At 41.3% G+C, this 44,421-nt stretch carries 38 protein-coding genes and 1 riboswitch; of the genes, 16 read left to right on the top strand and 22 right to left on the bottom strand.

Going from position 1 to position 44,421, the window contains the following annotated elements:
- The first annotated feature begins 69 nt into the window (after nucleotides 1–69).
- The 3 genes from PGZ10_RS05130 to PGZ10_RS16930 are packed head-to-tail and all read left to right on the top strand — an operon-like array spanning nucleotide 70 to nucleotide 1,614.
- Nucleotides 70–750, top strand: coding sequence for a transposase (locus PGZ10_RS05130; RefSeq protein ID WP_270540856.1), 681 nt, complete (start codon nucleotides 70–72; stop codon nucleotides 748–750).
- Nucleotides 751–755: 5 nt separating this feature from the next.
- The gene (locus PGZ10_RS05125; RefSeq protein WP_270540855.1) at nucleotides 756–1,421 is read left to right on the top strand and encodes an IS3 family transposase; all 666 of its coding nucleotides are present in this window, start codon (nucleotides 756–758) and stop codon (nucleotides 1,419–1,421) included.
- Nucleotides 1,318–1,614, top strand: coding sequence for an IS3 family transposase (locus tag PGZ10_RS16930; protein WP_442872543.1), 297 nt, complete (start codon nucleotides 1,318–1,320; stop codon nucleotides 1,612–1,614). Before PGZ10_RS05125 ends, PGZ10_RS16930 begins: the two co-directional genes overlap by 104 nt.
- A gap of 108 nt (nucleotides 1,615–1,722) precedes the next feature.
- Here PGZ10_RS16930 and PGZ10_RS05120 read toward each other — a convergent pair whose 3' ends face one another.
- The 7 genes from PGZ10_RS05120 to PGZ10_RS05090 form a co-directional block, all read right to left on the bottom strand.
- The gene (locus PGZ10_RS05120) at nucleotides 1,723–3,000 is read right to left on the bottom strand and encodes an L-cysteine desulfidase family protein (RefSeq protein WP_270540853.1); all 1,278 of its coding nucleotides are present in this window, start codon (nucleotides 2,998–3,000) and stop codon (nucleotides 1,723–1,725) included.
- Nucleotides 3,001–3,015: 15 nt separating this feature from the next.
- Nucleotides 3,016–4,197, bottom strand: coding sequence for a MalY/PatB family protein (locus PGZ10_RS05115; protein ID WP_173825207.1), 1,182 nt, complete (start codon nucleotides 4,195–4,197; stop codon nucleotides 3,016–3,018).
- A 26-nt stretch (nucleotides 4,198–4,223) separates the two neighbouring features.
- Entirely contained in the window at nucleotides 4,224–5,201 is a 978-nt protein-coding gene (locus tag PGZ10_RS05110) for an ABC transporter ATP-binding protein (protein WP_008373311.1), read from the bottom strand.
- Nucleotides 5,191–6,222: an ABC transporter ATP-binding protein gene (locus tag PGZ10_RS05105; protein WP_270205426.1), complete on the bottom strand. Its 1,032-nt coding sequence runs from the start codon at nucleotides 6,220–6,222 to the stop codon at nucleotides 5,191–5,193. Before PGZ10_RS05105 ends, PGZ10_RS05110 begins: the two co-directional genes overlap by 11 nt.
- A 14-nt stretch (nucleotides 6,223–6,236) precedes the next feature.
- Nucleotides 6,237–7,574 (bottom strand): ABC transporter permease, encoded by a 1,338-nt coding sequence (locus PGZ10_RS05100; protein WP_117824450.1) that lies wholly within the window; start codon nucleotides 7,572–7,574, stop codon nucleotides 6,237–6,239.
- 15 nt (nucleotides 7,575–7,589) lie between these two features.
- Nucleotides 7,590–8,507 carry an ABC transporter permease gene (locus tag PGZ10_RS05095; protein ID WP_117824449.1) on the bottom strand — a complete coding sequence of 306 codons (918 nt, stop codon included), beginning with the start codon at nucleotides 8,505–8,507 and terminating at the stop codon, nucleotides 7,590–7,592.
- Nucleotides 8,508–8,575: 68 nt separating this feature from the next.
- Complete coding sequence (locus PGZ10_RS05090; protein WP_117824448.1) at nucleotides 8,576–10,312, bottom strand: peptide ABC transporter substrate-binding protein; 1,737 nt, start codon at nucleotides 10,310–10,312, stop codon at nucleotides 8,576–8,578.
- A 221-nt stretch (nucleotides 10,313–10,533) separates the two neighbouring features.
- Between PGZ10_RS05090 and PGZ10_RS05085 the strand changes: the two genes are divergently transcribed.
- From PGZ10_RS05085 to PGZ10_RS05065, 5 genes are read left to right on the top strand one after another with little or no spacing between them, the layout of a single operon-like run.
- Nucleotides 10,534–11,388, top strand: coding sequence for a M55 family metallopeptidase (locus tag PGZ10_RS05085; protein WP_270540851.1), 855 nt, complete (start codon nucleotides 10,534–10,536; stop codon nucleotides 11,386–11,388).
- Nucleotides 11,389–11,411: 23 nt separating this feature from the next.
- A complete protein-coding gene (locus tag PGZ10_RS05080; protein ID WP_270540849.1) occupies nucleotides 11,412–12,575 on the top strand; it encodes a MalY/PatB family protein in 1,164 nt (387 codons plus the stop codon).
- A 36-nt stretch (nucleotides 12,576–12,611) separates the two neighbouring features.
- Entirely contained in the window at nucleotides 12,612–13,205 is a 594-nt protein-coding gene (locus PGZ10_RS05075; protein ID WP_117824445.1) for a helix-turn-helix domain-containing protein, read from the top strand.
- 13 nt (nucleotides 13,206–13,218) lie between these two features.
- Nucleotides 13,219–14,217 carry a dipeptidase gene (locus tag PGZ10_RS05070; RefSeq protein ID WP_270540847.1) on the top strand — a complete coding sequence of 333 codons (999 nt, stop codon included), beginning with the start codon at nucleotides 13,219–13,221 and terminating at the stop codon, nucleotides 14,215–14,217.
- Nucleotides 14,218–14,241: 24 nt separating this feature from the next.
- Complete coding sequence (locus tag PGZ10_RS05065) at nucleotides 14,242–15,780, top strand: serine hydrolase domain-containing protein (protein ID WP_270540845.1); 1,539 nt, start codon at nucleotides 14,242–14,244, stop codon at nucleotides 15,778–15,780.
- Nucleotides 15,781–15,922: 142 nt separating this feature from the next.
- Here PGZ10_RS05065 and PGZ10_RS05060 read toward each other — a convergent pair whose 3' ends face one another.
- From PGZ10_RS05060 to PGZ10_RS05050, 3 genes are all read right to left on the bottom strand, one after another.
- On the bottom strand, nucleotides 15,923–16,858 hold the full coding sequence (locus tag PGZ10_RS05060; RefSeq protein WP_270540843.1) for a GTP-binding protein: 936 nt from the start codon (nucleotides 16,856–16,858) through the stop codon (nucleotides 15,923–15,925).
- A 154-nt stretch (nucleotides 16,859–17,012) separates the two neighbouring features.
- Nucleotides 17,013–17,279 (bottom strand): hypothetical protein, encoded by a 267-nt coding sequence (locus PGZ10_RS05055; protein WP_270540842.1) that lies wholly within the window; start codon nucleotides 17,277–17,279, stop codon nucleotides 17,013–17,015.
- 154 nt (nucleotides 17,280–17,433) lie between these two features.
- Entirely contained in the window at nucleotides 17,434–19,128 is a 1,695-nt protein-coding gene (locus PGZ10_RS05050) for a carbon starvation CstA family protein (RefSeq protein WP_270540841.1), read from the bottom strand.
- A 354-nt stretch (nucleotides 19,129–19,482) separates the two neighbouring features.
- A riboswitch (TPP riboswitch) is annotated at nucleotides 19,483–19,587 on the top strand.
- A gap of 468 nt (nucleotides 19,588–20,055) precedes the next feature.
- On the opposite strand from PGZ10_RS05050, the gene thiS reads away from it, so the two are divergent.
- From thiS to PGZ10_RS05025, 5 genes are read left to right on the top strand one after another with little or no spacing between them, the layout of a single operon-like run.
- Nucleotides 20,056–20,253, top strand: coding sequence for a sulfur carrier protein ThiS (gene thiS / locus PGZ10_RS05045; protein WP_008368609.1), 198 nt, complete (start codon nucleotides 20,056–20,058; stop codon nucleotides 20,251–20,253).
- Nucleotides 20,254–20,259: 6 nt separating this feature from the next.
- The gene (gene thiF, locus PGZ10_RS05040) at nucleotides 20,260–20,901 is read left to right on the top strand and encodes a sulfur carrier protein ThiS adenylyltransferase ThiF (RefSeq protein WP_008368611.1); all 642 of its coding nucleotides are present in this window, start codon (nucleotides 20,260–20,262) and stop codon (nucleotides 20,899–20,901) included.
- A gap of 26 nt (nucleotides 20,902–20,927) precedes the next feature.
- Nucleotides 20,928–21,704, top strand: a complete 777-nt coding sequence (locus tag PGZ10_RS05035; RefSeq protein ID WP_008368613.1) for a thiazole synthase — start codon at nucleotides 20,928–20,930, stop codon at nucleotides 21,702–21,704.
- Between the two features lie 12 nt (nucleotides 21,705–21,716).
- Entirely contained in the window at nucleotides 21,717–22,931 is a 1,215-nt protein-coding gene (gene thiH, locus PGZ10_RS05030) for a 2-iminoacetate synthase ThiH (RefSeq protein ID WP_270540840.1), read from the top strand.
- Nucleotides 22,924–23,487, top strand: a complete 564-nt coding sequence (locus tag PGZ10_RS05025) for a thiamine phosphate synthase (RefSeq protein WP_117836143.1) — start codon at nucleotides 22,924–22,926, stop codon at nucleotides 23,485–23,487. The genes thiH and PGZ10_RS05025 overlap by 8 nt, the downstream gene beginning before the upstream one ends.
- 80 nt (nucleotides 23,488–23,567) lie before the next feature.
- On the opposite strand, the gene PGZ10_RS05020 is transcribed toward PGZ10_RS05025, so the two are convergent.
- The 5 genes from PGZ10_RS05020 to PGZ10_RS05000 all read right to left on the bottom strand — a co-directional run bounded on the left by PGZ10_RS05020 (nucleotide 23,568) and on the right by PGZ10_RS05000 (nucleotide 30,773).
- On the bottom strand, nucleotides 23,568–24,497 hold the full coding sequence (locus PGZ10_RS05020; protein WP_195253502.1) for an ABC transporter ATP-binding protein: 930 nt from the start codon (nucleotides 24,495–24,497) through the stop codon (nucleotides 23,568–23,570).
- The gene (locus PGZ10_RS05015) at nucleotides 24,469–26,166 is read right to left on the bottom strand and encodes an ABC transporter permease (RefSeq protein ID WP_270540839.1); all 1,698 of its coding nucleotides are present in this window, start codon (nucleotides 26,164–26,166) and stop codon (nucleotides 24,469–24,471) included. The genes PGZ10_RS05020 and PGZ10_RS05015 overlap by 29 nt, the downstream gene beginning before the upstream one ends.
- Nucleotides 26,156–27,229 (bottom strand): ABC transporter substrate-binding protein, encoded by a 1,074-nt coding sequence (locus PGZ10_RS05010; RefSeq protein WP_055296616.1) that lies wholly within the window; start codon nucleotides 27,227–27,229, stop codon nucleotides 26,156–26,158. The genes PGZ10_RS05015 and PGZ10_RS05010 overlap by 11 nt, the downstream gene beginning before the upstream one ends.
- A 251-nt stretch (nucleotides 27,230–27,480) precedes the next feature.
- Nucleotides 27,481–28,890 (bottom strand): magnesium transporter, encoded by a 1,410-nt coding sequence (gene mgtE / locus PGZ10_RS05005; protein WP_022219946.1) that lies wholly within the window; start codon nucleotides 28,888–28,890, stop codon nucleotides 27,481–27,483.
- Between the two features lie 398 nt (nucleotides 28,891–29,288).
- Nucleotides 29,289–30,773, bottom strand: coding sequence for a C69 family dipeptidase (locus PGZ10_RS05000; RefSeq protein ID WP_117557277.1), 1,485 nt, complete (start codon nucleotides 30,771–30,773; stop codon nucleotides 29,289–29,291).
- A gap of 183 nt (nucleotides 30,774–30,956) precedes the next feature.
- Between PGZ10_RS05000 and PGZ10_RS04995 the strand changes: the two genes are divergently transcribed.
- Nucleotides 30,957–33,491 carry a GAF domain-containing hybrid sensor histidine kinase/response regulator gene (locus PGZ10_RS04995; protein ID WP_270540838.1) on the top strand — a complete coding sequence of 845 codons (2,535 nt, stop codon included), beginning with the start codon at nucleotides 30,957–30,959 and terminating at the stop codon, nucleotides 33,489–33,491.
- Nucleotides 33,492–33,606: 115 nt separating this feature from the next.
- Here PGZ10_RS04995 and PGZ10_RS04990 read toward each other — a convergent pair whose 3' ends face one another.
- From PGZ10_RS04990 to PGZ10_RS04965, 6 genes are all read right to left on the bottom strand, one after another.
- A complete protein-coding gene (locus tag PGZ10_RS04990; RefSeq protein WP_117824422.1) occupies nucleotides 33,607–34,110 on the bottom strand; it encodes an NUDIX hydrolase in 504 nt (167 codons plus the stop codon).
- 81 nt (nucleotides 34,111–34,191) lie between these two features.
- Nucleotides 34,192–34,689 (bottom strand): hypothetical protein, encoded by a 498-nt coding sequence (locus tag PGZ10_RS04985; protein WP_117557271.1) that lies wholly within the window; start codon nucleotides 34,687–34,689, stop codon nucleotides 34,192–34,194.
- A 21-nt stretch (nucleotides 34,690–34,710) separates the two neighbouring features.
- Complete coding sequence (locus PGZ10_RS04980) at nucleotides 34,711–35,538, bottom strand: class C sortase (RefSeq protein WP_270540837.1); 828 nt, start codon at nucleotides 35,536–35,538, stop codon at nucleotides 34,711–34,713.
- Nucleotides 35,535–37,043, bottom strand: coding sequence for a SpaA isopeptide-forming pilin-related protein (locus PGZ10_RS04975; protein ID WP_270202985.1), 1,509 nt, complete (start codon nucleotides 37,041–37,043; stop codon nucleotides 35,535–35,537). Before PGZ10_RS04975 ends, PGZ10_RS04980 begins: the two co-directional genes overlap by 4 nt.
- Nucleotides 37,044–37,319: 276 nt before the next feature.
- Nucleotides 37,320–37,772, bottom strand: coding sequence for an AfsR/SARP family transcriptional regulator (locus PGZ10_RS04970; protein WP_118198615.1), 453 nt, complete (start codon nucleotides 37,770–37,772; stop codon nucleotides 37,320–37,322).
- Between the two features lie 122 nt (nucleotides 37,773–37,894).
- Nucleotides 37,895–38,389: an NUDIX hydrolase gene (locus PGZ10_RS04965; protein ID WP_008368677.1), complete on the bottom strand. Its 495-nt coding sequence runs from the start codon at nucleotides 38,387–38,389 to the stop codon at nucleotides 37,895–37,897.
- A gap of 273 nt (nucleotides 38,390–38,662) precedes the next feature.
- Between PGZ10_RS04965 and PGZ10_RS04960 the strand changes: the two genes are divergently transcribed.
- Nucleotides 38,663–41,536: a bifunctional diguanylate cyclase/phosphohydrolase gene (locus PGZ10_RS04960; protein ID WP_270540836.1), complete on the top strand. Its 2,874-nt coding sequence runs from the start codon at nucleotides 38,663–38,665 to the stop codon at nucleotides 41,534–41,536.
- Nucleotides 41,537–42,009: 473 nt separating this feature from the next.
- Nucleotides 42,010–42,867 carry an Rpn family recombination-promoting nuclease/putative transposase gene (locus PGZ10_RS04955; protein WP_270540835.1) on the top strand — a complete coding sequence of 286 codons (858 nt, stop codon included), beginning with the start codon at nucleotides 42,010–42,012 and terminating at the stop codon, nucleotides 42,865–42,867.
- A gap of 133 nt (nucleotides 42,868–43,000) precedes the next feature.
- Here PGZ10_RS04955 and PGZ10_RS04950 read toward each other — a convergent pair whose 3' ends face one another.
- The gene (locus PGZ10_RS04950; protein WP_118198613.1) at nucleotides 43,001–44,170 is read right to left on the bottom strand and encodes an iron-containing alcohol dehydrogenase; all 1,170 of its coding nucleotides are present in this window, start codon (nucleotides 44,168–44,170) and stop codon (nucleotides 43,001–43,003) included.
- Nucleotides 44,171–44,421: the final 251 nt, after the last annotated feature.

The following is a 44,421-nucleotide window of genomic DNA, read 5'->3' as shown; positions in this document are numbered from 1 at the left end:
TGATATGCTCCCTTTTAGGTAGACAAGTAAAATAATATAAAACTTGTTACCTGAAAGGGGGTATTTTTATTGGGAAGAAAAGCAAGATACAGTGCTGAAGAAAAGATAAGTGCAGTTCAAGAATATTTAGATGGAAAAGGCAGTATGAAGACGATTGCACAACGTTTAGGTATAGCCTTTCAATCATTCAAACAATGGGTAAAAAACTACGAAGCGATGGGAATAGATGCGTTTAAAACCAATCATAACAAACATTATTCCAAAGCAGAAAAAGAGCAAGCAGTCGCAGCATATTTAGCTGGCGAAGGTTCTCATATGGAAATTTGTCAAAAGTTCAAAATTCTTTCGACCAGTCAACTCAGAAGCTGGATTAAGAAGTATAATGGTCATGAGGAGCTAAAAGCTTCCAGAATGGGAGATACAGGCATCATGACCAAAGGAAGAAAAACGGCATTTAATGAACGGGTAGAAATTGCGGCATATTGCATTAGCCATGATCATAATTACACTGAAACATCTGAAAAATTTAAAGTTTCTTATCAGCAGGCACGAAACTATACGGTTAAATATGAAAACGGTGGAATTAATGCACTACAAGACAATCGTGGCAAAAGGAAATCAGAGAATTCTCTTTCCGAAATTGAAAAACTTCAAGCAGAATTGAAGATGGAAAAATCCAAGCGGAAAAAAGCTGAAATGGAGGCATCATTCCTAAAAAAACTTGACGAAATAGAGAGGAGGCGGGGTTAAGCCTGTTGAGGCAAGGGCAGATTTATCAGGCAATTAAAGAGGAAAACGAAACATACGGTTACCCAATCAGTGCACTTTGCAAACTTGGAAATGTAAGCAGATCTGCTTATTATAAATGGCTTCATAGAGAGATTCCAGCTAATGAAATTAAAAACTTGCGTATTTCAGATGCAATCGAAAAGATACACACGGATTCTCCTGACAAAGGCTATCGAAGAATACGAGATGATCTGGAACGCTATTATGGAATAAAGGTAAATGACAAACGGGTTCTTCGTATTTGCAGAAAGAAAAATATTAAATCCACAATTAAATATGCTAACAATGGATGCACACGTCAATCCGCAAATCCACAATACATAGCGGAAAATGTATTAAACCGAGAGTTTTTTGCAGATGCACCTAATCAGAAATGGCTTACAGATGTGACGGAATTTAAATATTACATCGGTTTGGAAAAACATAAGGTGTATCTTAGTGCAATACTAGATTTGTATGATAGACGGATTGTGTCCTATGTAATTCGAGATAACAATAATAACGCATTGGTCTTTGATACTTTCGACAATGCCATTGCCAGTAATCCAGATGCACGCCCGCTGTGTCATAGTGACAGAGGATTTCAATATACAAATCGAAGCTTCCATGTCCAGGGTTGCAAAATGTATTGATAATGGTCCGATGGAAGGATTCTGGGGGATTATAAAAAGAGAACGTTATTATGGGAAAAGATTTACGAGTCGTACAGCACTTGTGGGCATGATTGAAAGCTACATGGAATATTACAACAATAGACGATTACAAAGGAATCTTGGAGTTTTAACCCCAATGGAAAAACATGAACAATATATATTGGCAGCATAAAAACTGCCACCAGTTTTTCATCTAGTGGCAGAAATAAATTTTATTTTTTTAATTGTCTACTTGACGGGAAGCAGTTCACAATTCAAAGACTTTTTCTTTTTCTATCTTCTATTCTCCTTTTTCCTGCAGAATATCCACGATTGTCTTCTCAGTTCCAATCATGCCTGGCGAAGCGATTTCTCCCATATGCCGCATCGTATCTTCTGGTGTAAAACCATTGATTCCATGAATATCATCAATAAAAATATCATGCATCGCAAAGTCTGCCGATTGGAATGCAGCGTTCACTGCCACAACACCTTTCATCGTACAGCCCTTATTTCCGCCATGACAGATCATACCGGTAATACTGCTGGACATGTTGTTGATCGTTCTCGTCATGGCATGCTCATCACCTCCATGAAGGAAAACCAACGCACAGGCCATTCCTGTACCGGCAGCAATGCCGCAGCCACAGAAAGCAGAAAGCTTACCGGAATATTCTTTGATATACATGCAGATGAGATAGCTTAATGCGGTGGCACGATATAAGGTTTCATCGCTTAATCCGCGGATCTTGCAAACACCGTAAAGAGGCATGGTTGCAATGATTCCATGTGCCCCGGAACCGGTAATGCTCATGGCTGGTCTGTCAAGTCCGATCACACGGGCCTCAATTGCTGCATTGCAAAGTAAAGATGCAGTCTTTAACTCATTATCCGAAATAATCTTTCCGCCATTTTTCTCAAGCAGATACCGTGCATAGGTTGTTCTCGGGTTCTGGATTCCTTCTTCAAAAAGAGCATAGTTCATCTCATAGGCAGCCTTGATAAATTCAATTTCCTCTGCCGGAACTTCTTTTGCGTATTCGTAAATCTGTTTTAATGTATAATTGTGGATCAATGGTTTTTCTTCGTGTCCACCTTCCACAGAAGCTTCTTCCTTCTCAAGAAGCACCTCTCCATTTGCCTCAATACGAACAATATTTGTATGTGCATCGCGGATCCGAACCATAGCCTCTCCGCCTGTTGTCTTTACGCGGGCTTCGATAAAAATACGACTCGTAATCTCGCTCATTTTCACAACGATTTTTCCGTCTTTTACCAATTGCTCTGCTGCCACATTGTCGGCTTCTGTTACATTAGCAAGGCTCTCCAGCTCTTTTTCCGGTTTTCCTGCTACCGCCCCTAAAGCTGCTGCGTATTCATTTCCGTAAAAATGACTGTTCGGAATACCACATGTATATGCATTTTTATACATTCCACTATTTAGTAAAAGCGTAACCTGTTCCAGTTCTCCCGGAACATAAGATTTTGCCTTTGAAACCGCATACGCGATCGCTCCCGGCTCTGTTACCCCAAGAGCCGGACGCATATCCTCTTTAATTAATTGTGTTAATTCATGCATTTCTTTTTCCTCCAATCAATTATTCAGACTATTAACCGCATCCTCTAATTGCTTCAATGCTTTCTCTAGAACAGATCTCGGACAGGCTGCATTCAACCGCATAAACCCGTTCATTGTCCTTGTAAAAGACGAACCGTCATTTAATCCAAGCCCTGCCTTATGAATCATAAAATCCTTTAATTCTTCATTATCCATATGCAGTGCTCTGCAGTCCAGCCACACAAGATAGGTTGCATCCGGCATATTTGCTTTGATCAGAGGAATCTTTTTTTCAAAATAATCACATATATAATCAAGATTTCCAGAAATATACGCAAGGAGTTGTTCCAACCACTCTTCGCCCTCATTCAATGCTGCTTCCATTGCAACAGAACTAAACGCATTGTTTCTATGTATATCCATTCCACCCCAATATCCGTCGAACTTTTTCTTCATTTCCAGATTTGGGAATACCGTGGTTGATGCCTGAAGTCCTGCCAGGTTAAATGTTTTTGTCACGGAAATACATGTGATCACCTTATCAGCTGCTTCTGGGACAACAATTGCTGCCGGAATATGTTTTTTTCCATGAAATATGAGATCCGAATGAATTTCATCCGAAACTACCTGAACATCATTTTCAAAGCAAAGTGTCAGCATTTTAGACAGCTCATCTTGGGACCATACGCGTCCAAGCGGATTATGTGGATTACATAAAATGAAGAGTTTCACTGCGGGATCTTTTACCTGCTTTTCAAAATCTTCAAAATCTACTTCCCACACTCCGTCATGCTCAAGAAAGTTATTTTGTACAAGTTCTCTCCCTGTATTTTCTGTGATTTCGAAAAATTCCGGATAAACCGGTGGCTGAATTAAAACCTTTTCTTCTTTCTTTGTAAATAGCTTAATGATCGCTGCAAGAGCCGGAACCACACCTAAACACCAGCTACATAAGTTTGTATCAAGTGCCCATCCGTTTCTTCTTAACTGCCAGTCGGCATACGCTTTAAAATAACTATCTGGGCGGGATGTATAACCCCAGATTCCTTCTTCCGCTTTCTTTTTACATGCATCAATGATAGGCTGTGCTGTTTTGAAATCCATATCTGCGATCCAAAGCGGAATCACATCATCTGTCCCAAAATTCTTTACCCTTTCATCATATTTTGCAGAACGGTTTTTGCTTCTGTCAACAGGCTCATCAAAATTGTATTTCATATTTTCATTTCCTCTTTAATTATGCATTATTCTACCAGATGACAGGCTACATAATGTTCATTTCCAACGTTTCTGAAGATTGGTCTTTCTTCATGACAGCGTTTGGTAGCATATGGGCATCTGGATGCAAATTTACATCCAACCGGTGTATCAATCGGACTTGGGACATCCCCTTGCAGCATAACCGGTTTCTTAGTTTTACTGATCGCAGGATCAAGTTCAGGAACCGCTGACATCAATGCTTTTGTATATGGGTGCAGTGTCTGTTCGTACAATTCTTCTGTCTCCGCAAATTCTACCAGAGATCCAAGATACATAACACCTACTTTTTGGGAAATATGTCTGACCATAGAAAGATCATGTGCAATAAACAAATAAGTAAGTCCAAGACTTGCCTGCAGATCTTCAAGCATATTTACTACCTGTGCCTGAATACTGACATCAAGTGCCGAAATAGGCTCATCGCAGACTACAAAATCCGGATTTACCGCAAGTGCTCTTGCAATCCCGACACGCTGCCTTTGTCCACCTGAAAATTCATGAGGATAACGGCTGGCATGGTCTTTTCCAAGACCAACTGTATTCAACAATTCATAGATGCGTTCCTGTCTTTCCTTACCTTCATAAAGATGATAAATATCCAGTGGCTCACCGATAATATCTGAAACCGTCATACGAGGATTCAGGGATGCATATGGATCCTGAAAGATCATCTGCATTCTTTTTCTGTATGGCCATACTTCAGCTGCACTTAACTGTGCAATATCTTTCCCGTCGAATATGATTTCTCCTGCTGTCGGTTTATAGAGACGCATGATGGAATATCCGGTTGTAGATTTTCCACATCCGGACTCTCCTACCAGTCCGATTGTTTCTCCCTTTTGTATTTTGAAGGAAACTCCGTCCACTGCTTTTACATACTCGATTTTTTTACCTAAAAATCCTTTTTTATTCTCGAAATACATTTTCAGGTCTTTTACTTCCAAAAGTGTATTATTTGGCATGTCGGATTCCTCCTTTCTGACTTTCATACTCTTCATTCCGAGGTGCCTGCGGATGGCACATAAAACAGCTTACACGATGTGTATCACTGATATACTGTTCCGGCACCGGCATAGATGCACATACTTTCATTGCATATTTGCAGCGCGGATAAAACGGACATCCTGTCGGTGGATGAAGCATATCCGGCGGTGTTCCAAGAATCGGAACCAGTCTTTCTTTTGATGCTTCTCCGGTTACTTTTGGTACAGAGTTCAAAAGTCCCATCGTATATGGATGATGCGGTTCATAGAAAATTTCTTCCGTTGTTCCTTCCTCCATAATCTTTCCACCATACATAACGATGATTCTATCGCAGATACTTGATGCACATCCTAAGTTATGTGTGATCAAAATAGTAGCTGTTCCCAGTCTTTCATTTAATTCTTTCATAAGAGACAGTACCTGTGCCTGAATGGTAACATCCAGTGCCGTTGTCGGCTCATCCGCAATCAGAAGCTCTGGCTCACAAGAAAGTGCCATCGCAATCATTGCTCTCTGTCTCATACCGCCTGAAAACTCATGTGGGTAGGAATGAAATCTTTTTTCCGGTGAAGGAATACCTACCAGTTTCAACATTTCAAGTGCACGTTTTTTTGCATCTTCCTTTTTAATTTTATGGTGTGTCAGAATAGCTTCTGTAATCTGATCACCAATCTTAAATAATGGATTCAAAGATGTCATCGGATCCTGGAAGATCATAGCAATGTGATCCCCTTGAATCTTACGCATCTCACTTTTTTTCTTTTTCAAAAGATCTTCTCCGTTAAAGAGAATCTCCCCTTTCTTTACTCTTCCAGGATATGCAAGCAATCCCATAATAGAAAGTGATGTAACACTCTTCCCACTGCCCGATTCACCTACAATACCAATGATCTCACCTTTGTCTAATCCAAAACTGACATCACGGATTGCCTGCACCTCTCCTAAATGCGTAAAGAAAGAGGTATGTAAATTTTTTACATCTAATAATTTTTCACTCATTTGCTTTTTCCTCCTTATTTACGCTGTTTTGGATCGAATGCATCTCTTAAACCATCACTTAATAAGTTGAATGTAAGGATTGTAACTGAAATGGCAATCGCCGGATATACCATCTGATATGGATATACATAAATTCCTGCTAAAGCGTCATTACACAAAGTACCCCAGGAAGCCATCGGTGCAGAAATACCAAGACCTACGAAGCTCAGGAATGCTTCATTGAAAATTGCACTTGGAATCTGCATTGCCATATTTACCATGATAGGTCCCATCATATTCGGGATTAGGTGTTTCACAATAATTCTCTTTGTATCTGCTCCTGTTACGATGGCAGCTTTAACAAATTCCTGCTGTTTCAGCGTCAGAACCTGCCCTCTGACGATACGGGCCATTTTAACCCAGAATGTCAAACCTAATGCAATAATGATGGAAGAAATACCAGGTCCTACTACAACCATGATCAAAATAACATACAGCGTCATCGGAATGGAGTCCAGAACGTCAATAATACGCATCATGATATTATCAACTGTTCCACCACAGTAACCCGCAATCGCGCCGTAGAATACACCAACCACAAAGTTGATAAATGCCGCAAACAGACCAACCAAAAGAGAAATACGTGCACCATATACAATACGGATAAACAAATCTCTCCCAAGACCATCTGTTCCAAGCAGATAAGTTTTATTTTTTATCTTCTCCTGCTTTGTGAGCTTCTCACCATCACAAGTGATCACTGTTCTTTCTATCTTGTTTTCCAAAATACTTTTGGCTTCTTCAATTGTAACCTCTGTCACATCGCTTCCTGCATAATAGTTTTCAAGATATTTAATTCCTTTGATCGCTACTGTGTCTAAATCTTTTTTTGCTGCTTTCTTTTCTAATTTTTTATACTCTTTACTTGCATCTGAATAACCACTATAATCAACACAGATTTCACTGTTTCCGACCGTAAAGAAATTTTTCTTTCCATTGACATCTTTATTCTTTACTTCTGCAAGTCCTTCAAGATTTCCTTTTTTGTCAACCACAACAACTGTATACTGTGGTGTTACATAAATATTTTTTCCGTTGTCAAGCGGATATACTTTCATTACATCCGGAATATTCGCTAATTCCAGATTCTGTGTCTTATAATCATATTTCCAAAACATTGGGATAAAAATAGCTCCGATTGTAATCAAAGCAATTACGATCAAAGAAAGGATCGCTATTTTATTGGATTTTAATCTTCTCCATCCGTCTTGTAAAAAAGTAAGACTAGGCCTTTCCATTTTCTCAGCATTTTTTTCTTCCTGTTCCAACGGTGCCCATAATTCCGGAGAGATAACGTTATTTTTTTCGCTCATATTTTCTCACCTGTTTTACTGATATTTAATACGTGGGTCAATTAATACATACAGAATATCGACTACTAAAATGCAGATTACAAGAATAACTGAGAAAAATACAGTAATACCCATAATCAATGTATAGTCTCGGTTAAGGATACTGTTTGTAAATAAGTTTCCGATTCCAGGAATACCAAATACCTTTTCTACTACGAAAGATCCTGTAATCAATGCAGCAAACATTGGTCCGATATAAGTTACAACCGGAAGCAATGCATTTCTTAATGCATGTTTTCCAAGTACCTTCCATTCAGGAAGTCCCTTTGCCCTTGCTGTACGAATATAATCCTGATTCAGAACATCCAACGTAGAAGTTCTTGTCAGTCGTACAACATACGCAAGTGAGAATAATGCGCTGACAATAACCGGTCCAATATATCCCTTCCAGCTATTCACACCAAACGATGGTACCCATCCTAAAATCTTGCTGAACAGATATAAGAATCCTGTTGCAAATACAAAGCTTGGGATTGTCGCCCCTAGGGTTGATAGCACCATCAAGACTCGATCTACAAATTTATTTTGCCTCAATGCGGCAATAATACCAAAAAATATTCCGAAACCTAAAATAACTAACGAAGCCCAAATACCGATTGCTAAAGAATATGGAAATCCTGCTGAAATAATATCATTGGTTGTGATTCCTTTTTTCATAAAGGAAATACCAAAATCCCCATGCATATAGTTCCGCATATATGTTCCATATTGTTCAATAAACGGTTTATCAAGACCATATTTTGCTTTCATATTTGCAATAATTACCGGATCGTTCATTTTCTCGCTGGCAAATGGGTCACCTGGAATTGCATTCATTAATGTAAATGTCAGTGTCATAATGAACCAGATCGTAATAATCGCAGAAAGTACTCTTTTCGCTATATATCTCAGCATATTACTTCTCCTCTAATAATAGGGAGACCGAAAAGCAAGGTACTTTTCGGTCTTCCTAAAGTCAACAACTACTCAACGATTTCAGCATGGCTGAACATAAATGAATTGCCCAATGTAAGTTCAACGTTTTCTACCTGATCTTCATTTACAAGAGCCACAAATGACGGATAATAAAGTGCTGTGATCGGCATATCATCCATAAGTGCTTTATTCGCTTCTTCCCAGGCTGCATCTCTTTCTTCGCCTAATGAAGCCATTGCTTTATCAAATGCTTCATCAAATGCTTTGTTACCAGGATTTAATGTTGTATCGTTCGGAGCGCCTTTGTATTCTCTCCATCTCCACTGGCATGTATTATTACCATTCTGAGAATAGAAAAGTTTAATAAGTCCACTTGCATCGTATGGGTTATTTGTCCAGCCACCAGGAGCCATCTGATAATCACCTTTACTCTTTGTAGAGCTGAATACACTTGATTCTTCTGCGCGGAGTTTAACTTTGATATTTAAATTTGTTTCCAGCATCTGCTGAATTGCTTCACAAAGTCTCTTGTTCTTTTCAGTATTCGCATATGTGATTTCCACCTCCGGAAAGCCCTCTCCGTTTGGATAACCTGCTTCCGCAAGTTCTGCCTGCGCATCTTCTACCTTAGCCTGACGCGGATCGATTCCATATTCTTCTGCCGGATATCCATCTGCTTCAAGTTCACGAAAATGTGTTCCATCTGTTTTCTGACATGTCGGAGCGATAAAGTTACTTGCCGGGATAGAACCATCTTTTAATACCTGTTCTGTGATCTGCTTTCTGTCGATTGCCTTGGCAACTGCTTTTCTTACATGAACATTATCAAATGGTGCTTTATCTACGTTGAAATTCAGGAACTGTGCTCCTGTATCGGCACTGACAATTACATATGGATCTTCAGCAACAATCTGTGGAATCTGTTCTGCCGGAAGGTGATCCATAACATCGATCTCACCTGCCTGATATGCCTGATATGCGGTATTATCATCTGTAATAAATACTGCTTTGATACCAGGAAGTTTTACTTCGTCTGCTGCATAGTAGTAAGGATTCTTTTTCAGTAATAAATGAGATCCAACCTGATATTCTTCTAAGTAGAATGCTCCGTTACTGATTGCTGATTCCGGTTTCTTCTCCCATCCTTCACCTGCTGCTTCCACTGCTTCTTTTTTAATAGGAAGATAAACGTCATTGGCAACTAACTGCGGGAAGAACGGTGTTGCATTCTTCAAAACAACTTCAAATGTATAATCATCAATTGCTGTTGCTTTGATATCATCATACTCACCTGTTCCTTCAAAATATTCAGTAGCACCTACAACATAATCTGTGATAGCCTGAAGTGCTTCAGATGCAAAATCCGGATCACAAATTCTTCTCCAGGAATATTCGAAGTCTTTTGCTGTCACCGGACTTCCGTCTGACCATTTCGCATCTTTTCTTAAATGGAATGTATATGTTTTTCCGTCCTCTGAAACATCCCATTTTTCCGCGATACCCGGTTTAAAGCCATCGGATGTTGATACGGTGAGGCCTTCAAACAACTGCTTACAAATCGCATCTGATACAGATTCAGAGTTGTTCGTTGGGTCCCACTGCTTTGGTTCAGAATACAATCTCCACATAAGGTATCTTCCCTCTTCTGATCCTTCAGTTTCCGTTTCTGCTTCCTGTTTTGCTGATCCATTGTCAGAAGCTTTTTCTTTTTTGCCACCGCACCCCGCAAAACTAGCGACAACCATCGTCAGTGCTAAAAACAACGCTAATTTTTTCTTTTTCATACATTTCTCCTCCTTTACATCCTTTTTTGAGTTTCGTTTTACGAAAAAGATTTTTTCTGTGTTTTTTACTCACAGTATAAATATTACTGACAGTATAATTCTTTTTGTATATTATGTCAAGATATTGACACAATTCTTTTATTGTTTTATAATATTTTAACAACTGTATGTTTTGTTTTTCTATAAGGAAACAAATAAATTACATAAAGGAGGATTTTCTTATGAAGAAAGCACTAAAAATCTACATTTCTGTAGACATGGAAGGAATGGCAGGTATCACTTCTCCATCTCAGGAACGCGATGAGGTTCCTTCCTTCCGCCGCGCTTTACACAATCAGGTACGCTGGATCATCGAAGGAATTCATGCTTCCTCCAGAAATGATGAAATCGGGGAAATCACCATTTCTGATTCTCATGGAAGCGGAACGAACCTTTCTTATGATGAACTTTGCCAGATGGATGAACGTATCAGCTTAGTAAGCGGTTCTCCAAGAAGACAGTACATGATGTCTTGCCTGGATGAAACCTACGATGTTGTATTTCTGGCCGGATATCATGCCGGTCCGGGAGAAGATTTCGCCAATATGGATCACAGCTTCTACGGAAAAGTTGTTTCCAGCCTTAAGATTAACGGAGCCTATATGAACGAAAGTACAACGAACGCAGCACTTGCTGCTTCTTATAAGGTTCCGGTAGGGCTTATCATCGGTGATTCCGGTCTTCGCAAACAGCTTATAGACAAAGAAATGATGCCATGGGTAAAATTCGTAACAACTAAAGAAGCTCTGTCACGCTATGCAGCAAAATTCCCACCACAAAAAGTTCTCAGGGAAAATACGATTTCTGCAGTAAAAGAAGTTCTTGATTCCGATTTAAGCAAAATTCCTTTATACGAAGTTGCGACTCCGATCAAGCTGGGATTTGAATTTAAATCAACAGCAATGGCCGACACTGTTGCACAAATTCCTCGCATGAAACGCTTAAGCGGTACAGAAGTAGAAATCACATGCGATAACATGCATGAATTAGAATGTGGCATCTCTGCAATTACCGGTCTTGCAGGAACAGCTAACTAAAAATTTCGAAGGAGAAAAAGAAAATGGGAAAATATAATTTTGATGAAATCATCGACAGACGCGGCACATCTTGTAATAAATGGGAATACAATGTTCCGGAAGATGTCGTTCCGATGTGGGTAGCAGACATGGATTTTGCAGCAGCTCCGGAAATTCGCGAAGCAATGCAGAAACGTTTAGATCATCCTGTTTATGGATATACTCATCACAGCAAAGAATTAAAAGATGCCATCGTATCCTGGGTAGGAAGACGTTATCACTGGAATATCCAGAGTGAATGGTTAGGCTTCAGTCCAGGCGTTGTTCCTGCTCTTGTTATGAGTCTTTTATCCTTAACAACACCTGGGGATCGTATTGTGATCATGACACCTGTTTATCATCCATTCTACTCTTCGATTGAAGAAAATGGACGTGTTATCATTAATCACCAGTTAGATTGTGATGAAAACGGACGTTATTCCATTAACTTCGAGCGTCTGGAAGCCCAGATCGACAACCGCTGCAAAGCGATCATGATGTGTAATCCTCATAATCCGGCTGGTCGTGTATGGACAAAAGAAGAGCTTTTGGAAGTTGCTAAAATCGCCGAACGCCATGAGCTGTATATTATTTCAGATGAGATCCATGCCGATTTCGTATATGGCGGAAAACACCATACTCCGATGGCATCCGTATCAGAATATGCTATGGAACATACAATCACAGCTTTTGCACCGAGTAAAACCTTTAATGTTGCCGGTCTTTGTCAATCTTATGTTGTTATTCCGAACAAGAAATTATACAATGCGTATGACGCAACCTATAATGCGTTTGATCTGGGGGATAACGTTTTCGGTATGACAGCGCTGACTGCCGCATATACAAAAGGCGAGGAATGGCTTACAGAAATGCTTCAATATCTCGAAGCTAACAGAGATTTCACCGTGGAATATATCAGAGAAAATATTCCGGAAATCAGCGTTTGGTCACCTGAAGGAACATATCTTCTGTGGCTTGATTGTTCAAAGCTTAATCTGGAAAATGACGAATTAAATCAATTTTTCTTAGAAAAAGCAAAAGTAAAAATGAATCCTGGATATCGTTTCGGTGCTCAGTGCAGCACTTATATGCGATTAAATATTGGCTGTCCACGCGCTCAACTTCAGGAAGCTCTTGCCCGCATTGAAAAAGCAATCAAAAACCGCTAGTTTTTATACTTGAATTGCGAAAGGAGGAGCGGGATCATGTATGGAAGCCGAATTCGCGAAATGCGAAAAAAAAGAGGGCTCACGCTCAAAGAGGTAGCTGAAGCTACCGGATACACAATAGGTCATATATCACAAATTGAAAGAGATTTAAAATCTCCTTCACTCGTGGCACTTAGAAAAATTGCAGTCTGCTTAGATTGTTCAGAAGTATGGTTGATCATGGGTGACTCCGAACTCTCTGCCAAGTCACCTGAAGAAGGAAAGAAATCAAAGGAATCTTATTTGGTGAGAAAAGAGAACCGAATTCCAATGAAACTCCCGGAAATTGATGTTTCCTACTCTATTTTTACACCTTCTAAACTTCCGAACGCACAAGAGGCACAAATGACCGGACTCATCGTGAGATTAAAACCGAACACCTGGGTAACTGAGCAAATGATTTCACATGGTAATTACGACGAAAGTCTTCTGCTCCTCAAAGGGGAATTAGAACTCCGCATCGATAACAGCACTTATGTAATCCACGAGGGTGACAGTTTCTATATTCCTAAAAATTGTTTACATAACTACATGAATATATCAGATGAAGAAGCGACTATAATTATTTACTTTTCACAATTAGTTTATTAAGGAAAACACGATTATGAAATATATTATTGATGGACATTTTGACTTACTCAGCGATGTCGCTGTACGCCGCAAAAACGGCGAGCATAAGGTCATTGAAAGATTATACTATCCAGCTTTTAAAAAAGGAAACGTGACGGGAGTCGTTGCCTCCCTCTTTGTAGATAGCCAGTACCTGCCTTATGGAGGTATTTCAATCGCTATGGAACAGATTGCCGCTCTCCACTGTGAGATAAGCGAAAGTCCGGATCTTCTTATGCTTTGCACGAGCGCAGATGACTTTGTAAAAGCTGCTTCGGAAAATAAAGTCGGTATCCTTCTCTCCTTTGAAGGAGCAGAACCGGTAAGCTCCTGCCTCATGTTACACGCATTCTACGCCGCAGGCGTAAGAGGACTGGGACTTACCTGGAGCCGCAGAAATATGGCAGCTGACGGCTGTGATTTTACCGGAAATGCGAAAAAAGGCGGTCTGACTGACTTTGGTCAAATGCTTGTAAAAGAAGCTGAATCTTTAAACATGATCATTGATCTCAGTCATTTAAGTGACGAGGGCGTAGATGATGTCTTATCCATTACCTCCTGCCCACTAATCGCATCACATTCTAATGCACGGGCAGTTGCTCATAATAACAGGAATTTGAAGGATGAGCATTTAAAAGAAATCGCCAGACGTGGCGGTGTTGTGGGACTGAATGCCTGCAGTATCATTAATGCAGATGCCGACAGCACACCTGACCGCTGGCAAATGCTTGCACACTTAGATTACATGATTGAGGTAATGGGAGAACAGCATGTCGGTTTCGGATTTGACTTTTGCGATCTCTTCTTAAAGAACAGTTCCGCACAAGACTTATCCCTGATGCCGGAGTTTCCTTTCGACATTCTCTCCGGCGGTCATGCGGACATTCCGGATTTCTTGCAGGATATGAAGAAACATAATTATTCAGATGAACGGATTTCTCTGCTTGCAGGCAAAAACTGGCTTTATGCATTCGAAAAAATCCTAAAAAAATAGTTTATCAGAAGGAGTATTTTTGTAATGAATTCAAATATGACAGAACAATTAGATCAGCTTTTCCGTATGTGGGATCGCGGTCTTTGCCCTGGCGCTCAGGTATTGATTCGCCAGCACGGTAAAACTCTTTACGAAAAATGTTTTGGATATGGAAATCTTGAAAATAAATTAAAAATCCATAAAGAAAGTATTTTCCATGTCGCATCGATTTCCAAAGAATTTACTGTTATGTCTATTCTTCTTCTTTGGAAAGAAGGAAAACTTGATTTAGATGACAACATCAGAAAATATTTAGATGAATATATCAACATTGAAACACCGATTACGATCCGCCAGATGATGAATAATGTCAGCGGACTTCGCGACCAATGGGAACTCTTATTTTTACGCGGTATCAAGATCAACGATCAGATTGACATGGATGATATCAATACAACGATATCTCTTCAGAAATCGCTGAACTTTGAACCGCAGTCACAGTATTTATACAGTAACACCGGTTTCCATTTATTGGCACTTATCGTTGAAAAACTGTCGCAAATGAGCTTCCCACAATTTGTAAAAGAACGTATTTTCACTCCACTCGGAATGACACATTCTTTTGTCCGCGAAAGCTTTACACAGATTGTTCCGGATCTTACTTACTCTTACCAGGACGAAGGTGATGATACATTCTACTACAATCCACTGAACTATGCACTTTACGGACCAACCTCTGTAAATACCTGTGCTTCTGATCTCTGCAAAGTATTAGATGAGTACATTCATCCAAATGTGATCGATCCTGAAATTATCGAGCTTATGAAGAAACCTGTCCTTCTCAGCAATGGCAAAACGGCTGAATACTGCGGCGGACTGATCACCCATAAGCTTCATGGTCTGGATGTATTCGGTCATGGCGGTGCCGATGCTGCATACCGTGGTGAAATTATTTGCATTCCGGAAAAAGAACTGGAGATTGTACTGATCAGTAACACCACAACTTACGCAATGTCTAAGCTTGCCGATAAAGCCGCCTGCATCGTACTCGGATTACCGGATTGTACCGAACCAGCCGTGCCGGAACATGAAAATGCACCTGCTCGCAGCGGTGTATTCCTGACAGCACTTCCGGATGATCCAATGTTTGTTGATATTGCAGAGCAAAACGGTACCTTCTATATGCAAAGAGAATGGTGCCGCACAGAACTGGTAAAAGAAGAGGATGACGGTTATCGCATTGGTTTATTAGACGAAAAGATCTACTTCACAGATAAGGAAATCCTTTATCGACTTCCTGCTCGTGTACTTACATTGACCCCTGCCAAGCCTGCAGATCCGGCACTTTTCCAGGAAGGAACCTATTACAACGATGAAACCGATTCCTTCATGAAATTAGTGAAAGTTGGAAATACATGCGAAATCCATATGCGTCGTTATGGGAAAACAACACTTTATCAATCAGGATCAGGAAGTATTATCTTCCGAATGGATGCAAATCTTGTAATGTATGTAAAAGCTGAAAATGATACCATCATTATGGATGGCGGTCGTGTAAAACATATCATTTACCAAAAACAATAAATTAACAGGACGCATAAAAAAACTTTCGTTTTTTCATGCGTCCTGTTGCTTATGGATACAATAACAGCTGTATTACACAAACAAAACTGTTTTCAGCATACTGACCGGATCACATCGCTTTTGATGCGCTCTTTTACACTTTCTAATTCTCCAGATACTTCCGTATACAATCTTCCTTCAACTGCTCCCCAATCACGATCACAACCTCCTGCCCGTCTCCGATCGGCTTCATACTGATCTCATGACCGGTTGCATTCAGCTGCATCCAGCTTCCTGCATCATCTTTCACGAATCCCTTCACCCGGAAAATACCGCCACATTCCGGATCCTGCATCATCTTCGCAACCTGCGTCTTCAATTCATCTGCAGAAATTTTTAATTCCATAAAATACAACGAATCAAAACCTTTTTTCTCATCCAGCTCCATCTTCCGATAATTTTCTGCAACATAACCGCCCTTTAAGATCTTATCAAAATCCTCTTCCGAAAGCTCTGCTCCATCTTTTCTCATGATTTCCTGATCCAGCCTTCGCTTGCACTGAACCTGTTCAAGCGCTCTGTTCAAATGTTCAATTGTATTTTCAATCTGTTCTTTTGTTGCTTCTTCTGCCCTGCTGAGGATAATGCTTCCTGCATTTGCAGCCTCGGACGCAAGCAGATAGTCTGCTTCTTCTGACAATTCCGGCTCCAGTTTTGCGTCAACGATCGTAACCACATTGCCAATCTCATACCACTTATCCAGTGGTTCATCGTGAAGAACGTCAAAAAATTCGTCTACATCATAAATCCCGGACGGTTCAACAATTACTCTGTCATATCCGCACATTCCCATTGCGATCAGTTTTGTCCGAAAACGTCTTCTGTGCGTTTCTTTGTCGCACCCACCGGAAATCATTTCAAGCTCACAGTTATCTCCCATCAGGTCCTGTAAAAGAAGCATATCTACATTTACCGCACCAAAATCATTCTCAAGGATGCCGATGTTCATTCCTTTATCCAGAAGATATTTTGCATATTTTTTAATAAACGTTGTCTTGCCGGAACCTAAGAAACCGGTGATCAAATCTATTTTTACCATCGCTAATTTTCCCCTTTGATTTTTTACTTCTTTTAAGATAATAGCATATTTTTTTTGTTTCTTAAAGGAACTCAAATAAAGAACTCAAACAGAAGCTTAAATTTTGAGTTCCTATTTGAGTTCTTTTCATTTTTCTAAAAATCATTTTTCTTTTTTACTTTTCTTCTTTCTTTATCCCAGCCTTCTCCAGAATCCCATTCCACATTTGCTCCCGCTTTTTCTCCCGTTCTGCCTTTCCGTCATTCCACTTCTGTATAAATGCCATCTGTTCCAGATCATCCCGCTCTTCCATAAACAGCCTCTCTTTCTTATATTTATTCAGATCAATTATTTCCTGTACCTGACTATTATATGCATGTCCGCAATGATTCTTTCCACTTTGCACGTTATATTTATAAGCAAGAAAAATCAGGTACCACACCAGACACCTGATTTTCTCTCACTTATTCACTCTTTAATTTTCGCATTAAATACTTCGTTTTCTAAGTATTTTAGGGCAATTTTTTGAAAATATCAAAAAAAGAGACAGCCCATCATTTTGACAAGCCATCCCTTTTCGTCATATTTTATAATTCCTAAACCTCAGACTCTTTTTTAGCTCCAAAGTAAGCTTTCAGAGAATTGATCACAATAACAAGTCCGAGTGCCATCAGCAGAACTGCGATGATCAGCTGAAGTCCTTCTACAAGGAAAGTAGCGGAACCTGCTGCATATGCTTTTACAAGTCCGATGGTTCTCTCTACCAGTGCGGTTCCTGTTACACAAAGCATGATAATCAGCGGTGCGAACAGCATCTTGTTGCTTCTTCCTGTTACCTTCATGAATACACAAAGTGTTACAAGTACAAGTGCTGACAGTAACTGGTTTGCTGATCCGAACAGTGGCCAGATATTTGCATATCCGATACGTGTCAGAACGTAAGCACATAACAGAGTCACGATTGTTGAGAAATATGTATTGCAAAGGAGTTTTCTCCATCCTTCTGCATGTTCCATATCATCTACACTGAAAAGTTCCTGGAAACTCATACGTCCGATACGTGAAACAGCATCCAGACTGGTAAGTGCAAGTGCAGATACACACATGGTCATGAAGCACTGTGCGATGTAAACCGGAATACCGAACATTTCAAAGAATCCTGCAACACCGCTTGAGAATACCTGGAATGGTGTTCCGGCTGCCGGTGTTCCGTCTGCTGCTGCAGCTGCACCAGCTACGCAAAGTGCGATAATTGCAAGAAGACTTTCCAGAACCATTGCTCCGTATCCAACCTTCAGCATATCCTTTTCATTAGATACTGTCTTAGAAGATGTACCTGATGAAACAAGGCTGTGGAAACCGGATACAGCACCGCATGCCACGGTAACGAACAGGATCGGGAACATATCTCCAAGTGTATCATTGTGGAAGCCTGTAAATACCGGAAGGTTCATGGTTGGATGTGCAACCAGAAGTCCCAGTGCAGCTCCTACGATCATACCGATGAACATATAAGTTGTCATGGTATCACGAGGCTGCTTTAAGATCCACATCGGAAGTACTGCTGTAAAGAAGATATATACAAATGTAATGTAAGTCCATGTATCTTTTGTTGCTGTGATCGGTACTAACATACCAAGACCAAGAGCAGCTACTGTAAATACAAGACCGACAACTGTTTCTTTCCATCCGTGAAACCGGAATTTTTTCTGTACCAGACCAAAGATCATAGCAAATACGATAAACAGCAGAGAAATGGTTCCTGCAGCTCCGTTTGTCTTTGCTGCATCTGCAAGTTTTACGACACCGTCTACTTCTGTGTAAGCGTTAAATGTACCTGCAACCATATCTGCGAATGCTGCAATTACAAGAAGTGTAAACAGCCAGCAGAAAAGCAGGAATACTTTTCGTCCGAATTTACCGATATACTTTTCGATCAGAAGTCCCATAGACTTTCCTTCGTTCTTTACACTGGCATACAGTGCACCAAAGTCTGTAACAGCACCGAAGAAAATACCTCCAACGATGATCCACAGGAATACCGGAACCCATCCAAATACCGCCGCCTGAATTGCACCGGTAACAGGACCTGCACCTGCAATTGACGAAAACTGATGACTGAATACGGTCCATCCGTCTGTCGGAACATAATCCTTTCCATCTTCAAATTTCTTTGCCGGAGTCTCTGCTTTGGGATCGATTCCCCACTTATTAGCGAGCCAGCGACCATAGAATACATATGCACAGCTAAGAAGTACTGCTGCGATCAATACGATAACTAATGTATTCATACTAATCCCTCTCTTTCTCTTCCAGTTAAAATAATTAAGTTTTAATAAGATAAATAAAAATTTTATCAAATTATTATAGTGGTGTTTTAACTCTTTAAAGTCCTTTTGTCAATGGACTTCTCGCAATTTCGGCACGTTCACATGATTTTTTAGAGTATGCTCTGTTTTTTTGTGCATTTTTCCATACTCCGCGTTACAAAAACATATGGCCGTTTCTCGAAAGCATTCCTGTAATATACAATTTGTCCGTGACACCTGCATCTGACTCCAGAATATGAGACTCCAGAATATGACCGGATATATTTTTATATTGATATTGACATTTTTTCCCAACCGAACTATACTGAATTTTGTAAATGAAACGGGGAGCTTGTTTGACAGGCTGAGAGGAAGTTCAAAACTTCGACCCATATACCTGATTTGGATAATGCCAACGTAGGAACGTATATTTTGATGATAACGGGAGATACATTGGTATCTCTCTTTTTTTGATATACGGCGTCAAATACAGTCAGCGTACTCTGATGATATTTGAGAAACAGGATTTCTTATAATGATATGAAATGATACCAGGGTCAAAAGGTCAGAAAGCTGATGCAAGCTTGCTTGCAAGAGGATTTTTGACCTCTTGACCCGCCAAAAACATGAGTAAGTAGCGATTTTTCAAAGAAAAATGAGCGGATTACGAATGTTTTTGAGGATGGCGAGAGTGCAAAGCACGTAGCAATCTGGTATCAAAGGGGTCAAAATACCTTTTGACCCCAACATCATGAAATTCCACATTCAACCAGGGTTTACACAAAAATGAATAAGGTAAAGTTGAGATTGGGCGAGAGTTCATGAAGGGGTACACCACCACGGGTGTAATTCTTTGTGTACTCTTTTTTCATTTTTAAGAACTTTTCCGTTTTGAAAGGAGGTTTTTCCATGATTACAGTTAATGGTAAAGAAGTTACTCTGACCGGACCGCTCAGTGTTGCGGATTATCTGGAACAAAACAATTATCAGATCAAACGGATCGCCGTTGAAATGAATGGTGATATTTTACCAAAATACAGCTATTCTGACACCATGCTCAAAGACGGGGACCGTCTGGAGGTTGTAAGTTTTGTAGGAGGAGGCTAAGAAATCATGTATCATACACTTACAAAAGAAGAAATCTACACCGCCCTTGACGAGCGACATTCACCGGAGACGCAGAAGCTTCTCTCAGCAGGAAATGTAGCGATCGCAGGGCTTGGCGGCCTTGGCTCTAATGTTGCTTATGCGCTTGCACGGATCGGTGTCGGTCATCTTCACCTGATTGATTTTGACGTAGTTGACATTACCAATCTGAACCGCCAGCAATATTTCATGGAGCATATCGGAATGTACAAGACCGATGCCCTGAAATCCCTGCTTCTGAAGATCAATCCGTATCTGGATATCCGCACAGACTGTGTAAAAGTTACGGACGATAATCTGCAGGAATTATTTGCAGATGCCACAATTGTCTGCGAAGCTTTTGATAATCCGGAAGCCAAAGCAATGCTGGTCAATGGAATTCTGGAACATTTCCCAGAGAAAAAGCTCGTATCCGCAACCGGAATGGCCGGCTATGGAAGCAGCAATACCATTATCACAAAACGGATCATGAAAAACTTTTATCTGTGTGGTGATGGCGTGACAGCACCAACTTACGGTCATGGACTGATGGCGCCGCGTGTTGCCATCTGTGCCGCACATGAAGCCAACATGATCACGCGGCTGATCCTCGGTGAAGAAGAAATTTGAAAATATAAGAAAGAAGGAACTTTATTATGAGTACAAATGAAGATAAGTTTATCCTGGGAGGCCATGAATTCACTTCCCGTTTTATCCTCGGATCCGGTAAATTTTCTCTGGATCTTGTAAAAGCCTGTATCGAAAAAGCAGAAGCTCAGATCATCACACTTGCCCTGCGTCGTGCAAATGAAGGCGGTCTTGCAAATATCCTGGACTATATTCCGGACAATGTAACCCTGCTCCCAAATACATCCGGTGCACGTAATGCTGAGGAGGCAGTCCGTATCGCCAGACTTTCCCGTGAAGTCGGATGCGGCGACTTTGTAAAGATCGAAGTCGTTCATGATTCCAAATACTTGCTTCCGGACAACTACGAAACCATCAAAGCAACAGAAATCCTTGCAAAAGAAGGCTTTGTTGTCATGCCGTATATGTACCCGGATCTGAATGCTGCAAGAGCACTTGCTGATGCCGGAGCTGCCTGCATTATGCCGCTCGGCTCTCCAATCGGTTCCAACAAAGGGCTCAGCACAAAGGATTTCATCCAGATCCTGATTGATGAGATCGATCTGCCGATCATCGTTGATGCCGGAATCGGTCGCCCTTCCCAGGCTTGTGAAGCCATGGAAATGGGTGCTTCCGCTGTCATGGCAAATACTGCTATCGCAACTGCCGGAAATGTTCCTGCCATGGCAGAAGCTTTCAAAAAAGCCATTGAAGCCGGACGCAGTGCTTATCTATCCGGACTGGGACGCACCATCGAAAGAGGCGCAAGCGCATCCTCACCTCTGACAGGATTCTTAGAGAATTAGGAGGCAGTCAAAATGGAAAATTCACATATCAACGAAAGTATTTTAAGTGAAGAAATTCTGGAAGACCAGAAGAAAAACCGCATTGATCATATGACTTACCTTCCGGGAATGGAAGATATCGGATCTGACGTAATGGATCAGGTCATAAGTGCCATGAACGCTTATGATTATGAAAAATATACCGAAGCTGACGTAAGACGCGCCATTGCGCATGACATCCGTACACCGGAGGATTTCGCTGCACTTCTCTCACCTGCCGCACTTCCTCTTCTTGAGGAGATCGCACAGGCTGCACAGGCAGAGACACGAAAACATTTCGGAAACAGCGTCTACATGTTTACTCCGATCTACATTGCAAACTACTGCGAAAACTATTGTATTTACTGTGGTTTCAACTGCCACAACAAGATCAACCGTGCACAGTTAAATGAGGAAGAAATTGAAAAAGAAATGGCAGCCATCGCCAAAACAGGTCTTCAGGAGATCCTGATCCTGACCGGTGAAAGCCGTAGCAAATCCACGGTGGAATATATCGGAAATGCCTGCAAGATCGCCCGTAAATATTTTAAAGTCATCGGACTTGAGATTTATCCGGTTAACTCAGATGAGTATGCATATCTCCACGAATGCGGTGCAGACTATGTAACCGTTTTCCAGGAGACTTACAATTCTGACAAATATGAAACCCTGCATCTTGCCGGACACAAACGGATCTTCCCATACCGTGTCAATGCCCAGGAACGTGCACTGATGGGCGGCATGCGCGGTGTCGGCTTTGGTGCCCTGCTTGGCCTGGATGATTTCAGAAAAGATGCTTTTGCAACCGGATACCATGCTTATCTTCTCCAGAGAAAATACCCGCATGCTGAGATCGCGTTCTCCTGTCCGAGGCTGCGCCCGATCATCAACAATGACCGGATCAATCCGATGGACGTCCATGAGCCACAGCTCCTTCAGGTAGTCTGCGCTTATCGTCTGTTTATGCCATTTGCAAGCATTACGGTATCCACAAGAGAATGTGCGCGTGTAAGAGACAATCTGGTACAGATTTCTGCAACAAAAATCTCTGCCGGAGTCAGCACCGGAATCGGAAGCCATGTGGATGATATTGAGGATAAGGGAGATGACCAGTTCGAGATTTCTGACGGACGTTCCGTAGATGAGGTTTATCAGGCACTTCTTTCCAACAATATGCAGCCGGTTATGAGTGATTATATCTATGTATAGAGATCTTATTGCCGTAACAAACCGCCATCTCTGTTCCCGTCCTTTTACAGAACAGATTACCCGTGTCTGCAAGCTGCATCCGAAAGCTCTGATCCTGCGTGAAAAAGATCTGCCGGAAGAGGAATATTTTTCTCTTGCCCGGCAGGTGAAGGAAATCTGTGAACAGTTTAAAGTTCCATTTATTCCGCATTTTTATCCAGCCGTTGCGAGAGAACTCGGCTGCGACAGGCTACATTTACCACTTCCACTTTTGCTTGAAAATCCGAAAGTGGTTTCCGATTTTCATACAGTTGGAACTTCCATCCATTCTGTTTCTGAAGCAGTCGAAGCGGAAAAGCTGGGAACTTCCTATCTCACAGCAGGACATATTTATGTTACCGACTGCAAGAAAGGGCTCCCGCCACGGGGACTTCCATTTCTGCAGAATGTATGCCAAGCTGTGCAGATTCCAGTTTATGGCATTGGCGGAATCAAAATTGATGAAGCACAACTGCACGAACTGAAAAATGCCGGTGCTGCAGGAGGTTGTGTGATGTCAGGGATGATGCACGTCTGACCGGTCATTCCTCAAAATAAAAAAGGCACTATGCAGGGTAGCATATCAAACTGATATTGTCACCTTGCACAGTGTCTTTTTTATTTCACCCGAAGTTGCACTTCTTTGCCTTCTTCTACTTTTATATTTCTGTCTGTCCGTACAATAATATGTTCATGATTCATTGTTTCAACATAATACTGTCTGTAAAACCCAAGAAATTCTTCCTGTCTTACAATTCCTTTCACAGAACCTTCTGCTGCAAATTCCAGTTCCTCCGGTCTGCAGCATATTGTATTTCCATGGATATCAGTAAAACGGTTGGATATTCCAAGGAAATCTCTTGCAAAATCATTCTGTGGATGCAGATACACTTCTTCCGGCTTTCCAATCTGAACCAACTTTCCCTGATCCATAATAGCGATCTGATCTCCAAGTACCATTGCCTCTTCCTGGTCATGCGTTACAAAAACCATTGTAATTTCATATTTCTTCTGGATTTCACGGATTTCTTCCCTCATTTTTACCCGGAGTTTCGCATCCAGATTACTAAGCGGTTCATCCAGAAGAAGCACCTTCGGTTTTGTGATCAGAGATCTGACCAGTGCTACTCTCTGCTGCTGTCCTCCGGAAATTTCCCCGATCGATGCCCCGGCATATTCTTCCATATCTACGATTTTCAGATATTCCATACCCATTTCTCTGGCTTCTTTTTTTCGGATGCCACGGAACTTCAGACCATAGATTACATTTTCCAGAACACTCATATGTGGAAATAATGCATAAGACTGAAAAACAGTCGATACCGGACGCTTCTCCGGAGCCAGTGTGGTGATATCCTGGCCATCAACCAGGATCTGCCCTTTATCTGTTTTTAAAAATCCACTTATCATTTTGAGTGTTGTCGTTTTTCCACAGCCGGATGCTCCCAGAAGACACAACAGTTCTCCCTTTGGAAGGGAGAGTGATAAATCTTTTACTACTTCTTTTTCACCAAAACTTTTACTTATGTTTTTCAGTTCTAAATACACGTTTCTTTTTCCCTTTCCATGCAACAATTATCGAAAACAACACATTTACTGAAATTGTGATCGCAATAATAAATGTCGCAATCATAGATGCTTCTCCATACCGACCTGTGTTAATGCAATCAAATAATGTAAATACTGCAATCTTCTGTCCCGGTGTCACCAGGAAAATAACTGCTCCTGCTGTAACCATCGCACTTGTAAAATTATTGATAAATCCCGTTGCAAATGCCTGCTTTACATTCGGAAGAATGACATCTTTCATTACCAGAAATTTATTCGCTCCAAGATCCCGCGCTGCTGCATCAAGCTCTGTACTGATCTGCAAAAGGGAGGATGCCGAAGCCTTCGTTGTAATTGACATCTGTTTATAGATCATATTCAAGATAACAATGACCGCTGTTCCGGTAAGTTTTAACGGTTCATGATTAAATGCCAGAATATATCCGATTCCAAAACAACTTCCTGGAAGCATATACGGAAGTGTAATAATAAAGTCCAGTACTCCGCCAAATTTTATCTTTCGTCTTTCAATATAATACGAAAGTAAAATACCGATCAGACTGCCGACTATTGCTACAATAAGCGCATATTCCACACTTCGGATAAATGTATCCATATTCCGTTCCAGAAGTGCGTCCAGATACATCGTTGTAAATGTGATTTTCCCACGTAAATTTCTACTGAAACTGTTTAGAAAAATGGATCCGTATTCAAGCGCCATCATTACAAAAAAGATACCTGCGCCCAGCCATACAATCACTGCTGACAGCCCACGAACCCGGAATGTATCTCCCGCTTCTACCGTCTTATTACTGTTTCCGCTGATGACTTTTTCATTTTTCTGCATTAGATAGCGGTACAGGATAAAAACAAGAATTGTCGGGATCAGAAGCAGTACATTAAGTGCCGCACTCTTATCCAGTCTGGAATATCCGATTACCTGCATATAAATTTCGGTCGAAACTGTTTCAAAACGCCCACCTATTACAACAGGTGTTCCGAAATCAGCGATTGACCGGATAAACGAAAGCAAAAAGCAGCTGAGTAGTACCGGTTTTAACAGTGGTACAACAATTCTCCACAATGTATACCCGGAGGATGCTCCAAGATCAAAAGATGCTCTTACGAGCGACATATCCATTTTCCTCAGCATTCCGATAATCATCAGTGCATTTAATGAAGAAAAGAATAACGTCTGCATTACAACAACACCAAGCCATCCATACGGGTTCAGCGAAAGTCCGAACACTCCTTTTGTGATCAGACCGTTTCTTCCGAAAAGCTGGATATAAGCGAGCGAAGCAATAAACGGCGGCGAAACCATGCTGATCAGCAAAATCGCTTCCAGAAATTTGCCCAGTTTCTTCCCTGCTGTCCATACACAGATTGATACAAGCAGCCCCAGAATTGTTGAAAAGAATGCGGATAAAACACCTACAAAAACACTGTTTTTTACAAGCTGCAGATTGGCACTGAAGATGCTCTTGTAAACTTCTGTCGAAAATCCCTCTTCTCCCACAAAACTCTGTCTGATCATGCAAAGAAGCGGATACAGAATAAAGATCAACACACCTGCTACCAGCACTGCTAATATAAAATAATCTAAAATATCATAAAAATGGGCATCATAAAATGATGCCCGTTTTTCTCTAGGTTTTCTATTCTTCACCTTTATCTCCCATCAAAGTATTCCACTTATCAAGAATTGTAGTTCTTTCTGCTCCAAAAAGTGAAAGATCTTCTTTCATCAGTTTGCTCTGGTCAAAATCGAGTTCAAGTCCTTCTATACTTGGTTTTACTAATAAACAAGTATTTTTATGATCGATTTCTGCAAGCATCTTCATATTTTCATCATCTGAGAAGAACCATTTGATAAATGCTTTTGCTGCTTCTGTGTTTTCTGCATTTGCAAATGCTGCAACACCTTCCGGAACATATGGCATTCCATCTGTCGGATATACAACTTCAACATCTGCCTGTTCTTTCAGTTCATCTAAAGTTCCATCAATATAAGTAATACCGATTCCAACTTCACCGGCTGCAGTCTTAGTGCTCGGATCAGAACCACGTTTTGAGTAATAATCTACATTCTTATTCAGATCTTCAAAGTATTTCCAGCCTTCTTCTTCTCCCTTTGTCTGAAGAAGTGCATTTACTACTGCGTAGTTTGTTCCTGAAATAGCCGGGTTAGACATCAGAACTTCACCCTGATATTCTTCTTTTGTAAGATCATCCCAGGACTTTGGAGCTTCAAGTCCTTTCTCTTTTAAGATATCATTGTTAACAATAAATCCTACAACTGTAACACCTTTAGAGAACCAGTAATTATCACTGTCCTTATATTCCGGTGCAAGATCATCTGCTGCATCAAAATCTACCTTTTCAAGAAGGTTATTATCTTTTGCATCCATAAATGCATCGATTCCGCCCCCGAACCACAGATCAGCTGCCGGTGTTCCACCTTCTGCTTTGAGCTTTGACAATACTTCTCCAGAAGACATGGAAATAAATTCTACCTTCGGTCCTACTTCTTCTGTAAACTTATCAAATAATGGCTGATAAGCATCACCTGTTGTAACAACCTTCAGAGTTCCTTCCAGTTTCTTTGTCTCTTTGTCGTCTTTCTTGGTTTCTTCTTTTTTTGTAGTCTCTTCCTTTTTATCTGAGCTTCCACAGGCTACCATACCTGCTGCCATTGATACTGCAAGGAGAAGAGCTGCAAATTTTTTCATTTTTTTCATAATGTTCCTCCCTTTAACATATCTCTGATATTATTCCGACATGCTTTTTACATTCTAGCACCAGATATTTTAATTTTCAAATTGTTTTTCTCTATAGATAATCATTCCTATAGTTTTTATCTATTTATTTTATTTTTATTTTCTATAAAAGAAATGCATGTGGGATACTGTACTGTCTTTACCGTTTTATTCAGTAAAAGCATTTATATCCTACACGCACTTCGTTTTACTCTCTTTTATAATTATCCCGCCAGATGAAGCACTCCGATCAGCAAAATACCACACAGTCCATAGTAAGCTACAACCGCAACAAGGTCGTTGATGGTTGTAATAAGTGGTCCGGACGCTACCGCCGGGTCGATATTGATCTTCTTGAAGAACAGAGGAATCAGTGTACCCACCGCACCGGAAATTACCATTGCCACCATCAGAGACAGACCGATACAGCCGGATACCGCATACGCAAATGTCCAGGTCTTTCCTTTGAAAAGTGCAATATAAAGTCCTAATACGAGGAATGACAAAATTCCAAGAATCGCACCATTTGAAAATGCGATCCGCATCTCTTTGAATACCAGTTCTACTTTCTGCTTTCCTGTCAGTGATTCATCCATCAGAACACGGATCGTTACCGCCAGTGACTGGGTACCGACGTTACCTGCCATGTCCAGGATCAGTGACTGGAAACACATAATGATCGTCAGCTGGCTTACTACCTGCTCAAATACACCTACAACAGAAGATACAACTGTTCCCAGTGCCAGCAGAACAAGCAGCCAAGGGAGACGTTTTTTCATGCTCTCTTTGAGTGGCTCTTTCAAATCTTCTTCTGCAGTCAGACCAGCGAACATCGCATAATCTTCACCCATCTCATCATCGACCAGATCTACAATGCTCTGGGATGTGATAACACCGAGAAGTTTATTATCGTTATCCAGGATCGGAATAGAATTTTCCGAATAATCTTTCAATTTTTCGATACAGTCATCGATCAGCTCGTGACCGTATACATATGGATATGATGTCACGATCAGATCCTCAAGACGTGTATCCTGTCTTGCCGTGATCAGATCCTTCAGATCCATCGCACCGTAGAAGGTGTGATCCGCTGTCACCATAAAAATTGTAGAAATATTGTCATTTTTTGCTGCCTGACTGACAAGTTCGGTCATCGCCTGCTTTACAGTAAGATTCTCTCTGATCTCAATGTAATTCGTGGTCATTCTTGAACCGATCTCTTCATCATCGAATGCAGCAATAACTGCCATATCCTTTCTGGCTTCATCATCCATCAGCTCTAGCAAAAGAGCTCTCTTTTCTTTTGGAATCATCCGCAGTACATCTACAACCGCATCTGTTTCCATTCTGGAAAGAATTGCTGCTGCTTTTCGCACATCCATCTCATCCAGATATTCAGCTGCCTGCTTTTCATCGATATACTCGAAGATATCCGCAAGCATGTCCAGATTCAGAATCCGGCACAATTTCCGCCGCTCTGCAACGGAGAGATCCGGGAATACATCTGCAAGGTCATTCTCATGGTAGTCTTCCAGTTTGTTTCTCATAATTCCCGGAGAGGCATTGCTTCTTACAATGCCCAGGATCTCAGCTCTATAGTCCTGGTAGTCCTGATAATCCTGTGTATTTTCCATAACTTTCGCCCTCCTTATCCTTTTTCCAGCACAAAAACATGCAGAATCAAAGTCTAAAATTCTCCACATTTCTGTCTTTCATCCAATATTCAATTATGAATGTCAATACGAGAAAACAGGATAAGAAATGCTATACGAACAAACAGAATGAACTGCTGCCATTTTCCCATCCTGCGTATATACTTCGCCCATGACTATCACAACTGTCCATTCTGTTCACCTGCCTTTTGTTTGAATTTGATTAAGAAGTTTTCAACTTCCTACGCTATTATAATACCTTAGTCTACAAAATTCAAACCTTTCTGTTTATAAAATTATTTTTTTATCAGCTTTTTTCTTATTTTTAACACTTACATCATTTTATAATTTTTCTGCTTCTTTCCCCACTCGTATTTTATTTATGCATCCGATCTCGCATAAGAATTCTTCATCTGATTGCTCAGTTCGTACAAAACCTTAGACAGTGTATCCGAAGTTTCCTTCTTCACCATCTTCGCAATCTCTCGGTTCGCTTCCCGTTTAATCTGCATACGCTTTGCTATATCACTTTCTTTCGTAAGATCGTCATCATACCGGTTTATGATCTGATGTGCCTTTGCCATCACATGTTCCTGGTAACGCTCAATATGGAAAATAGACTTTTTATAAGAAGCATCTGCCATCGCAGCGATCATTCTGCTTGACCAGTAGAAGTTCTCTGTTGAAACTTCCCCTGTCGTATTTGCAAAATATTCCGGTGTTTCATCAATATCTGCATAGAATGGAGCCATTACATTAAATGCATTTGATGCAAATGCCACCCATTCAATTGCGCGGGAATCTTCCGGCTGATCCGGTCTCATCTGGATCAAAGACATAAAATCATTTCGATTGATACCAATGGAGCGATAAGCACCATTCATTGATTTGTCCCCGTAAGCTCCATACGGATCATAAGGTGTTCCCTGATAATGTGAAGACAGAACATATTTTACATCTTCTACTGTAACCTTCTTTTCCGGAACCATACACCACGGAATATCATCGGATACTGGTGTATAATCTGCATCCGGTCCGTCCCAGCTGTATGAATTTGGATTCAGGTAACGTTCCATAAACCAGGCTCTCGGTGTATTGTATACATGATCCGAGTCATCATGGCTTCCAAAAGCATCTCTTGGATTTAAGGTTCCATCCATGGACGGGTTCAGATGATATTTCTCAATGAATTCCTTCATATCCGGAGAACACATATAATTTTTCTGCTCACCAAGTGCATCTTCCAGATCAAATTCATCCATTCCAAGCTGGTTCGGCATCACCACATAAACCTCATCCGGCACTTTTCTGGCAATCCAGTGATGTCCGCCGATTGTTTCCAGCCACCAGATCTCATTTACATCCTCGAATGCAATCCCATTCATCTCATAAGTACCGTATTTCTCGAGAATACTTCCAAGTCTCTGCACGCCTTCTCTCGCGCTGTGGATATAAGGAAGCACGATATATACAATGTCCTCTTCCCCGATTCCACCTGCAATTTCTTCCTGGTCGTCTGACTTCGGCTGATATGTAACCAGCGGATCCGCTCCAAGCACACGTGGATTGGATGTGATCGTTTCGGTTGCCGTCATTCCTACCTGCGCTTCATTTACCCCGCTTGCCGCCCAGATTCCTTCCCCCTTGACTGCGTTCGGCATGGCGGTATAACGCATCGGATTCTCCGGTAATTCTATTTTCACATGCGAAATCACCGATTCATATACCTTCGGCTGATCTTCCGGATGGATCACCACAAATTTTTTCGGCATATAAGCGCCTGACGGTGAATCATCATTCCTTGCGATCATCGTGGAGCCGTCATACGATGCCTTTTTTCCAACCAGTATTGTTGTACAAGCCATTTTATCTTCCTCCTGTTATCTCCTGACAAAATCTTTTCGTCTAATTGAAATTATAGAATCATTCCTTCTTTTTTTCAACCACCAGACAATTTGTTTATATTTTAAATTTTTCGTGGACGAATTCGTAAAAACAAGGTAAAGTAATTTTATAAACTTTACACTTTACTTGAGAGGGATTTCCTTATGAATAATGACAAGGATAATGCAACTTTATATGCTGAGCTGGAAGCCGAACGTTTTATGACAGATCAGATTTCCCTGCTTCATGAAGCAGAGGATCTGGCTGACGGTATCAATTTTATGCTCAAATCGCTCGGAGAATTTACAGACGCCGACCGTGCTTATGTATTTGAAACCAGTGAAAATCATACTTCTACCAATACTTATGAGTGGTGCGCCGCAGGAGTCACCCCGCAGATCCGGAATCTGCATGATATTCCTTTTGAAAGCATGCCAAAATGGATCGAGGTTTTTCTTCATGGTGAAAATATTCTGATCGAAGATCTGGAGGCTTACCGTGAATCTATGCCTCTGGAATATGAACTGTTAAAAGTTCAGAACGTTTCTACCCTGATCGCCTTTCCTATTTCTGTACACGAAAAGCTGATTGGTTTCGTTGGCGTAGATAATCCGGATATGGAGAAATCCAACCTGCTCCACCGCCTGCTGTCCCTTCTTGGAAAATATGTCGGAACCATGATCAAAGATCATAAGAATGAGCAGATGCGCCTGGAGGTTGTTGCCTCCAAATCCCGTCTGGATTATCAGCTGGAGATGGACGAAATTCTTCGTGGCGCACAGATCGGTATCTGGACGCTTGAGATGGATGGCGTTAAAGCTCCCCGGCTGCACCCAAATCCTACAATGTGTACTCTTCTTGGTGTGTCACAAGAGATGTCTCCTGAAGAAGTTTATCAGTTCTGGTATCACCGGCTTCCTCCCAAATACGTAACCCCGGTGCTTGATTATATACAGAAGGTCATTCACGAAAGTTATTCAGAAATCACATACCCATGGAATCATCCGTTACTTGGACAGATCTGGATACGATGTGGCGGTATCCTCTATCCGGATTATCAGGGAAATGGAATATGCATCCGTGGATACCATCAGGATGTCACCCGTAATATCGAAAATGAACGTAAATATCAGAACCTGACCGCTGCAACCAGCCAGATTTATCATGCAATTTACCATATCGATCTGATTCAAGACCGGATTGAAAAGCTTGCCGGTGCCAACCAGAACTATACACCGACCGGAGTTGTCACTTCCGCCACTGCGCAGTTAAATGATATCCTTGAGAAACTGGTTGCACCGTCACATCACGAGATCATGCAGTATTTCTTTGATCTGACAACGGTAAATGACCGGCTGCACGGAAAGCTTTTTATAAGCCGGGAGTATCCATCTCCACAGGGGATCTGGCGCCGTGCCACCTTTATCGTCCAGAACCGCGACACTGATGACGATGTTACAGAAATTCTTTATGTAACCCAGATCATCGATGATTACAAGCAGAAAGAACTGGCTTACCAGCAGGAGCTGGTTAAGGCGGTCAAATCCGCAAATCAGGCAAATACAGCCAAGACCGACTTCCTCAACCGGATGTCACATGATATCCGCACCCCTCTTAACGGAATTCTTGGAATGCTTGATATTGCACAGAAAAATGAAACAAATCCCAAAGCACTGCTGGAGTGTCATGAGAAAATGCGTACTGCTGCTTTTCACTTAAAAGCTCTTGTCAACGATGTCCTGGATATGCAGCGGATGGAAACAGACCGATTCTTCCTTGAACAGATACCATTCGACATCCGCGAGATCCTTGACAATTGCTGGAGTATGCTGGAGGCACAGGCTTCCCGGCTTGATATCACTCTGAAAAAAATAAAACCGGGCAGTTTAAAATATCCTTATCTGATCGGAAGTCCATTACATATCCGTCAGATTTTCATGAATCTTTTAAGCAATGCAATTAAATACAATAAGCCCGGTGGTTCGATCTCTGTACACGCAAAGATCATCAGGCAGGTACATCAGAATGTTATTTACAAATTTATAATTTCTGATACCGGTATCGGTATCAGTCCGGAATTTCAGAAGCATATTTTTGAACCTTTTGCACAGGAAGATACCGGTGCCCGGACGATTTACAAAGGGACCGGGCTCGGTATGGCGATCGTTCACAGACTGGTACAGGAAATGGGCGGTACGATCCAGTTGAAAAGTGAAAAAAATGTCGGCTCAACTTTTACTCTGATTCTGCCATTTACCATTGACGAGCATCAACCTTCCGCCTCTGCGGAAACTGCCACTGATACTCCGGCAGATCTTACGGATCTTCATATTCTTGTTGTAGAAGATAATGAACTGAACCTTGAGATTGCTGTTTTCTCACTGGAAGCCGCAGGACTTAATGTATCCACAGCCATCAACGGACTAGAAGCCGTCCGGCTTTTTGAAAAATCAAAGCCATATGAATACGACATCATTCTTATGGATATTATGATGCCGGTTATGAATGGTCTGGATGCCGCAAAGGCGATCCGCGGACTTTCCCGCCCTGATGCCCCAACGGTTCCAATCATTGCCCTCAGCGCCAATGCTTTTGCGGAAGATATCCAGAAGTCAAAGAATGCCGGAATCAATGAGCATCTCGCAAAGCCACTGGAAATGGATAAGGTGTTGAAAGTGATTGCATCATATTGCAAGTAGCAGAAAGAAACAGATACTCGCTATGTATTGCATATTTTTTCAGAGTTTCTGTTTTATAAAAAATCGGATTATCAGGCGATCTGTCATTTCCCCGATAATCCGATTTTTATTTTACTTACATCTCAAATGCTTTCTTTATACTGTCATAATGCAGAAACTTTCCTTCTGCCGCAAATGCCTTAATTTCATCTAATGTTGCAAACATATAACCATCTGTCTCTGCCTCCTGAAGATGGAGATCTTTTTCATCAATATCCATCACAAAACGATACACATCTACGAAATAATTATCTCCTTCCCCTGGATTCTCTCTCTTGTAAGTGAAAAGATAACCTCCGTCTGCCCGGCTTACATCCAGTCCTGTTTCTTCTCTGACTTCTCTTAATACAGCATCGTAAGACGCTTCTCCCGCCTGCGCAGCACCGCCGGATACCTCCCACCAGCCTGGTGCCCAGGCTTTCGTCATTACCCTTTTAGTGATCAGAAATTCCCCGTCCGGTCTTGCTACAACGCCAAGAACAGTAAGGTGATACTCCCCGTTCTTCAGACACCAGTCATTGCGCTTCATCGTTCTTCCTGTTGGTTTCTTATCTGCATCATAAATATCCCATAATTCCATTGTCTGCATCTCCTGTTCTTCTTGTCTGTAGTTTCTTATGTCATTATAATATGTCTTTCAGAACTTCACAATCTTTTATCGTCAGTTTCTCTCTGCCTTCCAGTTTTTCCTTACACTCCTTCTCTCTGTAAATCCTACAATATCTTTCAGCAGTATAATCAGTTCAAATCCGCTCCGGTACGGATAATCTCTTCCCCAGATATGCACTATCCCCTGAAAAGATGCGAACTCCCGTCCCATTACTTTTAACCAGAAAACAGCTGCATGCTCCGATTTTTTTACCAGCTCCAGTTCCTTTCCCGCTTCAAGATACCGTCTTCTTTTCTGATTTCTTCTGACCTGTGCTTTCCTCAGTAATACACCATTCTGCTCGCAAGTTTCATCCAGATACAGCAAAAGCCCGTCAAATCCTGTGAAATTGATCTGTGCATCCTCTCTTTTGGCATCCTTCCAGTACAGAATATTTCCAGACGGAATCCTCCCTTTTTCCCAGTACATCCGGATAAAGAAAAGCTCCCCGATATGTCTGTTATCATCCAGCGACCGGTCTTCTGTTTTTTCAGCAAATACTGTCTGCATTTTTATCCCCCTCATTTATATTTATCCTCTTCTTTTTTTCTTCCTTTTCCAGCACAAGATCACGCCTGCCACAAACAGATTCAGTCCGATCACAGCGTACCATCCCCGATACGTCTTCTCGCCTGTCCGGATTGGCTCCGCTCTCTCCGTCACCTCACAGCGTACGCCCCGCACCAGAAGCCGTTTGGTATTGATACCGTAAGGCGTACATGTCAGTAATGTGCAGTAATCCTTCTCCTTATCCAGGGCAAGCAGTCCCGTTTCCTCCGGTTCTACAATATCGATCCGATCGATTTGATAGAAAATCGTCTGCCGGAGCACTGTAATTGTAAAATAGTCTCCCACCTTCAGCTTGTCCAGATCCGAGAAAAGTTTCGCCCCCGGCAGTCCTCTGTGGGAAGAAAGCACCGCATGTGTTCCCTTTCCGCCTATCGGGAAACTGCTTCCTTCCACATGTCCTGCGCCATTGCAGATTGCAAAATCACCCGTTCCATGGTAAATCGGAAGTTTCAACCGGATTTCCGAAATTTCCAGATATCCCATCACACCGTCAGATGTCATATTCAAAAGTGCTCCATAACTATCAGTATTTTTGTCATTCGGCACTGGGTTATTCTGTTCCAGAAGCATCACATTATACGCTCTTGTCTGTGCGATCATTTCCTCTTCCTTCCTGGCATCCAGCTTCTCCACTGACCTTTCATATCCATCTACCACCCTGCTTTGCCGACCGGCATTCCAGATCTTTCCGACTTTTGGATAGAGCATGACCGCGATTCCCACAAGAAGGATTCCTGTCCATATAAAAAAGAAAAGTCTTCCCCTTTGTTCCGGCTCATTCACTATCATACAATTCGTTTTCGTCTTTTTGTATTCAACAGGACAACTCCTGCAACAATTGCAATCAGTACTCCACTGACCGTAAAGATCATTTCACCTGTTCCACCTGTCCCCGGAAGAAGTTTTCCTGATTTATTTACAACAACTTTTACCTTTGCTGCAAAATCTGCATTTGTATAAGTTACCTTTGTCTCAGTCTCACTTTCTGTAACATTTCCGTTTTCATCAAGATATGTACTGGCGTCCGTCCTTGTCGCCCTGATCTTTTCGGCACTTACCAGAAATGACTCCGTCAGCTTGTTATATCCTTCTGGTGCTTTTGTTTCTGTAACTCTGTAATCACCCATCTTCAGACCTTTGATCACCACAGCTCCATCACTTCCGGCTTTCACCTTTCCGTTTCCGGTCTGTCCGCCTTTTACAGTATACACACCGCTTTCTTCTTCTGCCTGAACCGGGAACGGCACTTCAAATTCCACTCCAGTAAGTGCCTCTCCTTTTTCATTGACCTTCTGGATCACAACCGCATAGGTATCTGTTGTTGTAGAATCCTCTATCGAGCTTTTTCCCGGTTCCTCTGTCGTATAATTCCATGAAAATCTGGCACTGTTCTTATTTCCTTCACCGTCGATCACTGCTTTATCGTTTAACGCAGCCGTATAATCAATGGTAATTCTTGCCCCGGTATCATAAAGATTTTTCCAGCCATTTTCTCCTTCATCCGCTGCCCAAGGGATCGTAACCGGGAAAGTTGTATTTTCAAACTGTTCCAGCGGTTCTTCTTCAATCATCACAGATGTGATCTTTGCTGCATCAAATCCGGTCGGAAGAGTATCTTCAATAATGAATTCCTTGATCTGCTTGTCTGCAACATAATTCGAGGTGTTGATCTGTAAACGGAAATGAACCGTTTCACCGATACTGACATTATTTTCCTTTACCTGTTTACCATCGTCAAGTACAATACTTTTCCCTCCGGCATTCCCGTCATTCCCCGGAGTCCACTGCGGCTCCTTACTGTTTTTGTCCACGATCTGCGCGTCTTTTGCAACACTCGTTACCATGATCATACCGCCATCTTTTAAAGTGCTGGTGACATAATAGTAGCCGTATGGAAGACCGGTAAATTTTAATATAGAGCCATCGGATGTCACACTCGATATTTCTGTACTATTCTTCTTAATCCATTCAATTGCACCTTCGGATAATTGTTCTTTTGACTCTGGTCGATAAGCTTCCTCTTTTGTAAATACATTCCCTGCTGAATCTTTCTCAAAATATGGATTATCAGCAAGATTCTTTTTGGTATACGCCACTGAAGTTCCATCAGCATTTACTTTCGCATCAAACACCTTGTAAACAGAATACACCACTCCTTTTGATGCATTCGCTATCGTCAGGCTTCCAAGTCCTCCTACCCCTGAATCTTTTTCCTGTGCAAATGCCGTCATCGACATCCCCACGATCGTTACTGCCATTACCAAAACGGATAACAGCCGTCTCAATTGTCTCATTCTTTTTCCTCTCTTTCTTTTTATTTTCGGATCCTTTCCTCATTTTACACATCCATACAACCGATTTCCGTTTCTTTTCCGTCCAGAAACCGTTTCTTTTTCATCCTTTTTTCGTTTCTTTTACAAAATCTTTTGAACCATCTATTTTTTATTCCTTTTACAGCAGACATTCACAATCAAAAAACTGTACAAAGAATGTGTAGTCCAATAAAATCTCTTCAAAAAAAATCGGGAGGCTGTCTGATAACAGTCTCCCGATTTTTGCTATATTCCCCATTATTCTTTTTGATTCAACAACGTTCCCAAAGTGTTTTCCGCCCAGCTGTAATTCGTCATATACACTCCTTTGAACAGCTTTTTATGTTTTTCCTCATCCTCCAGGTAGTCATACAGATCACACTCCACATGCTCTGTGCGGATACGGCTCTCCTGATTTACCCGATGCAGGACTCTTTCGATTCCGTATGCATTTAACGTTCTCCGAAGTTCTTTTATCACTTTGCGGAATTTATCTTTTATTCTTTTTTCTGTACATTCATCCTCCCATAAATAACTGATCGCATCCCCCGTCGTCACAAATCCTCCTCTTCTGTCAACCAGAAGTGCCAACAGTTCTTTGGCTTTCTTACATGAAAAAGGAATCGTTTCCCCATCCACAAAAATATCAAAATAACCGAATGTGCGGATTACAATCCTTTTCCCTTCCATCTTTGTCAACTCACTATACATTCTCTTTTCCCCCTTCATTTAATGAGAATCTTTATCATCATACACTATCCAAATGAGCAGACTCAACATTCCATGCCAAAACATTACTTTCGTAACTTTTTCACACTATTCGACATTCCACTTTAACACTCTCTTCTTCTGAAATCTTTCATCTCTTTTCCATCTAACGCTGCATATTCCAGAACATCATCTGTGTTATATACAAGCTTTAATGAGAAAAACGGCTGCTCATTTTCAAGGAGTTCAAAAAAGATCCGATCCCCTTCCCACAATTCCAGTTCTCCGATCTTAGACTTTTCTACCCATTCCAGTTCTCCTTCATCACACGCAATCGGCGTTCCTGTAAAACCATCTGCCGTATAAAGCGACATATATTCTACTACATCTTCGCCATATACAAAGGTTACAATCCCACGATATCTCCAGGATGTCAGCGTGTATCCCGTCTCTTCCCACACCTCACGAAGAAGACATTCCTCCGGGCTTTCCCCTTTTTCAAAATGACCGCCTACTCCGATCCACTTGTCTTTATTGATATCATTTTCTTTGACAGTCCGGTGAAGCATCAGATATTTTCCATCCTGCTCAATATAACAAAGTGTGCTTAATTTTACCATTTTACGTTCCCTTTCATACACAAAATATTTTATGAAAATTATAATCTATCTTCTGGTATTTCTCAACTACCATGACCTGTCTTTTTCCACCATTCCTCCTTCTCTTTAATTGCAAATATTGTCCGCAAATAGTATAATGATGTTTAAAGATTGTGGGAATTGCGTAGCAATGGAGCAATCCGGTTACATCAGTAAGTGGCAAAATTCACTTTTGACACTCACATCGTATAATATCTTCAAATAGACCAAAATTGTAGATAAGGAGTCTCTGTTTTGACAAAAGAAAACTATAAAATAAGCAAAATCCAGATCGGATTTTACTATCTTCTGATGTTCCTGATACTTATCTGGTTTCTGGTAATACAATTCACAGGAATTAACAATCACAATGCCAGAATCCAATCCAGCGACATCACATATCGTGGTACTTTTACCTGGATTCACTCCGATGGAAGCAAAGAACAGATTGCCGTCCCCGGACATTACAATGTTCCTGCAAAAGAGACTATGGTCATTACCACAACACTTCCTGAAAATTATACACAAAGTTCACTTGCTATACGTTCCTCTCTGCAGGATATCCGTTTCTATATTGACGGAGTGCTTCGCACTGAATACTCAACCAAAGACCATCGACTGACTGGGAAAAATTCTGCCAGCTGTTATGTTTTCTGTCCTACTTCAGCAGCAGATGCAGGAAAAGAACTCCGTATTGAGCTGACTACCAATACCTCTAACTATTCCGGTGTAGTCAATGAGATCTATTCCGGAGACAAGAGTGATATCTGGGAATATATTTTTGAATCTTACGGGCTTGAGACGATTATTGCTTTCTTTATCTTGTTCGCCGGTATCATTACCATCCTTTTCAGTATCGCACTCGGAATTGTCTATGACAGAAAATTCGATATGGAATATCTTGGATGGTGCATGACCATGGGAGCTACATGGATGCTCGGCGAATCCAAGCTCAGACAGCTTATAGTTCCGAATCCATCTGCACTGGGGACTTTATGCTTTGTGATGATCATGCTCGTTCCGATCCCGGTACTTTTTTATGCAGATCTCATTCAGCAGGGGCGTTATAAAAAGCCTTACTTTTACCTTGGCTGTGCGGCATTTGGTAACTTTTTGATCTGTCTGGTTCTTCATCTGACTGGCATTGCTGATTTTATTGAAACTCTGCCGGGCGCCCACGTGATTCTTGCAGTCACCTTCTTTCTGATTTTCCTGACCTTCTGTCTGGATATGCGAAAGAAAGAATACCGGAAAAACAAATTGGTGCTGATTGGCCTGATCATTGCAATGCTTGCCATCGCCATCGAATCCATTTCTACATATTTTGTAGTTTTGATTTCCGGTCTTTTTATTGGTGTCAGCATGTTGATCCTTCTTTTCATTAACATTATCCGTACAATAAAGAATGTGCATACCATTGAAATGCATCGTCAAAAAGAGGAGCTTTTGAAACGTAAACGGCAGATGGAAAAAATTTCCTTACAGATGATGCAGACTCTCTCTACAACCATCGAGGCCAAGGACGAATACACCAGAGGGCACTCCCATCGTGTTGCGGAATACTCTGCACTGATTGCGCAGGAAATGGGTTGGAATCGCTCTGAAATCGTCAATCTCCGACATGCAGCTCATCTGCATGATATCGGAAAAGTCGGCATCCCTGATATTATTTTAAACAAGCCATCCAGACTGACAAGCGAAGAGTACGCTGTTATTAAGGAACATACGGTTATTGGTGCTGAGATTTTGAAAAATGTTTCGATCATCAATCATGTAACCGAAGTTGCCCGATCTCATCATGAGCGTTATGATGGCCATGGTTATCCAGACGGTCTGAAAGGGGAAGAGATTCCGATCCATGCGCGGATCGTTGCTGTTGCCGACAGCTATGACGCAATGAATTCCCACCGTATTTACCGTAATTCTCTTCCAAAAGAAACAATTTATGAAGAAATACGCAAAAACAGAGGAACTCAATTCGATCCGGAAATTGCAGATATTTTTCTCAGGCTGTTGGATGAGAATCGTCTGACGATCACAGATACTTATCTGGAAATTGATGACGAGCCAGCTCTTCCTGGCATGGAATTTGAAATCAGCAACTTCATTTCCAATGTTATGAATACGATGAAGAACCAGGAAGAAGCAGAAAACTTTGATCTTCTTACCGGACTCCCTATGCGAAATACCGGTCAGAAAATGATTGCACGGCTGATGCAGGAGCACAATGGCTGTCTGATCTTTATGGATATGGATAATCTGAAAAAGATAAATGATATCTACGGTCATAAAGCCGGCGACCGTGCACTGAAAGCACTTGGAACTCTCCTCTCCGAGCATATCGGAAATTCGGTTGGCTGCAGGTTTGGTGGCGATGAATTCCTTCTTTTTGTACCGGATGCCGGTAAAAATGAAATATCCGAGCTTATGGAAACTCTGTTTTCCCGCTTTGATTCTGAGAAGAAAAAAGATTTTGAGATCCGTGTTGCATCCATTTCTGCCGGACTTTGCATGTGTACCAAAGGAGATTCCTTTGACGAGTGTTCTTCCAAAGCAGATAAAGCACTCTATTATGTCAAGCAAAACGGAAAACACAACTTCTTTTTCTATCAGCAGATGGGCAATACCGTATTCCCGGTTTCCAGCGTAGCAAAAGATCTTTCCCTTGTGGCAAAAGCACTTCGCAACAGCGGAAACTATTCCGGAGCACTTAATCTTAATTACCGTGAATTTTCTAAGATTTATGAGTACATCAACCAGCTTGGAGAACGACATAAATACCATTGTTTCCTGGTCATGGTCACAATGGAAACCGCTCCGGATTCTATGATGTATATTGAAAATATTGAACAGGCACTGGAATACATGGAGGAAGCGATCCGTCACAAGATCCGCAAGATTGACGTGTGTACACGGTATAGTGCCATGCAGTATCTGATCATTTTGTTTGAACCAGATGAAAGTCAGATTCCAAAAGTTATGGACCGTATTTTCATTCAGTATTATAAACTGTACGATAAACGGGATTTCATTCCGAAGTATGAATATCTTCCGGTGAATGAACACTCGGAGGAAACAAATCCTCAAAACACTTCAGATCACCTTAACCAAGATATCCATCCAGTATAGAAATTTTACCACCTGAGACTTTTATCTGCTGTGAAATGCAATTTTCCAAACTTATTAAAAAATGAGGAAAACAACCGGTTTTCACTTCGATGTTTTCCTCATTTTTCTGTATTACTTGTTTATTCTTTTCTTCCTCTGACCTTTCCGGTCAGCAGTGCCACCACGATCACTGCGCCTGCAAATGTTGTCTATAGAAATCCCAACGAAATTTTCCGACTGTTTTCGAAATTGCCGTTTCAGCAGACTTATGCTACGATATCCATACGCAAACAAACTTCTTCTTGTTTGCAACCTTATCTATTCAACCCAATCTCATTTTCGGAGCCAGTTTCCGGCAACTTTTTCCGACAATGAACGACAACTGAAAATATCCGGATTGAGATCGCCTCTTTTACATATTCCCGTCATATGTTAATATAATCATATAGCCTTTCTCCTTTCGGAACATTTTTATCTAATGAAAGGAGAAACAAATGAACAAAAGAAAAGAATTCTCAAAACTTAATCTGTTGGACAGATTTTTATTCGATGAAGCAATGGAAGATTCAGAGAATATGAAAACGGTACTGGATATTATTCTGGGGCAGGATATCCCACTTAGATTGCCACCACATTCTGAAAAAGAAATACGGACTTTTCCAGATAACCGGCAGGTCCGATTAGATGTCTATGCATGGGATGACGATGATACTGTGTACGATACAGAAGCGCAGAAGGAAGATACAAAGAATCTTCCCAAACGCAGCCGCTTCTATCAGGCGGTACTGGACAGTAATCTGCTACCGCCTGGAAGCGTTGATTTCAATAAACTAAATCGAGCTTTTATCATTCTGATCATGCCCTTTGATCCATTCGGAAAAGGATTTTACAAGTATACTTTCCGAATGAAATGCGAAGAATGTCCAGATCTTGATCTGCAAGATGATGCAACACGTATTTTTCTGAACTGCCATGGCACGCATCCTGAAATGGTATCACCGGAACTGATAGAGTTACTTCATTACATGGAAAAATCAACGAATGAGGTCGCGGGTTCGTGCACAAGCCAGAAGATTAAATTGCTCCATCAGAAAGTCTGTCAGATCAGGTCGAACAAGAAAATGGAGGCGAAGTTCATGCGAGCATGGGAAGAAAGAGAAATAGAACGGCAAAAAGCCTTTGCTGAGGGTGAGGAAGCTGGAATCGAGACGGGAAAAACTCAAGGAAAAAATGACCTTTTAAAAAGTCAGGTCAAAAAGAAATTAGAAAAAAAATATTCCAAAGAACAAATCGCAGATATGCTGGAAGAAGATGTCGCAACCATTGAAACAATTATTAACGAATTACAATAGCTAAATGCTGGCCAGAAAGAGAAAAACTATCACTGATATCTTTTCCTGCATACCAGATCACGACAGCAAGAGATCCCTGCACCATTTACGGCACAGGGATCTCTTTAATCTCTTTCAGTTCCATTCCAATTAGCTAGAAGCACTCCAAAAATATTTCCAGAATCTCCTCATGTGTCATCTTCTTATAACTTCCATCCACCAGATAACAAGAATCCGCAATTTCTTTCAGATCCTCTTTTTTCTCCACGCCTACTTCCCGAAGTGTTGTCGGAAGTCCGATCTCTCTGATAAAATCAGCCAATGCCTCTACGCCAGCTTCAGCCATCTCTTCATCGGTACGTCCATTTCTCGGAATTTTCCATACATTTTCCGCAAACCGGGTAAATTTCTTTGCGCCTGCCTGACAGATATGCCGATAATAAACCGGATGCAGCACAGCAAGTCCACATCCATGACTGCAGTTGGTATAAGCACTGATCTGATGCTCCATCTGATGGCATTCAAAATCACATTTTTTGCCGAGCTTGATGATCCGGTTCTCCGCCATGGTAGACAGCCACATCAGATTACTTCTTGCTGTATAATCCTCCGGATTTACCAATGCCGCACGAAGACTTGTTATCACGCCGCGCATCAGAGCTTCCGAAATATCATCTGATACGTTATCCTCGTCCGGCTCACTGAAATAAGTCTCCATAACGTGAGACAGGATATCAAAGCTTCCTGCCACCATCTGTTTTGTCGGAACAGTATAAGTGTAAGTCGGATCCATTAATGCAAATTCCGGATTGCATTTCGGATAATCCCGGTCTGTCTTGATCATGACCTCTTCATTGGTAATGACTGCTCCCCCGTTGCACTCGCTGCCTGTTCCGGACGCTGTTACGATCACACCAAGCGGCATCGGTTCAAAATCCATAACCCCCTTCTTCGCCCAGTACTCATCCCACACATCTTTCTCGCTGACCGCTGCCATGGAAATTGCCTTGCTACAGTCCATAACCGAGCCTCCGCCGACTGCAAGGATCCAGTCCACCTGTTTTTCCTTTACCAGCTTTGTGCCTTCAAGCACCTTCTTATAAGTCGGATTTTCCATGATCCCCGGAAATTCAATGATCGTTTTCCCGGCTTTTTCAAGTGCTGCTATGACTTCCTCATAAACTCCATTTTTCTTGATCGAGCCGCCGCCATAGGCAAGCAGAACCTTATCCCCATGCACCGCAGCGATTTTCGGCAGATACTCACCGACACATCCTTTCCCGAAATATACTTTCGTTTTATTTTCAAAAATAAAGTTATTCATCCTTTTTCTCCTTTATGTAATTTAAGCAAAATATGTTTCGGCAGATTTTCTTTTTTCAATGATCCATTCCGAAACATCCCTCTTTTGCCACAGATACTTATATTATAGTCCCTGAAAAAATTTATCGTCAACATCTTTCCGGTTTGCGCACATTCCAAAATGGAACCCGCAATTTTCCCGAATAACTTCTTTACATGGTTTTCCATGCCATCATGTAGTTTATACAGGTTTCTCTCCAGCAGTTTTTATTC

It is taken from the genome of Coprococcus sp. AF102-57 (genome assembly GCF_027686195.1).
Classification (GTDB): Bacteria; Bacillota; Clostridia; order Lachnospirales; family Lachnospiraceae; genus Allocoprococcus; species Allocoprococcus comes.
This window is presented reverse-complemented; position numbering and strand designations above follow the sequence as displayed.

Bases quoted from the DNA above. Each gene is read 5' to 3' on its own strand.
- PGZ10_RS16930 (WP_442872543.1), top strand. From the start codon at position 1,318: ATGCCATTGCCAGTAATCCAGATGCACGCCCGCTGTGTCATAGTGACA.
- PGZ10_RS05060 (WP_270540843.1), bottom strand. From the start codon at position 16,858: ATGGTAAAAATAGATTTGATCACCGGTTTCTTAGGTTCCGGCAAGACA.
- PGZ10_RS05110 (WP_008373311.1), bottom strand. From the start codon at position 5,201: ATGCCAAATAATACACTTTTGGAAGTAAAAGACCTGAAAATGTATTTC.
- PGZ10_RS05000 (WP_117557277.1), bottom strand. From the start codon at position 30,773: ATGGCTTGTACAACAATACTGGTTGGAAAAAAGGCATCGTATGACGGC.
- PGZ10_RS04995 (WP_270540838.1), top strand. From the start codon at position 30,957: ATGAATAATGACAAGGATAATGCAACTTTATATGCTGAGCTGGAAGCC.
- PGZ10_RS05105 (WP_270205426.1), bottom strand. From the start codon at position 6,222: ATGAGTGAAAAATTATTAGATGTAAAAAATTTACATACCTCTTTCTTT.
- PGZ10_RS05120 (WP_270540853.1), bottom strand. From the start codon at position 3,000: ATGCATGAATTAACACAATTAATTAAAGAGGATATGCGTCCGGCTCTT.
- PGZ10_RS05035 (WP_008368613.1), top strand. From the start codon at position 20,928: ATGAGTACAAATGAAGATAAGTTTATCCTGGGAGGCCATGAATTCACT.
- PGZ10_RS05095 (WP_117824449.1), bottom strand. From the start codon at position 8,507: ATGCTGAGATATATAGCGAAAAGAGTACTTTCTGCGATTATTACGATC.
- PGZ10_RS04975 (WP_270202985.1), bottom strand. From the start codon at position 37,043: ATGAGACAATTGAGACGGCTGTTATCCGTTTTGGTAATGGCAGTAACG.
- PGZ10_RS04965 (WP_008368677.1), bottom strand. From the start codon at position 38,389: ATGGTAAAATTAAGCACACTTTGTTATATTGAGCAGGATGGAAAATAT.
- PGZ10_RS05085 (WP_270540851.1), top strand. From the start codon at position 10,534: ATGAAGAAAGCACTAAAAATCTACATTTCTGTAGACATGGAAGGAATG.
- PGZ10_RS05090 (WP_117824448.1), bottom strand. From the start codon at position 10,312: ATGAAAAAGAAAAAATTAGCGTTGTTTTTAGCACTGACGATGGTTGTC.
- mgtE (WP_022219946.1), bottom strand. From the start codon at position 28,890: ATGGAAAATACACAGGATTATCAGGACTACCAGGACTATAGAGCTGAG.
- PGZ10_RS04985 (WP_117557271.1), bottom strand. From the start codon at position 34,689: ATGCAGACAGTATTTGCTGAAAAAACAGAAGACCGGTCGCTGGATGAT.
- thiF (WP_008368611.1), top strand. From the start codon at position 20,260: ATGTATCATACACTTACAAAAGAAGAAATCTACACCGCCCTTGACGAG.
- PGZ10_RS04955 (WP_270540835.1), top strand. From the start codon at position 42,010: ATGAACAAAAGAAAAGAATTCTCAAAACTTAATCTGTTGGACAGATTT.
- PGZ10_RS05070 (WP_270540847.1), top strand. From the start codon at position 13,219: ATGAAATATATTATTGATGGACATTTTGACTTACTCAGCGATGTCGCT.
- PGZ10_RS04990 (WP_117824422.1), bottom strand. From the start codon at position 34,110: ATGGAATTATGGGATATTTATGATGCAGATAAGAAACCAACAGGAAGA.
- PGZ10_RS04970 (WP_118198615.1), bottom strand. From the start codon at position 37,772: ATGTATAGTGAGTTGACAAAGATGGAAGGGAAAAGGATTGTAATCCGC.
- PGZ10_RS05065 (WP_270540845.1), top strand. From the start codon at position 14,242: ATGAATTCAAATATGACAGAACAATTAGATCAGCTTTTCCGTATGTGG.
- PGZ10_RS05010 (WP_055296616.1), bottom strand. From the start codon at position 27,229: ATGAAAAAATTTGCAGCTCTTCTCCTTGCAGTATCAATGGCAGCAGGT.
- PGZ10_RS05025 (WP_117836143.1), top strand. From the start codon at position 22,924: ATGTATAGAGATCTTATTGCCGTAACAAACCGCCATCTCTGTTCCCGT.
- thiS (WP_008368609.1), top strand. From the start codon at position 20,056: ATGATTACAGTTAATGGTAAAGAAGTTACTCTGACCGGACCGCTCAGT.
- PGZ10_RS05115 (WP_173825207.1), bottom strand. From the start codon at position 4,197: ATGAAATACAATTTTGATGAGCCTGTTGACAGAAGCAAAAACCGTTCT.
- thiH (WP_270540840.1), top strand. From the start codon at position 21,717: ATGGAAAATTCACATATCAACGAAAGTATTTTAAGTGAAGAAATTCTG.
- PGZ10_RS05050 (WP_270540841.1), bottom strand. From the start codon at position 19,128: ATGAATACATTAGTTATCGTATTGATCGCAGCAGTACTTCTTAGCTGT.
- PGZ10_RS05080 (WP_270540849.1), top strand. From the start codon at position 11,412: ATGGGAAAATATAATTTTGATGAAATCATCGACAGACGCGGCACATCT.
- PGZ10_RS05075 (WP_117824445.1), top strand. From the start codon at position 12,612: ATGTATGGAAGCCGAATTCGCGAAATGCGAAAAAAAAGAGGGCTCACG.
- PGZ10_RS04980 (WP_270540837.1), bottom strand. From the start codon at position 35,538: ATGATAGTGAATGAGCCGGAACAAAGGGGAAGACTTTTCTTTTTTATA.
- PGZ10_RS05100 (WP_117824450.1), bottom strand. From the start codon at position 7,574: ATGAGCGAAAAAAATAACGTTATCTCTCCGGAATTATGGGCACCGTTG.
- PGZ10_RS04950 (WP_118198613.1), bottom strand. From the start codon at position 44,170: ATGAATAACTTTATTTTTGAAAATAAAACGAAAGTATATTTCGGGAAA.